Annotated in this window: 41 protein-coding genes and 3 pseudogenes (2 of these 44 running past the window's edge); 25 read left to right on the top strand and 19 right to left on the bottom strand. The window is 59.8% G+C overall.

The window, feature by feature from the left end:
• From FFS64_RS03085 to FFS64_RS03050, 8 genes are all read right to left on the bottom strand, one after another.
• Nucleotides 1–330, bottom strand: the 5' end (the start) of a protein-coding gene (locus FFS64_RS03085) for a lipopolysaccharide kinase InaA family protein (RefSeq protein WP_137804183.1). 423 nt of this gene lie to the left of the window's left edge; the window shows 330 of its 753 coding nt (coding positions 1–330); it begins with the start codon at nucleotides 328–330; its stop codon lies beyond the left edge, outside the window.
• The gene (locus tag FFS64_RS03080) at nucleotides 327–1,061 is read right to left on the bottom strand and encodes a lipopolysaccharide kinase InaA family protein (RefSeq protein WP_137804182.1); all 735 of its coding nucleotides are present in this window, start codon (nucleotides 1,059–1,061) and stop codon (nucleotides 327–329) included. The genes FFS64_RS03085 and FFS64_RS03080 overlap by 4 nt, the downstream gene beginning before the upstream one ends.
• On the bottom strand, nucleotides 1,061–1,867 hold the full coding sequence (gene rfaP / locus FFS64_RS03075; RefSeq protein WP_137804181.1) for a lipopolysaccharide core heptose(I) kinase RfaP: 807 nt from the start codon (nucleotides 1,865–1,867) through the stop codon (nucleotides 1,061–1,063). The genes FFS64_RS03080 and rfaP overlap by 1 nt, the downstream gene beginning before the upstream one ends.
• A complete protein-coding gene (locus tag FFS64_RS03070) occupies nucleotides 1,868–2,989 on the bottom strand; it encodes a glycosyltransferase family 4 protein (protein WP_137804180.1) in 1,122 nt (373 codons plus the stop codon).
• A complete protein-coding gene (gene waaC / locus FFS64_RS03065) occupies nucleotides 2,989–4,050 on the bottom strand; it encodes a lipopolysaccharide heptosyltransferase I (RefSeq protein ID WP_137804179.1) in 1,062 nt (353 codons plus the stop codon). The genes FFS64_RS03070 and waaC overlap by 1 nt, the downstream gene beginning before the upstream one ends.
• A 1-nt stretch (nucleotide 4,051) precedes the next feature.
• Nucleotides 4,052–5,086: a lipopolysaccharide heptosyltransferase II gene (gene waaF, locus FFS64_RS03060; protein WP_095192187.1), complete on the bottom strand. Its 1,035-nt coding sequence runs from the start codon at nucleotides 5,084–5,086 to the stop codon at nucleotides 4,052–4,054.
• Between the two features lie 130 nt (nucleotides 5,087–5,216).
• Nucleotides 5,217–8,156 (bottom strand): bifunctional [glutamate--ammonia ligase]-adenylyl-L-tyrosine phosphorylase/[glutamate--ammonia-ligase] adenylyltransferase, encoded by a 2,940-nt coding sequence (glnE, locus tag FFS64_RS03055; RefSeq protein ID WP_137804178.1) that lies wholly within the window; start codon nucleotides 8,154–8,156, stop codon nucleotides 5,217–5,219.
• Nucleotides 8,153–8,467 carry a hypothetical protein gene (locus FFS64_RS03050; RefSeq protein WP_137804177.1) on the bottom strand — a complete coding sequence of 105 codons (315 nt, stop codon included), beginning with the start codon at nucleotides 8,465–8,467 and terminating at the stop codon, nucleotides 8,153–8,155. Before FFS64_RS03050 ends, glnE begins: the two co-directional genes overlap by 4 nt.
• Nucleotides 8,468–8,539: 72 nt before the next feature.
• Here FFS64_RS03050 and aceE point away from each other — a divergent pair, with 72 nt between their 5' ends.
• The 5 genes from aceE (at nucleotide 8,540) to msrA (ending at nucleotide 18,497) form a co-directional block, all read left to right on the top strand.
• Complete coding sequence (gene aceE / locus FFS64_RS03045; protein WP_137804176.1) at nucleotides 8,540–11,185, top strand: pyruvate dehydrogenase (acetyl-transferring), homodimeric type; 2,646 nt, start codon at nucleotides 8,540–8,542, stop codon at nucleotides 11,183–11,185.
• A gap of 11 nt (nucleotides 11,186–11,196) precedes the next feature.
• Nucleotides 11,197–13,155: a dihydrolipoyllysine-residue acetyltransferase gene (gene aceF / locus FFS64_RS03040; protein ID WP_137804175.1), complete on the top strand. Its 1,959-nt coding sequence runs from the start codon at nucleotides 11,197–11,199 to the stop codon at nucleotides 13,153–13,155.
• Between the two features lie 276 nt (nucleotides 13,156–13,431).
• Nucleotides 13,432–14,826: an alkaline phosphatase D family protein gene (locus tag FFS64_RS03035; RefSeq protein WP_137804174.1), complete on the top strand. Its 1,395-nt coding sequence runs from the start codon at nucleotides 13,432–13,434 to the stop codon at nucleotides 14,824–14,826.
• 268 nt (nucleotides 14,827–15,094) lie between these two features.
• A complete protein-coding gene (locus tag FFS64_RS03030; protein ID WP_137804173.1) occupies nucleotides 15,095–17,788 on the top strand; it encodes a bifunctional diguanylate cyclase/phosphodiesterase in 2,694 nt (897 codons plus the stop codon).
• Nucleotides 17,789–17,849: 61 nt separating this feature from the next.
• Nucleotides 17,850–18,497 (top strand): peptide-methionine (S)-S-oxide reductase MsrA, encoded by a 648-nt coding sequence (gene msrA, locus FFS64_RS03025; RefSeq protein WP_137804172.1) that lies wholly within the window; start codon nucleotides 17,850–17,852, stop codon nucleotides 18,495–18,497.
• Between the two features lie 120 nt (nucleotides 18,498–18,617).
• On the opposite strand, the gene FFS64_RS03020 is transcribed toward msrA, so the two are convergent.
• The 5 genes and pseudogenes from FFS64_RS03020 to putP form a co-directional block, all read right to left on the bottom strand.
• A complete protein-coding gene (locus FFS64_RS03020) occupies nucleotides 18,618–19,454 on the bottom strand; it encodes a 23S rRNA (adenine(2030)-N(6))-methyltransferase RlmJ (RefSeq protein WP_137804171.1) in 837 nt (278 codons plus the stop codon).
• A 272-nt stretch (nucleotides 19,455–19,726) separates the two neighbouring features.
• Nucleotides 19,727–20,044: a hypothetical protein gene (locus FFS64_RS03015; RefSeq protein WP_137804170.1), complete on the bottom strand. Its 318-nt coding sequence runs from the start codon at nucleotides 20,042–20,044 to the stop codon at nucleotides 19,727–19,729.
• 342 nt (nucleotides 20,045–20,386) lie between these two features.
• The gene (locus FFS64_RS03010) at nucleotides 20,387–21,115 is read right to left on the bottom strand and encodes a DUF4123 domain-containing protein (protein WP_137804169.1); all 729 of its coding nucleotides are present in this window, start codon (nucleotides 21,113–21,115) and stop codon (nucleotides 20,387–20,389) included.
• 2,226 nt (nucleotides 21,116–23,341) lie between these two features.
• Nucleotides 23,342–25,339 (bottom strand): annotated as a pseudogene (locus FFS64_RS03005) (type VI secretion system tip protein VgrG); the annotation flags it as partial.
• A gap of 348 nt (nucleotides 25,340–25,687) precedes the next feature.
• Complete coding sequence (gene putP, locus FFS64_RS03000) at nucleotides 25,688–27,172, bottom strand: sodium/proline symporter PutP (RefSeq protein ID WP_137804167.1); 1,485 nt, start codon at nucleotides 27,170–27,172, stop codon at nucleotides 25,688–25,690.
• 461 nt (nucleotides 27,173–27,633) lie between these two features.
• On the opposite strand from putP, the gene putA reads away from it, so the two are divergent.
• On the top strand, nucleotides 27,634–31,587 hold the full coding sequence (putA, locus tag FFS64_RS02995) for a trifunctional transcriptional regulator/proline dehydrogenase/L-glutamate gamma-semialdehyde dehydrogenase (protein WP_137804166.1): 3,954 nt from the start codon (nucleotides 27,634–27,636) through the stop codon (nucleotides 31,585–31,587).
• 58 nt (nucleotides 31,588–31,645) lie between these two features.
• Here putA and FFS64_RS02990 read toward each other — a convergent pair whose 3' ends face one another.
• Entirely contained in the window at nucleotides 31,646–31,957 is a 312-nt protein-coding gene (locus FFS64_RS02990; RefSeq protein WP_137804165.1) for a hypothetical protein, read from the bottom strand.
• A gap of 300 nt (nucleotides 31,958–32,257) precedes the next feature.
• Between FFS64_RS02990 and FFS64_RS02985 the strand changes: the two genes are divergently transcribed.
• Nucleotides 32,258–34,060: an acyl-CoA dehydrogenase gene (locus tag FFS64_RS02985; protein WP_137804164.1), complete on the top strand. Its 1,803-nt coding sequence runs from the start codon at nucleotides 32,258–32,260 to the stop codon at nucleotides 34,058–34,060.
• A 143-nt stretch (nucleotides 34,061–34,203) separates the two neighbouring features.
• Here the strand turns inward: FFS64_RS02985 and FFS64_RS32140 are convergent, their stop codons facing one another.
• The 4 genes and pseudogenes from FFS64_RS32140 to FFS64_RS02970 all read right to left on the bottom strand — a co-directional run bounded on the left by FFS64_RS32140 (nucleotide 34,204) and on the right by FFS64_RS02970 (nucleotide 36,768).
• Complete coding sequence (locus FFS64_RS32140) at nucleotides 34,204–34,935, bottom strand: methyl-accepting chemotaxis protein (RefSeq protein WP_372242163.1); 732 nt, start codon at nucleotides 34,933–34,935, stop codon at nucleotides 34,204–34,206.
• A 132-nt stretch (nucleotides 34,936–35,067) separates the two neighbouring features.
• A pseudogene (locus FFS64_RS32135) lies at nucleotides 35,068–36,096 on the bottom strand (cache domain-containing protein); the annotation flags it as partial.
• Between the two features lie 145 nt (nucleotides 36,097–36,241).
• Nucleotides 36,242–36,541: a cell division protein ZapA gene (locus FFS64_RS02975; RefSeq protein WP_095192202.1), complete on the bottom strand. Its 300-nt coding sequence runs from the start codon at nucleotides 36,539–36,541 to the stop codon at nucleotides 36,242–36,244.
• A complete protein-coding gene (locus FFS64_RS02970; protein ID WP_137804162.1) occupies nucleotides 36,538–36,768 on the bottom strand; it encodes a hypothetical protein in 231 nt (76 codons plus the stop codon). The genes FFS64_RS02975 and FFS64_RS02970 overlap by 4 nt, the downstream gene beginning before the upstream one ends.
• Before the next feature lie 170 nt (nucleotides 36,769–36,938).
• Between FFS64_RS02970 and FFS64_RS32130 the strand changes: the two are divergent.
• From FFS64_RS32130 to trxC, 6 genes and pseudogenes are all read left to right on the top strand, one after another.
• Nucleotides 36,939–37,814: pseudogene (locus FFS64_RS32130) on the top strand (MCP four helix bundle domain-containing protein); the annotation flags it as partial.
• A complete protein-coding gene (locus FFS64_RS32125) occupies nucleotides 37,797–38,669 on the top strand; it encodes a methyl-accepting chemotaxis protein (protein ID WP_372242162.1) in 873 nt (290 codons plus the stop codon). The pseudogene FFS64_RS32130 and the gene FFS64_RS32125, both read left to right, overlap by 18 nt.
• Nucleotides 38,670–38,859: 190 nt before the next feature.
• Nucleotides 38,860–40,602 (top strand): potassium/proton antiporter, encoded by a 1,743-nt coding sequence (locus tag FFS64_RS02960; protein WP_137804160.1) that lies wholly within the window; start codon nucleotides 38,860–38,862, stop codon nucleotides 40,600–40,602.
• 36 nt (nucleotides 40,603–40,638) lie between these two features.
• Nucleotides 40,639–43,995: a mechanosensitive channel MscK gene (gene mscK, locus FFS64_RS02955; RefSeq protein WP_137804159.1), complete on the top strand. Its 3,357-nt coding sequence runs from the start codon at nucleotides 40,639–40,641 to the stop codon at nucleotides 43,993–43,995.
• Between the two features lie 48 nt (nucleotides 43,996–44,043).
• Nucleotides 44,044–45,507: a protein adenylyltransferase SelO gene (selO, locus tag FFS64_RS02950; protein ID WP_137804158.1), complete on the top strand. Its 1,464-nt coding sequence runs from the start codon at nucleotides 44,044–44,046 to the stop codon at nucleotides 45,505–45,507.
• 73 nt (nucleotides 45,508–45,580) lie between these two features.
• Complete coding sequence (gene trxC, locus FFS64_RS02945; protein ID WP_137804157.1) at nucleotides 45,581–46,015, top strand: thioredoxin TrxC; 435 nt, start codon at nucleotides 45,581–45,583, stop codon at nucleotides 46,013–46,015.
• 113 nt (nucleotides 46,016–46,128) lie between these two features.
• Here the strand turns inward: trxC and FFS64_RS02935 are convergent, their stop codons facing one another.
• Nucleotides 46,129–46,899 (bottom strand): ParA family protein, encoded by a 771-nt coding sequence (locus FFS64_RS02935; RefSeq protein WP_095192209.1) that lies wholly within the window; start codon nucleotides 46,897–46,899, stop codon nucleotides 46,129–46,131.
• Between the two features lie 356 nt (nucleotides 46,900–47,255).
• On the opposite strand from FFS64_RS02935, the gene FFS64_RS02930 reads away from it, so the two are divergent.
• The 12 genes in view from FFS64_RS02930 to FFS64_RS02875 are tightly spaced (at most 9 nt apart) and all read left to right on the top strand, a layout consistent with a single transcriptional unit that may run on beyond the window.
• Complete coding sequence (locus FFS64_RS02930) at nucleotides 47,256–47,981, top strand: beta-ketoacyl synthase chain length factor (protein WP_137804156.1); 726 nt, start codon at nucleotides 47,256–47,258, stop codon at nucleotides 47,979–47,981.
• The gene (locus tag FFS64_RS02925) at nucleotides 47,957–48,766 is read left to right on the top strand and encodes a 1-acyl-sn-glycerol-3-phosphate acyltransferase (protein ID WP_137804155.1); all 810 of its coding nucleotides are present in this window, start codon (nucleotides 47,957–47,959) and stop codon (nucleotides 48,764–48,766) included. The genes FFS64_RS02930 and FFS64_RS02925 overlap by 25 nt, the downstream gene beginning before the upstream one ends.
• The gene (locus FFS64_RS02920; RefSeq protein WP_137804154.1) at nucleotides 48,747–49,022 is read left to right on the top strand and encodes a phosphopantetheine-binding protein; all 276 of its coding nucleotides are present in this window, start codon (nucleotides 48,747–48,749) and stop codon (nucleotides 49,020–49,022) included. Before FFS64_RS02925 ends, FFS64_RS02920 begins: the two co-directional genes overlap by 20 nt.
• Before the next feature lie 9 nt (nucleotides 49,023–49,031).
• The gene (locus tag FFS64_RS02915) at nucleotides 49,032–49,286 is read left to right on the top strand and encodes an acyl carrier protein (RefSeq protein ID WP_007993766.1); all 255 of its coding nucleotides are present in this window, start codon (nucleotides 49,032–49,034) and stop codon (nucleotides 49,284–49,286) included.
• Nucleotides 49,283–49,828: a hypothetical protein gene (locus FFS64_RS02910; protein WP_137804153.1), complete on the top strand. Its 546-nt coding sequence runs from the start codon at nucleotides 49,283–49,285 to the stop codon at nucleotides 49,826–49,828. Before FFS64_RS02915 ends, FFS64_RS02910 begins: the two co-directional genes overlap by 4 nt.
• Nucleotides 49,825–51,504, top strand: a complete 1,680-nt coding sequence (locus FFS64_RS02905; protein ID WP_137804152.1) for an acyl-CoA synthetase family protein — start codon at nucleotides 49,825–49,827, stop codon at nucleotides 51,502–51,504. The genes FFS64_RS02910 and FFS64_RS02905 overlap by 4 nt, the downstream gene beginning before the upstream one ends.
• Nucleotides 51,497–52,231, top strand: coding sequence for a glycosyltransferase family 2 protein (locus tag FFS64_RS02900; protein WP_137804151.1), 735 nt, complete (start codon nucleotides 51,497–51,499; stop codon nucleotides 52,229–52,231). Before FFS64_RS02905 ends, FFS64_RS02900 begins: the two co-directional genes overlap by 8 nt.
• Entirely contained in the window at nucleotides 52,228–53,169 is a 942-nt protein-coding gene (locus FFS64_RS02895) for a glycosyl transferase (RefSeq protein ID WP_137804150.1), read from the top strand. Before FFS64_RS02900 ends, FFS64_RS02895 begins: the two co-directional genes overlap by 4 nt.
• The gene (hutH, locus tag FFS64_RS02890) at nucleotides 53,150–54,694 is read left to right on the top strand and encodes a histidine ammonia-lyase (RefSeq protein WP_137804149.1); all 1,545 of its coding nucleotides are present in this window, start codon (nucleotides 53,150–53,152) and stop codon (nucleotides 54,692–54,694) included. The genes FFS64_RS02895 and hutH overlap by 20 nt, the downstream gene beginning before the upstream one ends.
• Nucleotides 54,687–55,112, top strand: coding sequence for a thioesterase family protein (locus FFS64_RS02885; RefSeq protein WP_137804148.1), 426 nt, complete (start codon nucleotides 54,687–54,689; stop codon nucleotides 55,110–55,112). The genes hutH and FFS64_RS02885 overlap by 8 nt, the downstream gene beginning before the upstream one ends.
• The gene (locus tag FFS64_RS02880) at nucleotides 55,109–55,711 is read left to right on the top strand and encodes an outer membrane lipoprotein carrier protein LolA (protein WP_137804147.1); all 603 of its coding nucleotides are present in this window, start codon (nucleotides 55,109–55,111) and stop codon (nucleotides 55,709–55,711) included. Before FFS64_RS02885 ends, FFS64_RS02880 begins: the two co-directional genes overlap by 4 nt.
• Nucleotides 55,695–57,671, top strand: partial view of an MMPL family transporter gene (locus tag FFS64_RS02875; RefSeq protein ID WP_137804146.1) — the 5' portion only. Its footprint extends 363 nt past the window's final position; 1,977 of the gene's 2,340 nt are visible here — the first part of the coding sequence; it begins with the start codon at nucleotides 55,695–55,697; the stop codon falls past the right edge of the window. Before FFS64_RS02880 ends, FFS64_RS02875 begins: the two co-directional genes overlap by 17 nt.

The following is a 57,671-nucleotide window of genomic DNA, read 5'->3' as shown; positions in this document are numbered from 1 at the left end:
CCGGACTTCACCGTCGACCTTGCGTTCTCCGAAGAACGCCGCCTTCAGCGCCGGAATGCCGAGCGCCTCATAGCGGCTGATGTTGCGAAATTCCCGGGCGAAACTTGGCTCGCCAAAGGGCGCGTGCAAGGTGTGCATCTGATAATTGCTCTGACGCTTGAGGTAGAAGCCGTGACCTTCCAGATCCAGCCGAAACACGCTGCTCCAGCCACCGCGCAGGGTGTTGGGTTCGTCCACGGCATCGAGCTGCCGGGCCCAGAGTGCGTCGAACGTGCCGAGGCCGTGACGCTCAAGCAGCGCACGGTCTTCAGCGGCCAGAAAATCAGTCATTCGCGTCCCTCGAAAAATCTCACCACATGCCGGATCCGTTTTTTGTCGGCGACTGTCAGCCGGGTACTTTGGCGGTATTGCAGGTAAAAGCGCAGGCGCTGGGTAGCCGACAATTGATACTTGGCGACCTTGTCCAGACACGCCAGGTCCTTGGTGATGCGGTACTTGAGCCAGAAGCCGCGCCAGAAATCGCCGTTGGGGCAATCGATCAGGAACAACCTGGCCTGATCGTCGATCAGCAGGTTGCGCCACTTCAAATCGTTGTGGGTAAAGCGATGCTCGTGCATGGTCCGGGTGTAGTCGGCCAACTGGCGACTGACGGTGTCGACCCAGACGCGGTCCGCAAGCTTCGGGTCGCGCCGTTCGGCCAGGGCCGACAAGTCTTCGGTGTGCGGCAGCTCACGGGTGATCATCGCCCCGCGATCATAGGTTGCCCCTCGCCGCTCCAGCCCCCAGGCCACCACCTCGGCAGTGGGAATGCCCCACTTGGCAAAGCGTTTGAGGTTTTGCCACTCCATTTTCACCCGTGGCTTGCCGATGTAGCGACGCAGCCCTTTACCGGCGCCCACGTAGCGTTTGACATAGTAATTGACGCCGTTGCGCTGAACGCGGATGACCTCTGACAGCGGGTCGTGGGTCAGGCGCTCGCCCTGTAACGCAAACACAGCGTCAAGGCTGCCGAAATCTGCGGCCAGATCGCTGTAAGCAGGTTCCAGTGTCCAACCCGCCATCAGAGCGCATCCCCGTATCGCTGTTTGCGGTCGTAGAGTTTGTTGGCCTTGCCCTCGAGCCAATTCAGCAGCCCGGCTTCTTCGCCGAGAATCTGTCGCAGCGGCTGCTGGAAGTAACCTTTGAGAAAGCGCAGCTTGTCGCGACGGGTCAAACCGATATCCAAAGCCGAAAAATACAGCGCCGCCAGATCCTTGTTGCGCCAGCGCTGGGTGATCGTCGGACGGGTTTGGGCGCGGTGCAGGTCGATCACCGAGAGCTTGAAGTCGTCCGCGGTCACCGGTTTATCGGTGTGCAGCAGGAAGTGACAGATATAACAGTCGCGATGATTGACCCCGGCGCGATGCATCATGCCGGTCATGCGTGCAACTTCGGCGATGAGGGCGCGCTTGAGTTTTGGCTCCGGCGGCTGCTTGACCCAGTTGATGCTGAAGTCTTCAAGACTGATAGTCGGCGCCAGCTCTTCAGTGACGATGAACGAATGCTGATCCGCCGGATTGCTGCCCCTCTCGCCGTAAGCGACGGCAGTCATGGTCGGCACGCCGACTTCCTGCAAGCGCTGGATGGCCTTCCACTCCTGGCCGGCACCGAGCACCGGCAACTTGGCGGTGAGCAGATTCTTGAAGATCTCGCCCCAGCCGATGCCACGGTGGATTTTGACGAAGAATCCGTTACCGTTCACTTCGGTGCGCAGGGTGCGGCGAGCTTCAAGTTCGCGGTACACCTCGCCCTTGAGCCCCTCGACTTCGGCGAACGGGTCGCGTCCGGCCCAAAGGCTCTTGAACGGTTCAGCCAGCATCAACTTCATTTAAGCGTGCTCCGCCAGAATCACATCGGCCGCGTGCTGCGGCATGCTATAGAGGTCGGCCGTTTCGGCGAAGGCCAGACCGTTGCGGCTCCAGGCCGCCCGTGCTTGAGCGTCGTTCAACATGCCGGTCAGGTACTGCGTCAGCTGTGCCTGCTCGAACGGCTCGTCCAATACCAGGCCAGCATCGGCCTCGGCAATATAATGAGCATAACCACAGACCGCACTCACCAGCACCGGCAACCCGGCCACCAGCGCTTCAAGCAGCACGGTGCCGGTGTTTTCGTTGTACGCCGGGTGAATCAACAGATCGGCGCCCAACAGGAAACGCGGGATATCACTGCGCCCCTTGAGGAACGTCACGTTGTCACCAAGCCCCAATGTGGCGCTCTGCATCTGGAATAATTTGGGGTCGTCCTGGCCGATTACAAATAGCCGCGTGCGCGCCTTCAATTCAGCATGTAACGCGGCCAGCGCTTTGAGGCTGCGATCCACCCCTTTGGTCTTGAAGCCTGAACCGATCTGAACCAGCAGCAAATCGTCGTCTTTCAGATTGAATTCGCGACGAAACTCACGGCGGATCTCGGCGGCATTGGCCGGCGCGCGACGGTCCTGAGAAATACCTGGCGGCAGCAAGTGGAAGCGCTCGAGCGGCGTGCCGTAATGCTTGATGAACAGCGGTTGCTGCACCTCGGAGATCATCAACACTTCGGTCTTGGCATCCTTGGCGAACACCGCGCGCTCGTATTCGGCGAAGTGGCGGTAACGGCCCCAGCGGCGGTACAGCGAGTTGCGCAGGTTCTGCGCCTTGTCTTCGAAGCAACCGTCGGCGGCGTAGTAAACGTCCAGGCCAGGCATCTTGTTGAAGCCGATCAGACGATCCACCGGCCGTTTGGCCAGGTCCGCTTCCATCCACTCGCTGAGCTTTTCATTGCGACGGTGGTTGAAGAATGCCTTGACCGGCGCCACCAGCACTTCAAACCCTGGCGGCACGTCGCCTTCCCAGATCAACGTGTAGACGCGAATCTGGTGGCCGCGCTTCTGGCACTCCAGGGCAATGCGCATGAAGTCGCGCTGCAAGCCACCAAAGGGAAAGTATTTGTACAGGACAAATGCCAATTGCATCAGCGCAGCTCCTCAGCCAGTAACAACGTGCTCAGTCTGCTGGCGACACGCTCGGGGTTCAGACGCGTGAAGCACAGTGGCCACTCGCGTTTCAGATCAAACTGACGGGCATCTTCGGCCGTCGGTTGATAGGTGCATTTCTTTTGCAGGCACGGCGCACAGGGGAAATCGCTGGCCAGGTGAATCTGCGACTTGCCGTAGGCACCGGTCAGGCCGGGGTTGGTCGGGCCGAACAGCGACAGTGTTGGCACGTCCAGTGCCGCGGCCAGGTGACCGAGGCCGGTGTCCACCGCCACGCAGGCTTGAGCCCCGGCCAGCACTTTGCCGACACCCGCCAGATTCAGCTTGGGCAGCACTTCGACGTGCTTCAAGTCCTTGGCGATGCGTTCGGCGCGGGCTTTCTCGATCGCGTTGCCCCAAGGCAGTTTCACCCCGACCCCCAGGTAACCGACCCGCTCGGCCAGCTCGCGCCAGTAGGCTTCCGGCCAGTGCTTGGTGTCCCAGGTGGTGCCGTGCAGGAACAGCACGTACGGATTCTTGCGCGGCAGTTCCACCAGGCGCTCGACGTTCAGGCCATAGTCGCCCAGCCCTTTGGGCAAGTCATAACCCAGGGCCACGGCGAACAGCTGACGCACCCGTTCCACCGCGTGCTGCCCACGGGCCACGGCCAGGCGCCGGGAATAGAAACGCGCGGCAATCGGCTCGCGGGCGGAGTCTTTGTCGAGACCGGCAACCGGGGCCTTGACGTAGCGGGTCAGCAACGCGCTTTTGAGCAAGCCCTGGGCATCGATGACCAGATCGTATTTTGTGGCGCGAAGGCTTTGCTTGAAACGCTTCCACTCGCCGCTCTTGATGGTCTGCCAGATGTTCTTGCGCCAGCGACGGATAGCCACCGGAATCACCTTGCCCACCGCCGGGTGCCAGGTGGGAATTTCAGCGAAGCCTTCTTCCACCACCCAGTCGAAGGTGATGCCGGGGATGGCCCGCGCAGCATCGGTCAGCGCCGGCAACGCATGAATCACGTCGCCCAGCGATGAAGTCTTGATCAGCAGTACCCGCAAACTATTTGACCTCGACCACAGTGCCCTGCAAACGCTGCAAGGCTTCGTTCACCGCTTGCGGCATCAGCTGACGCAGGCAGTTGTAATGACCAAAACGGCACGTGCGATCGAAGCACGGGCTGCATTCGATGCCCAGGCGCACGATCTCGACATGCTCGGCCAGTGGAGGCGTGAAGCCCGGCGACGTCGAGCCGTAGATCGCCACCAGCGGACGGTTCAGCGCAGCGGCGACATGCATCAGGCCGGAGTCGTTGGAAACGACCGAGTCGGCGCACGACATCAAATCGATCGCCTCGGCCAGCGAGGTGCCGCCACTGAGGTTCACCGATTCTTCACGCAAGCCGGGAATCAGCCGCGAACGGATGTCTTCGCCCACCGCGTGATCGTTTTTCGAACCGAACAGCCAGACCTGCCAACCCTCGCGAATCTTCGCTTCGGCAACCTTGGCGTAGTGTTCGGACGGCCAGCGCTTGGACTCACCGAACTCCGCACCCGGGCACAACGCCAGCACCGGACGATCCAGCACCAGGCCGAACTTGGCCAGTGCCGCTTCGCGGGTCACCGGGTCGATCCGCAGACTGGGTCGCGGATAGGGTTTGGGCAGTTCAAGACCGGGCTCGTAAGCCAACGCCATGAAGCGCTCGATCATCAGCGGGTAACGCTCTTTGTCCAGCGTGCGCACGTCGTTGAGCAGGCCGTAACGGAATTCGCCACGCCAACCGGTGCGCTTGGGGATACCGGCAAAAAACGGTACCAGTGCCGACTTCAGGGAGTTGGGCAACAGGATCGCCTGGCTGTACTGGCCGGCCAGGGATTTGCCGATGCGCCGACGCGTCGCCAGCTCCAGTGCACCGTGGCCGAGCGGGAAGCTCAAGGCCTGGCGCACTTCGGGCATGCGCTCAAGTATCGGCCGGCTCCACTCGGGGGCCAAGACGTCGATTTCGCATTGCGGGTGGCGCTGTTTAAGACACTGAAACAGTGTCTGCGCCATCACCATGTCACCGACCCAGCTGGGCCCAACGATCAGAATTTTCATGTGGCTTCCAAAAACGAACCGGGGAGGCATACGCCTCCCCGCCTCGATGATTCTACAAAAACTGCAGATCTTCTGTGGGAGCGAGCAGGCTCGCCCCCATATTGGGTACTCGGTGTTTCAAACATCCTGTTCAGCTTAGCCCCAGCTCACGCCAGATCCGCATGACCTGTCGCCGTTCATCCGCGAACTGGTCGCCGGTTATCACCCCGGGATCCTTCTGCAAGGCCTGCCGGTGGGCGGCGGAGCGATAGGCCTTATAGGCTTCACGCAACAGACTGGCATCTTCGGCGGGCATCAGCCCTTCGTGTTCCAGCTCTTCCAGAATGCGTATATTGTCGGTCCAGCGCAGCAATGGCGGGTGAGTTTCCGACCACGCCAAGGCCGCGTATTGCACCATAAATTCGATATCGACGATACCTCCGGCATCCTGCTTGAGATCGAACGGCGCCGTGGCCTCGAAGGCATTTGCCCCGGTACCGGCCGCAGTGCTCTTGCTGCCCAGGTTGTCGCGCATCTTGGCGCGCATCTCGCTCACTTCCTGGCGCAAGGTCGGCAGGTCCCGCGTCTTGCCCAGAATCGCCGCACGAACCTGCTCGAATGCCCGGCCGACATCTTCGCTCCCCACCAACACCCGCGCCCGCACCAACGCCTGGTGCTCCCAGGTCCAGGCTTCGCCCTCCTGATAACGGGCAAACGCCCCCAGCGAACTCACCAGCAGCCCCGACGCACCGGACGGCCGCAGGCGCATGTCCACTTCATACAGCTGACCGGAGTTGGTCTGGGCCGTGAGCAAGTGGATGATTCGCTGTCCGAGCCGGGTAAAAAATTGCGCGCCATCGATAGACTTCGGCCCGTCGGTTTCCGCCTGCGGGTCGCCATCGTGGATGAACACCAGATCCAGGTCCGAACCATGCCCCAGCTCCAGGCCACCGACTTTCCCATAACCGACAATGATGAAGCCGGGATCGCACAGGGTGCCATCGGCGCGCAACGGTGTACCGTACTTGGCTACGGTCTGGCGCCAGGCCAGGGCCAGCACTTGCTCCAGAATCGCTTCGGCGAGCCAGGTCAGGTAATCACTGACTTTCATCAACGGCAGGCTGCCGGCGATTTCCGAGGCGGCCACCCGCAAGCGGTGCGCCAGCTTGAAATGACGCAAGGCTTCCATTTGCTGCTCAAGGTCATCCTCAGGAATCCGCGTCAGACGCTCGCGCAACTCGGCGGCCAGTTCCGGCGCCAGGGGCGGCTTGAACAACCGGCCCTCATTGAGCAGTTCGTCGAGCAGCAACGGGAATCGCGTGATCTGCTCGGCGATCCATGGGCTCGCAGCACACAAGGTCAGCAAGCGTCGAAGCGCGCCGGGGTTTTCGGTCAGCAGTACCAGATAAGCAGATCGACGCGCCACGGCTTCCACCAGAGGCAATACCCGCTCCAGCACCAGATCCGGGTTGGCGTGTTCCACGGCCTGGGCAAGCAAGCGCGGAATAAAGGCATCGAGGCGCTCGCGCCCGAGACGCTGCATAGCCCGCAGTTGCGGACTGCTGCGCAGACCGGCCAAGGCTTTCAAGGCTTTGGTGGCATCCGCGAAACCACCCTCCTGCAACTGACGGCAGGCTGCTTCTTCATCCTGGGCCTCTTCCCACAATGGCAGCCACTCACCACCCACCACGACCTCGCTTTCAGCGCCCTGCTCCTCATCCGGATCAGCGATCACCTGGCCGAAGTGCCAGGCCACACGGCCGCGCCAGTACATAAGCCGCTCATGAAAAGCCTTCCAATCGGCAAAGCCCAGCATAAAGGCAATGCGCGCCTGATCCTGAGCGCCATCGGGCAGCATCTGGGTCTGGCGGTCGGCAATCGCCTGGATCGCGTGTTCGGTGTAACGCAGGAATTCGTAACCTTCGCGTAATTCGCTGACCACCGCTGGCGGCAGGTAGCCCTGGCCTTCCAGTGTGTTCAGTACTTTTAATAGAGGACGTTGTTGCAGGCTCAGGTCGCGGCCACCATGGATCAGTTGGAACGCCTGGGCAATAAACTCGACTTCGCGAATGCCGCCAGAGCCAAGCTTGATGTTGTCGGCCATGCCTTTACGCCGGACTTCCTGCTGGATCAGTTGCTTCATGGTGCGCAAGGCTTCGATGGCCGAGAAGTCCAGATAACGCCGGTAAACGAACGGGCGCAGCATCTCTTGCAATTGCGCGCCGGCCACTTGATCGCCGGCCACCACCCGCGACTTGATCATCGCGTAGCGTTCCCAGTCGCGGCCCTGGTCTTGATAGTACTGCTCCAGCGCATTGAAACTCAGGACCAGCGCACCCGACGAACCGTAGGGTCGCAGGCGCATGTCGACACGGAACACAAAGCCGTCGACGGTCATCGGGTCCAATGCCTTGATCAGGCGCTGGCCGAGACGGATGAAAAATTCCTGGTTGTCCAGCGAGCGCTTCACACCAACGGTTTCACCGCCCTCGGGGTAGGCGAAAATCAGATCGATGTCCGACGACAGATTGAGTTCCACCGCGCCGAGCTTACCCATGCCGAGGATAACCATCTGCTGCGGTTCGCCGCTGCGTCGGCCGGTCGGAACACCAAATTGCTGACAATGCCGCGCATACAACCATTGATAAGCCTGATCGATGCTGGCATCGGCCATGTCCGAAAGGTCGCGGCAGGTCTGGACCAGATCGGCCTGGCGGGTCAGGTCACGCCAGATGATCCGCACCTGGTGACGCGCGCGCTGGCGACGCAGCGCCCGGCCGAGCTGGTCGTCGGTTTCAGCGACGCTCACTGCCGTGGCGATCTGCGCGCACAACTCGCCGGGAGCGTAGTGACGGTCCAGTTCGCCGGACTGCACCAGCTCCAGAAGCATCAGTGGGTCACGCACGCTTTGCTCTGTCACGAAGTCGCTGGCGGCGGTCACGCGGGCAAATTGCTCCCAGCGCTCGGGCGTCCATTCGGATAAGCCATGATCGTCATCCAAAGCAGCAACGGCGGCACGCAACGACTGCTGCGCGCGGGTGACAAACGGCAGCAGAATGGCTGGCAGTTCGACAAGCGAAGGAAGGCTCATGGTCTATCCTTGATCGGCGTATAGAAGGCTGTATGTAGTGATTTAACGAAACGCACTACCTGATCGACTGTCGAACAAAGGTTAGAAATAGCTGAAATTTCTTTATTATTGGCAGCCAACATCAAGCTCTCACCTTTTTTGGTTAGCAAAATTCCAACCTTAACGATTTTTCTCACAACGTAGTCGGAGGCCACAAGCCGCTCTTCTGTAGTTTTACTACTCGTATATACATTCGGATAGCTGAAATGCCGGATGATTTGTAGTAAAACTACACGCCGCCGGAACAACCTATCGGCAATCCAAGAATTCATAACGTCTGCCCACAAGGCCAGTCGCTAACTCAGGCAACCGATTCTGGTAGCCTTTCCGCCCTGGAGCAAGCCATGCAAGACCTCGATCCCGTCGAAACCCAGGAATGGCTGGACGCCCTGGAATCGGTTCTCGACAAAGAAGGCGAAGACCGTGCTCACTATCTGATGACCCGTATGGGCGAACTCGCGACCCGTAGCGGCTCGCAGTTGCCTTACGCAATCACCACGCCTTACCGCAACACCATCCCGGTTACCCACGAAGCACGCATGCCTGGCGACCTGTTCATGGAACGCCGCATTCGCTCGCTGGTACGCTGGAACGCGATGGCCATGGTAATGCGTACGAACCTGAAAGATTCTGACCTGGGTGGTCACATCTCCAGCTTCGCTTCCAGTGCGACCCTGTATGACATCGGCTTCAACTACTTCTTCCAGGCCCCGACCGACGAACACGGCGGCGACCTGATCTACTTCCAGGGCCACACCTCGCCAGGCGTCTACGCTCGCGCGTTCATGGAAGGCCGCATCACCGAAGACCAGATGAACAACTTCCGCCAGGAAGTCGACGGCCAGGGCTTGTCGTCCTATCCGCACCCTTGGCTGATGCCTGACTTCTGGCAGTTCCCGACCGTATCCATGGGTCTGGGTCCGATCCAGGCGATCTACCAGGCGCGCTTCATGAAGTATCTGGAAGCCCGCGGTTTCATCCAGCCAGGCAAACAGAAAGTCTGGTGCTTCCTGGGCGACGGCGAGTGCGACGAGCCGGAATCCCTGGGCGCCATCTCGCTGGCTGGCCGCGAGAAGCTCGACAACCTGATCTTCGTCATCAACTGCAACCTGCAGCGCCTCGACGGCCCGGTTCGCGGCAACGGCAAGATCATCCAGGAACTCGAAGGCGTGTTCCGCGGTGCCCAGTGGAACGTGACCAAAGTCATCTGGGGCCGTTTCTGGGACCCACTGCTGGCCAAGGACGTCGACGGCATCCTGCAACGCCGCATGGACGAAGTCATCGACGGCGAGTACCAGAACTACAAAGCCAAAGACGGCGCGTTCGTACGTGAGCACTTCTTCAACACGCCAGAACTCAAGGCGATGGTTGCAGACCTGTCCGACGACGAGATCTGGAAACTCAACCGTGGCGGCCACGACCCGTACAAGGTCTACGCGGCCTACCACGAAGCGGTCAACCACAAAGAACAGCCTACCGTCATCCTGGCCAAGACCATCAAGGGTTATGGCACCGGTGCCGGCGAAGCGAAAAACACCGCGCACAACACCAAGAAGGTCGATGTCGAGAGCCTGAAGTTGTTCCGCGACCGCTTCGACATTCCGGTAAAAGACGAAGAACTGGAAAACCTGCCGTTCTTCAAACCGGAACCGAACAGCGCCGAAGCCCGCTACCTGAGCGAGCGCCGCACTGCACTGGGCGGTTTCGTGCCTCAGCGTCGTGCGCAGAGCTTCAACATTCCGACGCCACCACTCGATACCCTCAAGGCTATCCTTGACGGCACCGGCGACCGTGAAATTTCCACCACCATGGCCTTCGTGCGAATCCTCGCGCAACTGGTCAAGGACAAGGAAATCGGTCCGCGTATCGTCCCGATCATCCCGGACGAAGCCCGTACCTTCGGTATGGAAGGCATGTTCCGTCAGTTGGGCATCTACTCGTCCGTCGGCCAACTCTACGAGCCAGTCGATAAAGATCAGGTGATGTTCTACAAAGAGGACAAGAAGGGCCAGATCCTCGAAGAAGGCATCAACGAAGCGGGTGCCATGAGCTCCTTCATCGCTGCCGGTACGTCGTACTCCAGCCACAACCAGCCAATGCTGCCGTTCTACATCTTCTACTCGATGTTCGGCTTCCAGCGTATCGGCGACCTGGCCTGGGCCGCCGGCGACAGCCGTACCCGTGGCTTCCTGATCGGCGGCACCGCCGGCCGTACCACCCTGAACGGTGAAGGCCTGCAGCACGAAGACGGTCACAGCCATCTGCTGGCTGCCACCATCCCGAACTGCCGCACCTTTGATCCAACCTACGGCTACGAGCTGGCGGTGATCATTCAGGACGGCATGAAGAAAATGACCGAAGAGCAACAGGACGTTTTCTACTACATCACCGTGATGAACGAGTCCTACCAGCAACCAGCCATGCCGGCCGGTGTCGAGGAAGGCATCATCAAGGGCATGTACCTGCTCGAAGAAGACAACCGCGAGGCCGCGCACCACGTGCAGCTGATGGGCTCCGGCACCATCCTGCGTGAAGTCCGCGAAGCGGCGAAGATCCTGCGTGAACAGTTCAACGTCGGCGCCGACGTGTGGAGCGTTACCAGTTTCAACGAACTGCGTCGCGACGGCCTGGCCGTAGAACGCACCAACCGCCTGCACCCGGGCCAGAAGCCTAAGTTGAGCTACGTTGAAGAGTGCCTGAACGGCCGTCAAGGTCCGGTCATTGCCTCTACCGACTACATGAAACTGTACGCCGAGCAGATCCGTCAGTGGGTACCGTCCAAGGAATTCAAAGTCCTGGGCACCGACGGTTATGGTCGCAGCGACAGCCGCAAGAAACTGCGTCATTTCTTCGAAGTCGACCGTCATTTCGTGGTGTTGGCAGCCCTGGAAGCACTGGCTGACCGTGGAGATATCGAACCTAAAGTGGTGTCTGAAGCCATCGCCAAGTTCGGTATCAACCCGGAAAAACGCAACCCACTGGACTGCTGAGGAGAGATTCTGTGAGCGAACTCATTCGCGTACCTGACATCGGCAGCGGTGAAGGTGAAGTAATTGAACTGTTTGTGAAGGTCGGCGACCGTATCGAAGCCGACCAGAGCATCCTGACGCTGGAATCGGACAAGGCGAGCATGGAAGTGCCTGCGCCGAAGGCCGGTATCATCAAGAGCCTGAAAGTGAAGCTGGGCGACCGCCTGAAAGAAGGCGACGAACTGCTCGAGCTGGAAGTCGAAGGTGCCGCTGCAGCCCCTGCGGCTGCCGCCGCGCCTGCTGCCAAAGCCGAAGAGAAACCGGCCGCTGCTGCTCCTGTGTCAGCAGCTCCGGCCGCTCCTGCGGCTGCGCCAGCAGCCGCTTCGGTTCAGCAAGTGCACGTGCCGGACATCGGCTCGTCGGGCAAGGCCCAGATCATCGAGATCCAGGTCAAGGTCGGCGATTCCGTTGAGGCTGATCAATCGCTGATCACCCTGGAATCCGACAAGGCCAGCATGGAAATCCCATCGCCTGCCGCTGGCGTGGTCAAGGCCATCAGCGTCAAGCTCAACGACGAAGTCGGCACCGGCGACCTGATTCTGGATCTGGAAGTGGCGGGTGCTGCTGCACCTGCTGCCGCGCCAGCCCAGGCCGCTGCACCTGCTCCGGCTGCCGCCCCTGCCCCTGCGGCAGCTCCGGCTGCACCCGTGGCAGACAGTGTTCAGGACATTCACGTTCCGGACATTGGTTCGGCCGGCAAGGCCAAGATCATCGAAGTCCTGGTCAAGGCCGGTGACACCGTTGAAGCCGATCAGTCGCTGATCACCCTGGAATCCGACAAGGCCAGCATGGAAATCCCATCGCCTGCCGCTGGCGTGGTGGAAAGCGTTTCCGTCAAGCTGGATGATGAAGTCGGTACCGGCGACCTGATTCTGAAGTTGAAAGTCAAAGGCGTGGCCCCGGCTGCTGCTCCGGCACCTGCCGCTGCCGCACCGAGCGCTCCTGCTCCAGCCGCGGCTGCCGCTGCTCCTGCTGCTGCCGCGCCGGCCGCTGCTCCAGCCAAACCGGGCGCCAAGGTTCACGCAGGTCCTGCGGTGCGCCAACTGGCCCGTGAGTTCGGCGTCGAGCTGAGCGCTGTCGGCGCCAGCGGTCCGCACGGTCGCATCCTCAAGGAAGACGTGCAGGTTTACGTCAAGGCCATGATGCAGAAGGCCAAGGAAGCGCCGGCCGCTGCCGCCGGCGCAACCGGTGGCGCGGGCATCCCGCCGATCCCGGTCGTAGACTTCAGCCGCTTCGGTGATATCGAAGAAGTGCCGATGACCCGCCTGATGCAGGTCGGCGCCGCCAACCTGCATCGCAGCTGGCTGAACGTGCCGCACGTGACGCAATTCGACTCGGCGGATATCACCGAGCTGGAAGCGTTCCGTAACGCTCAGAAAGCCGTTGCAGAGAAGGCCGGCGTCAAGCTGACCATCCTGCCGTTGCTGCTCAAGTCCTGCGCGCACCTGCTCAAGGAACTGCCGGACTTCAACAGCTCGCTGGCACCAAGCGGCAAGGCGATCATTCGCAAGAAATACGTGAACATCGGCTTCGCCGTCGACACCCCGGATGGCCTGCTGGTACCGGTCATCAAGAACGTCGACCAGAAGAGCCTGCTGCAGCTGGCCGCCGAAGCCGCTTCCCTGGCAGAAAAAGCCCGGACCAAGAAGCTCTCGTCGGACGAAATGCAAGGCGCCTGCTTCACCATTTCCAGCCTCGGCCACATTGGCGGCACCGGCTTCACGCCGATCGTCAACGCGCCGGAAGTGGCGATCCTCGGTGTTTCCAAGGCAACCATCCAGCCTGTCTGGGACGGCAAAGCCTTCCAGCCGAAACTGATGCTGCCTCTGTCGTTGTCCTATGATCACCGTGTGATCAACGGTGCCGCTGCTGCTCGCTTCACCAAGCGTCTGAGCGACCTGCTGGCGGACATCCGCACCATCCTGCTGTAACCCCGACAGGCCCTCCTTCACCGGAGGGCCTGCCGCGATTCAAGTTTTCCGAGCGCCACGCTCGTACCTCAACCCCGCCAATTTGGCGGGGCTTTTTTTGCTTGATGTTTTTATCTGGCAGAAAGCCTTCCTACATTTGTGGCTGATATCACCCACAACTCAAGTCCATTTCGGCTCGATATTTTTTCGCGTTCAATAACTAGCCTTGGTTTACGGCTGCGCAAGACAATCAAAAACCCGGCAACTTGAATCTACAAAAATCGAATGGACTCGACCATGTTTAAGCCAACAGTCGGCCCTATTATTGGCCACACAACAACTAATCAAGCCCGTATTTTTTTACGCGGCAAATGGCAAAAAAATGCTGCGGCATTTGCAGGAATTCGTTATCGACAAATCGACTCCGAACGCTGGAACAAAGGCATTTTCACGCAACTGACGATTTCACGCGATATGTCCGACGTGATTGTTCTCCATGATCTTAACGCTGATACCGAATACGAGTATCAGGCCGGATGGTTCAGCCCCATGAACCCGGTGCACACCGTGGAAACCATACAGGAACTGCCACTGCAATGGCCTCGGGAGGTCTATCGCTTTCACACGCAGTCGAACCAGATCACAACGCCACGGGCCTATGTCGTCGGATCATGTCGCTATTTGAGCATGACGGCCGGCGTGCCATGGGCACCGCATCTGGGTGACCGGATCTTCGCATCCATTTCAAACCTGGCAAAACATGGCTCACCGCCCATCAGCGCCATGTTGATGACAGGCGACCAGGTTTATATCGATGATTTGAACTTCATTGCACCGGATCGTGAATACCACGAAATACTTGCCAAATACCGCATTGCCTTTTCTCAGCCGCACATTACAAAGTTGATGTCCGGCACACCGACTTACATGATCCTCGACGACCACGAAATCGAAGACAACTGGCCAGCCAATAAAGCCAGAGGCGATGAGCAGTTATACAAAAATGCCATGGGTGCTTATGAGTTATTTCAAGCCAGTCACAGTCCGGCCCATGAGTTGAATACTGAAGGGCAATTAAACTGGCAGTTCAAACACTATTGGTATCAGTTTACCCATGGCGATATCGAGTGGTTTGTCACCGACAGTCGAACCCGGCGTAATCTCGCGGCCAACGACAGGCGCATTCTTGATACCGAACAGGAACAGGCTTTGCGCGACTGGTTGATCCACAGCCCGGCCCGGGTCAAATTCGTGGTCACCAGCGTCATGTTCTACCCAGACCGCAAACGCCCTACTGGTGACGCCTGGGAGGCTTTCCCCCAACAACGATTACGATTGCTGGAGACCATTCGCACCCACAAGATCAAGAACGTCATCTTCGTTTCCGGCGATGTCCACGGCTCCTTGACCAGCCGCCTGAGCCACAGCGAGGACCCGGACTTCGAAGTGCATGCCATCGTTTCATCACCTCTGTGCAACAGCAAACTGCTGCCCTATGCCAAAGACTCAACCTTTATCCTCGATCAACCGCTGGTCCGAACCGCCGCAGGCGACTATCGACATGAACTCTCCGGCAAGGTCATCAGCCAGGACAACTTTGCACATTTGATTGTCGACGCCGAACAGGTTCATGTGCGTTATCACGATCGGGATGGCAACCTGTTGCAATCGACCGATATCCCGTTGCGCTAAGAAAACAAAAGATCGAAGCCTTCCGCAGCCCCTGCAGGATGTACGTCGTTCTCTTGTATGAGCTGCGGAAGGCTGCGATTTTTACGGAAATAGCATTACTTTTGACCTTAATTGAAGAAATACTCGCTCCTGCCGAGATATTCTTATAGCACTTGGCCTTCATGTCTCTTGTCAGTCGGTGTCGCAATGATGCAACCTTGCCGCAGGCAACAGTAAAGAGGGCGAGAGCCCGGCGCGTTCAGCAAATACGAAGCGAGTTTCCCTCCCTATGAAGAGCCAACCCGATGCCGCCAGCCGTATGGTGGCCGAGGTAGTGACGCAGTTGCCTGTGCCCTCGCGGCTCGGCATGCTGCGTTTCGAACGGCTGAACGAACCAAGCTGGGCGCTGCTGTTTCTCGATCCCAATTGCGAACGTCAATTCGGCTTGCCAGCCGTGGAGCTGTGCGCCCTGGTCGGCTCGCCCTACGCCAGCCTGATGGAGCCGGAAGCGCGTTATCAGCTGCATGACGCGATCCAGCAGCAACTGAGCGAAGCCACGCATTACCTGATCCGCTACACCCTGCACACCGCCACAGGCTCGCTGAACCTGCTGGAGCTGGGTGAGGCCTATAAACAACACAATCGACACCTGTTGCGCGGTTACCTGCTGGTCATCGACGGCCTCTTCGAGGATGATCCGCTGCTGCCGGCGCTGGACCTGGAAACCCAGAACTCGCGGCTGCAAATTGCCCTGGAACTCAACCAGCGTGCACAACAGGAACAACTGCAGCATCTGGACCGGGTACGCGCCCAGCAGGACCTGATCCTGCTGCTGACCCGCCAGCGCTACAGCAGTAACAACTCCCTGCAAGAAGCCGCCGAACTGATCACCCGCAGCGCCTGCGAGATCTACGAAATCGACTGTGCCAGCCTGTGGAACCTGGAAGGCTCGATGCTGGTGCCGATTTCGGCCTACTACCGCGCCGACCAGCAATACCTGTTGCCGCAGCCGATCGACGTCAGCGACTTTCCCGACTACCTCGACGCGCTGCACACTGGCCGCGCCATCGATGCCCATAATGCCATGCGCGACCCGCGCACCCGGGACATGGCCGAAAGCCTGCGCCCGCGTGATGTCAACGCAATGCTCGACGCCAGTGTCCGCGTCGACGGCCAGGTGGTTGGCGTTTTGTGCCTGGAGCAAACCGGTGCTACCCGCGCCTGGCAGTCGGATGAAATCGCCTTCGCCGGCGAGCTGGCGGACCAGTTCGCCCAGGTCATCAGCAATCACAACCGGCGCACCGCCACCAGCGCGCTGCACCTGTTCCAGCGAGCGGTCGAGCAAAGCGCCAACGCCTTTCTGCTGGTCAATTGCGATGGTGTGGTGGAGTACGTCAACCCGAGCTTCACCGCGATCACCCAATACAGCACCGAAGAAGTCCACGGCCAGCGCCTGGCGGAACTGCCGGCACTGGAAAACCTCAGCGAACTGCTGTTCGACGCGCCTTCGGCGCTGGCCAAAAGCAACAGCTGGCAGGGCGAATTCAAGAGCCGCCGCAAAAACCTCGAGCCCTACTGGGGCCAGTTGTCGATCTCCAAGGTCTATGGCGATAACCGCGAACTGACCCACTACATCGGCATCTACGAAGACATCACCCAGACCAAGCTCGCCCAGCAACGCATCGAGCGCCTGGCCTACACCGACAACCTGACCAACCTCGGCAACCGCCCGGCGTTCATCCGCAATCTCGATGAACGCTTCGCCCGAGACAGCGATACCCCGATCAGCCTGCTGCTGGTGGACATCGACAACTTCAAGCGCATCAACGACAGCCTCGGCCACCAGACCGGCGACAAGCTGCTGATCAGCCTGGCCCGGCGCCTGCGCAACAGCCTCAGCCCAAGCGGTAGCCTGGCACGTTTCGCCAGTAACGAATTTGCGGTGCTTCTGGACAATGCCGACCTCCACACCGGACAACTGGTCGCCAACCAGTTGCTGACGACCCTCGACAAGCCGATGTTCGTGGACAACCAGTTGATCAGCGTCACCGGTTCCGTGGGCCTGGCTTGCGCGCCGTTGCACGGGCGCGATCCGCAAACCCTGATGCGCAACGCCGGGCTGGCGTTGCACAAGGCCAAGGCCAACGGCAAGCATCAGGTGCAGGTCTTCACCGAAGCACTGAACGCCGAAGCCAGCTACAAGTTGTTCGTCGAGAACAACCTGCGACGCGCCCTGACCCAGAACGAGCTGGACGTGTTCTATCAACCCAAGCTCTGTCTGCGCAGCGGGCGCTTGTTGGGCATGGAAGCGCTGCTGCGCTGGGATCACCCGGAAAAAGGCATGATCCGGCCGGACCAGTTCATCAGCGTCGCGGAAGAAACCGGCCTGATCATTCCGATCGGCAAATGGATCGCCCGCCAGGCCTGCCGCAAGAGCAAAGAACTGACCGCCGCCGGGCTGGGCAATCTTCAGGTGGCGATCAACCTGTCGCCCAAACAGTTTTCCGACCCGGACCTGGTGGCGTCCATCGCCAACATCCTCAAGGAAGAAGCGTTGCCGGCGAACCTGCTGGAGCTTGAGTTGACGGAAGGTCTGCTACTGGAAGCCACCGAAGACACCCACTTGCAGCTCGACCAGCTCAAGCGCCTGGGCCTGACCCTGGCCATGGACGACTTCGGCACCGGTTACTCGTCGCTCAGCTACTTGAAAAAATTCCCCATCGACATCATTAAGATTGATCGAAGCTTCATTCACGAAATCCCGGACAACCAGGACGACATGGAAATCACCTCCGCGGTGATCGCCATGGCCCACAACCTGAAACTCAAGGTCGTGGCTGAGGGCATCGAAACCGCCCAGCAGTTGGCCTTCCTGCGTCGCCACCGCTGCGATGTCGGCCAGGGCTACCTGTTCGATCGACCGATCCCGGGCTCCGAGCTGATCGAGAAGCTCAAACGCTACCCGCGCGGTCCGATCGCCTGACAGCGGCCCGACACTCAGGCAAACTGCCTATCTGACTAATTACCCTGACTGAGGACTGATAATGGTTCTGCGCTCGGAAATTCTGGTGAACAAAAACGTGCTTCCTACTAAAGAACAAGCTCTGCCTGGCCGCGAAACCCCGATCAAGGTTCCGGACGAACACTTCGTCAACGGCAACCCGCTGCTGGGCCCGTTCCCGGGCAATGTGGAATTCGCCATTTTTGGCCTGGGTTGTTTCTGGGGCGCGGAGCGTCGCTTCTGGCAGCGTGAAGGCGTGTTCAGTACGTCCGTCGGCTACGCTGGCGGCTTCACGCCAAACCCGACCTATGAAGAAGTCTGCTCGGGCCTGACCGGCCACAGCGAAGTGGTGCTGGTGGTGTACGAACCGGAGAAAGTCAGCTACGAAGAGCTGCTGAAGATGTTCTGGGAGCTGCACAACCCGACCCAGGGCATGCGCCAGGGCAACGACATCGGCACCCAGTACCGCTCAGTGATCTACGCCACCAAACCGGAACAACTGGAAGCGGCGAAGAAAAGCGCACAAGTGTTCCAGGCCGAACTGACCAAGGCCGGCCAAGGGATCATCACCACCGATATCGACGAAGCCCCGACCTTCTACTATGCCGAGGCGTATCACCAGCAGTACCTGGCCAAAAATCCGGAAGGTTACTGTGGGATTGGCGGCACTGGCGTGACCTGCCCTATCTAAACGCAGCTTCAAGCTGCAAGCCTCAAGCTGCAAGCTAAGTGCTCGCCGCTTCTACTTGCAGCTTGTAGCTTGTAGCTTGTAGCTTGTAGCTTGTAGCTTGTAGCTTGAAACTTGTAACTGCTACTCAGCGATCAACCAATCCATCTGCCACCCACCCTGGGTCTGCCCAAGCTTCTTGGACAACCACGGCAACAACTCACGCAATTCTTCCTCCAGCCCCCACGGCGGATTGGCAATCGCCAGACCCGAACCGTTCAGGCTGTTGGGCGTGTCCAGCGGATGCACCAGTAACTCCACCCGCAACAACTTCGGCGCACCGCTGCCGGCCAGGTCCTGATAGAAGCGGCGCAATGCGCGCTGATCCTTTACCGGGTACCAGATCGCCGCCACGGTTTGACGCATCCGGCCAATCGCCTCTTTCAACGAGGCTGCGCAACGCTGCATTTCGTCGAGCTTTTCGAACGGCGGATCGATCAACATCACCGCACGCTTCTCCGGCACCGGCAGCAAGGCCCGCGGAACATGCCAGCCTTCACCCAGGTGCACCTTCACCCGACGATCGCCCTTCATGTTGTCCTTGAGCAGAACGCCGTCTTCGGGGTGTTTCTCGTTGAGCAACACACGGTCCTGCGCACGGGTCAGGCGCCGCGCCAGCTCCGGCGAACCCGGGTAATAGCGCAACTGGCCATCCGGGTTCATCTCGTGCAGCACCTGCATGTAATCAGCGGTCAGGATCGGTAGATCCGGCTGATCCCACAAACGTGCAATGCCTTCCAGGTACTCGCCGGTACGGCTGGCCTGATCACCCTGAAGGTCGTACAGGCCAATGCCGGCGTGCGTATCGAGATAGGCAAACGGCTGCTCCTTGCGCGACATCAGGGCGATGAGGCGGGTCAAGGTCAGGTGTTTGAACACGTCGGCATGATTGCCGGCATGGAAGGCGTGACGATAATTCATGGCTGCTCCTGCGAAGGCCGGGAAGTTTACCTTTTACCGACCTGCAAGTCAGGGGTTCACGGCTGAGCGGCTTTACACAATTGAACGAGTCGGCAATAAACCTGTGGCGAGGGGATTTATCCCCGTCCGGCTGCGAAGCAGTCGTGAATCGGTACGCGCGGTGGATCTGGTACTACCCGGATAGCAGGTATTGGGGCTGCTTCTCAGCTCAACGGGGCGGTGCGACGTTTCGCTGAATCCCCTCGCCACAAGAGCCGTGCTCGTCGCAAATGCTAAGGTCGCGCCCGCAATCTTCGGCCGACGACATCCAGCACATCACAGCCATCGCGCAGCGGAATGGCGCAGAGCAAGGCAAAGTCGCTGAGGATGAAGGATTCACACTCGATCGAGCCCCGCATGGACAGGTTTTCCAGCACTTGGGTGACGGCGCGGATTCGGTAGTTGGCAGCGTCGGTCAGGACGTCGAGGGGTGCGTGGGTGTCGACGAACAGGGTAGGCATGTCGTTGCAGTTGCTGGTCAATGCCATGAAGCGGTTGTCGGGATGGGGGACTGGCTTTTCGTAGGGTGGATCAGGCTTTAAATTTGTCATTTTTCGAGCATCCATAGAGTACTGATTGGAAGCTGCCAACGGCCTTTCCTACGGGCTTGGGTGGCAGCCGTGCGCGGGAGTAGGAAACTGAGGTACTCCAAACTCAGCCACGCCGAAACGTGTCCCGCACACAGCCGCCGCAAACGATCTTACGGACACGAATTAAGTGCCGCAATCAAACGACAGCGCTGATGCACGTTGGAGTACAGGGTTCCTACACCCTGCCACCGCATCCGCGGTGGCAGCCAAAGACTAACCCTCCAACCCATCGCCCACCAGTTCACGCAAACCGCCACAACTCGAAGGAAATCTCCTAGGACCGCGTCCAAAACGTCCTAGGACCTACTGCATTTCCTCCACCAGATACGCCAACAATGCTTCCTTGGGCACGGCCGGCGAATCAGGCGCCTTGAGAAAATTCGCCACCTTGCGGTGCAAGACAGCTTCAAGAAACGCCTCAAAAACCCCTGGTTGCTCTTCACTCAACCACTGCATCAAGTTGCCGATCCGGGCGGAATCATCTCCTGCCGCAAGGTGTTGCAGCACCGCCTCAGGCACCTCCCACCACGGAAAAGCCTTCTGCGTCTTCACCGCGCTACCACCGATCTCCACCGACTCCCCATTGATCCAACACCGCTGGATAACTGGCACAAGCTCAGCCGCCTCAACCTCGGCAGACCTCAGAATCGGCAGCAAATAACGCCCATCCCAAAAGCGAAAAAACACAACCTTGCCGTCCGGCAGCGTCACCTGAGTCAGGCTGCGCAAATGCTCAACCACTACCTCAAGACTCGCTGACGACACCGCCAACCAACCCCAGTCACGGGACTCACTGTTCGCTACCCACTGCAAAAACTCACTGTCAGCGTCGACAATTCCTACATAGGGCATCACCTCTTTCCACTCGGTATAAACAGTGTCGCCCCAAACCGGAATCGGTGCCGAACCGCACTTTGAGCGCCGCCAAACATTGAGCGGCTCTGCACAGCTCGCGCTACTGAATATCGCGTAGAGTTTTTCGGTACGGGTGAGAGGACTGTCGACTAGCCAGTTTTTGGGACTGTCGGTCATGAAAAGCGCCTTTTAAGTTATGGAACAAACGAAACGACCATCTAACTCCCGACTCAGCGCAACTCGCGACCGGAAAAACTCAATGCAACCAATCCTTATATTTACCTAAAAAATATAAAACCCATGGAAATCACCGCAAGAATTAGCATCGCCAAAAAAGGCACACAAACAATGTTTTTTAAACGAGTAGGAAACGATAGATAGTCATGCAAGTCGAGATCACCATTGCGCACTGACCTCCCGGGGAACACCAATATCGCTGCAATATTGATGATTGCCAGATAACGACCGATGGGATCATATCCGAGCATTTCTTTTCTGATGATCGCCGCTGGAGAATTCCTCAAGCAACCGAGTATTTCAGACATACGAAAATAAGCGACATACAATAAAACCATCAAGACAATTAACATGCACATAATTAGGACTATACCCGCAAATGCAAACACCACCTCAGCCCGACTTCTCACTTAGTCACCTCATATATAATTTCGCCAAAATACCTCCCCCCTGCTGCATCACCTAGAATCTTGGCCCTCACACCTACCACTACAATTCCACAGACAACAACGCCTAAACCTGCCGTGCCAACCCCCAGTAACCGCGCATGTCGAAACACCAAGTACCCCGGTCGCTGCCCCACCAGCAAGACTTCCAGCAAACGTCCCCGAGTCAGTAAACGTCCTCTTAAGCCCCGAAGTCCCAATCCCCCCCAACTCTTCAACCCGCCTTGATCACCTTACTAGCCTTGTTCACCAGTGGGCCGAGGCTATTGTCGAATGCTGACATGAAGTGCTTGCAGTTTGACAAAAAATTATTTCAACCACCCCATATACTTGCCGACAATCCCAATCACTATAATCATCAGCGTAAGAACCAGCATCAGGCCGCAGACAAACTTTATAAGCCGCTTTAACCCAGCGGGAAATGATTGATAATCTTGCAGATCAAGATCCCCATTCCTCAATGAGTTCCGCGAAAAGAGCAACAACGAACCTACAAGGCTAATCATAAAAAAACGGCTAACTGGATCTAACCCCAATGATTTCTCTCTAATCATTATTGCCGGCGATCTACTTAAGCATTTAATTATTTCACTCATACGATAGTAAGCCATATGCAACAACACGAGCGAAGTCAAAGCCATTAACAAAAGCACAAATAATCCACCAAAACCAAATATTAACTCAGTCTGGCTCCTCACCTCGCCACCTCATACATAAGTTCAGCACCCCACTCACCCACACTTCCCCCTATCTCACCAAGAAAGATAGAGCCAGCTCCAGTCAACAAAACTCCGCAGACGATCCCTCCCAGACCTACAGTGCCAATCCCAATAGCAGCGCATGCCGTCGTACCTAGCAGAGCACTTCCCGTCCCAGCCGCCAACGCCCCCACAAAACTTCCAGCCTCGGTAAACTTGACCTTCCTGCAAGCCTCCTCCGTCCCCGCCCTGCAAGTCTCTTTAACCTTAAGCCCCGAAGCCCCAGCTCCCAATCCAACCCCAATCCACCCACCCGCCTTAATCACCTTACTGGCCTTGCTCACCCCCTCAATATGCGTCGCATACCCCGGAATCCCGCCCGCCGTACCCGCCTTGCTCCAGTGATGAACGAGGCTGCGACTGGAAATACCCAGTGCGGTTTTAAGCTTCGGATGATCGGGAATGCCCGCGCCTTTGCGCACCAGTGGGCCTAGGCTATTGTCGAGTTGTGACATCAGCCGTTTACGCTGGGCGAAGAAGTCGGCACCGGTGAGCTTGCCGTATTTATCGAAGGTGTTTTTGTGCAGGGTTTCCAGGTCTCTTAGAATTGTATTCAAGTTGCCCAGATGCTTGCTAAACATCGCCGCACCAATGCCGACTGCGGTCGAACCCTGAGCAAGGAATGACTCAATTTCATCGTAATGAAGCGCCATGAACGCCGCTTCCACATCACTCATCGGCCCCAATGCCGCATCAACTTTCTGCGCCGCTTCCATCAACAACGCTTCTTCACGAGTGCATTGAGTGTTTTGCGGATCGCTAAGAACAATCATCTGTCCAGGCTTGGCAAAATTGCCCAACTGCGGGTTGAGGCTGCGGAATTTCTTCAGTACGACCTGATTCGATTGAGGAAACAGAAGCGCTTCAAGCGCCGTACAGGACAGAGGCTGTTCGACGATGTGAAAGCCCGGCTCAGCGCCTTCACTTGCCTTGGTTTTAGAGGCACCGAGCAATGGGCTCGGTGCAGGGCAGACACCGTCCTTGCAACACTCTTCGCAAAACGCCGCCGGGCTCTTGAGGCTGCGGATCTGCGCAGCGCTGGCTGGGGCGGCCTGGAGTTTTTCTGGTGCTCCCGGCAAATCCGGCGCAGCGCTCATAGCTACCATCGGCGCACCACCGACCTGAATCGGCGCACTGCTGAAGATCCCGCCAGGGCCAATGTTGATCCAGTGCCCGCCCGCCTGAATGGTCGCGTTCACCCCGCCGTCGATCACCACTTGCTGGCCGGCGCTGACATGGAATTGTTGAGTGGCGTTGAGTGCCTGGGTCGTTACCCGAATGCGTCTGTCGCCCGTCACCAGCAGGTGATCGTCCTGCTTCACTTCGGTCCGGCGCTGGCCGTGGGTGATGCGTTGTTCGTCGGCTTTCAGTTCATGACTGGCAATGCCGGTCACCACAATGCTGCGTTGGTTATCGACCTGTACCCGCTGATCATTGAGCACATGCTGGGTCCAGTTTCGCTGGGCCCGCAGGTAGATTTCCTCGGCGCCTTTGCGATCCTCGATGCGCAATTCGTTGTAGCCACCACCACCGGGACTACTCTGGCTGCGGAAAATACTGCGGGTCTTGTCCGCCGGCAGGTCCAACGGCACCGGTGTCGAGGCGTTTGAAAGGCAGCCCATCACCAAGGGCTTGTCGGCATCGGCGTCGACGAAACCCACCAACACTTCCATGCCGACTCGGGGGATCAACACGCTACCGTAACGGTCATGGGCCCAACCGGTGGCAACCCGCAACCAACAACTGGTGAACTCATCCATCTGGCCGTCGCGGTCCCATAACATCTGAACCTTGACCCGACCGTACTCGTCGCAATGGATTTCACTGTTCTTGGGGCCAGTGACCACGGCGGATTGATAACCGGCTGCACGAGGTTTCTTGATCAATGGCGGACGGAAGAACACATCCCACGGCACAGCCAGAAAGCTATTGCGGTAACCCTGAAATTCATCCGAACCGCCAGTACCTGCAGACTCTTCAAGCACCTGCGGTTGACGGCCATGGTGTTCGACTTCCGTGAGCAGCCACAGCTCGTTCCATTCCCGCCGAGGATGCTCTTCGAGCCGCAACAAATGCCCACTTATCAAGGCGGGTTGATCGCTGTGTCCTTGTACCTGATGGTAATCCGCACGGCGACTTTCCAGTGCTCGTTGCGTCAGGCGCCTGCCAACTTCGGGATCGTTGAATTGACCGGGAAAACCATAATCCTCCAGCCCCGGCAGCTGCTTGCTGTCGAAACGGCTTTCCAGTTCAAGGCGAGGTCTACAGAAGTCGTAGTCGCGGCGGGTTACCGCTGTAGCCCGAGCCTCCAGGGCGACATTGAAACGATTGATAACCGGTTCATCCCCCACCATCCCGCTGCCCTGCCGGTACGACGTCGGTTCAGGCAGTAGCGGGAAAGCCGTCTGGTCATCGCCGAACACCAACAGATGGCCATCGACGCTGTGCCGGAAGTGGTAGTGAATGCCGACCTCGGCACACAGTCGCTGGATAAACGCCAGGTCGCTTTCCGCGTATTGCACGCAGTATTCGCGTTCCGGGTATTCGGTGCCGACCTGGAACTTGAAGAGGTCGCCGAGGATGCCATGGTCCTTGAGGATTTCCGTGATGATCGCCGGCACGCTCAGGTGCTGGAAAACCCGCTGATTGATGCGCTGGCCCAGGTAAGCCAGTCGCGGCACCAGACTGATCTGATAGCGCGTCAGTCGCGCGCCGGAATCACCCTGGCCAACGCGAAAAATCTGACCATGAACACCACCGCCCCGCACATCGAAACTCAGAAAGGCCTGACGGTGCAGCAAGCTTTCGAGCTCGATGTCCGGTCGCTCGCTGACCAGCTCCAGATCAAAACGGTATGGCTGGCTGATGGCCTCCTTGCCCGTGAACTCAAGCACCTTGAGCTCACTGGACACACCGTCGACGGTCAGCGTGAAGCGCGGTTGATTGACAGAAGCGAACATCCGGCATGTCTCTGCAAAGGGAGGCTCGCGATTCTGCATGAGTGACAAGAGGGATGAACGAGGGGCGGGAAAAACAGAAATGCCCTACTTCACTTGTAGTTTTGGCCTTCAGAAAACGGCTCTTCTGGCTACAGACAACGCTGCAAAAAAATACAACTCCCCCCCCTGTGGGAGCGAGCGAAAGCGATTTGACCGTCACATTGATGTTGAATGCGCCGCCTTCACGAGCAGACTCGCCCCCACAGGGGAATTAACTATTGTCGAAAAGTGCACAAAAAAACGGCCCGCCTCCAAAAGGAAGCGGGCCGTTCTCATTCAAGCATTGGCTCAGCGCATGCGCTCAACCCATTACTTGTTCAGGCGGAAGTCATTCTCGGCCGCGGCAAAGCGTTGAAGCATGCCGGCGGTCGGTGCGCCCATTTTGCTGACGATGTAGATCGCCAGGCTGGCGAAGATGAAACCAGGGATGATTTCGTACAGGCCCAGCAGTTCGAAGTGTTTCCAGACGATCACGGTGATCGCGCCGACCAGGATACCGGCCAGTGCGCCATTGCGGGTCATGTCTTTCCAGATCACCGAGATCAGCACGACCGGACCGAATGCGGCACCGAAACCGGCCCAGGCGTAACTGACCAGACCCAGCACGCGGTTTTCCGGGTTGGCGGCCATCGCGATGGCGATCAGGGCAACCAGCAGCACCATGGCACGGCCGACCCAGACCAGTTCCAGTTGGGAAGCCGATTTGCGCAGGAAGGTTTTGTAGAAGTCTTCGGTCAGAGCGCTCGAGCACACCAGCAACTGGCAGCTCAGGGTACTCATGACGGCAGCCAGAATGGCCGACAGCAACACACCGGCAACCCATGGATTGAAGAGGATTTTCGCCAGTTCAATGAACACACGTTCATGGTTCTCGCTCACCGGCATGGCCACGGCCGGGTTGGCCGAGAAGTAAGCGATGCCGAAGAAACCGACAGCCACGGTGCCACCCAGGCACAGGATCATCCAGGTCATGGAGATGCGACGGGCATTGGCGATCGATTTCACCGAATCCGCCGCCATGAAGCGCGCCAGGATGTGCGGCTGGCCGAAGTAGCCCAGACCCCAGCCCATCAGCGAGATGATGCCGATGAAGGTGGTGTTTTTCAGCATGTCGAAGTTGGCCGGATCCTGCGCTTCGATGGCCAGGAACGCGGTATCGACGCCGCCGGTGGCCAGCATCACGATGATCGGCGTGAGGATCAGGGCGAAAATCATCAGGGTGGCTTGTACGGTGTCAGTCCAGCTCACCGCCAGGAAACCGCCGACGAAGGTGTAGGCAATCGTCGCCGCGGCACCGGCCCACAGGGCTGTCTCGTAGGACATGCCGAAGGTGCTTTCGAACAGACGGGCACCGGCCACGATACCGGAGGCGCAGTAGATGGTGAAGAACACCAGGATCACCACGGCGGAGATGATCCGCAGCGCGCCGCTCTTGTCTTCGAATCGGCTGGAGAAGTAGTCCGGCAGCGTCAGGGCATCGCCGTTGTGCTCGGTCTGTACGCGCAGACGTCCGGCAACGAACAGCCAGTTCAGGTAAGCGCCGACGATCAGGCCGATAGCGATCCAGCTTTCGGAAAGACCAGACATGTAGATGGCGCCCGGCAGGCCCATCAACAACCAGCCGCTCATGTCGGAAGCACCGGCGGACAGCGCGGTCACGACGCTGCCCAGGCTGCGACCGCCCAGAATGTAGTCGGAAAGGTTGTTGGTGGAGCGATAGGCCATGAAGCCGATCAGCACCATTGCAGCGATGTAGATCACGAACGTGATCAGGGTTGGATTCGTTACGCTCATTAAGTGACGCCCTGGCTTTGTTTTTATGTAGCGGCGGCTGGTGAACCGCTCGCAAACGATGACGTTTGACAGACGATTCGGGATCCCGCGCATTTATGACTGATGTTTCCCCAGGAAAGCCATCAGCCGGTACACCTGCCTTTTCGACGGGTTGCACCTTGGGGCGCGAATGCTATTCAACAAAGCAAATGAGGTGCAACCCATTTTTCAGGAATTAGTTGCACCTAGTCGGATTTACAACAAAAGCCGTTGTTTTTGCTCCCTTTTAGCGCAGTCCTGAAGCTTTTCTAGAAGTAAAAGCACCAAGCAGGAGCGGCACGTTCGTACCAGAATTTAATTCCTGACGAGACGCCGATTTTTCCGACAAAAAAGGGTTGCACCCGGTTGCACCTCTCTCGGCGCGCGGCTAATCTTGCCGCCAGCTGATGCCACGCAGTCGTGGCAAACATGAGGATAAAAACATGGCTACCACCACCCTTGGGGTCAAACTTGACGACCCGACCCGCGAACGCCTCAAGGCGGCCGCGACCTCGATTGATCGCACGCCGCACTGGCTGATCAAGCAGGCAATTTTCAATTACCTGGAAAAACTCGAGGGTGGTGCAACCCTGACCGAGCTGAACGGTTTGACCACCAGGGACGCTGACGACGCGGGCGAAGTCCATGTCGATCACGCACACCAGTGCTTCCTTGAATTCGCTGAAAGCATCCTGCCGCAATCGGTGCTGCGCGCATCGATCACCGCCGCTTACCGTCGCCCGGAACCGGAAGTGGTGCCGATGCTGATCGAGCAGGCGCGCCTGCCGGCACCGATGGCCGAAGCCACCAACAAGCTTGCCGCTTCGATTGCGGAAAAACTGCGCAATCAGAAGAGTGCTGGCGGTCGTGCAGGCATTGTTCAGGGGCTGCTGCAGGAGTTTTCCCTGTCGTCCCAGGAAGGCGTGGCGCTGATGTGCCTGGCCGAAGCGCTGTTGCGTATCCCGGACAAAGGTACCCGCGACGCACTGATTCGCGACAAGATCAGCACTGGCAACTGGCAGCCACACCTGGGCAACAGCCCATCGCTGTTCGTCAACGCCGCCACCTGGGGCCTGCTGCTGACCGGCAAGCTGGTCTCCACCCACAACGAAGCCGGCCTGACATCGTCCCTGAGCCGCATCATCGGCAAGAGCGGCGAGCCGATGATCCGCAAGGGCGTCGACATGGCCATGCGCTTGATGGGCGAGCAGTTCGTCACCGGCGAAACCATCGCCGAAGCCCTGGCCAATGCCAGCAAGTTCGAAGCCAAGGGCTTCCGCTATTCCTACGACATGCTCGGTGAAGCCGCACTGACCGAACATGATGCGCAGAAGTACCTGGCCTCGTACGAACAAGCCATCCACTCGATCGGCAAAGCCTCCCACGGTCGTGGGATTTATGAAGGCCCAGGCATCTCCATCAAGCTGTCGGCACTGCACCCGCGCTACAGCCGCGCTCAGTACGAGCGCGTGATGGACGAGCTGTACCCGCGTCTGCTGTCGCTGACCTTGCTGGCCAAGCAGTACGACATCGGCCTGAACATCGACGCCGAAGAAGCCGACCGCCTCGAGCTGTCGCTGGACCTGCTTGAGCGCCTGTGCTTCGAGCCGCAACTTACCGGCTGGAACGGCATCGGTTTTGTGATCCAGGCTTACCAGAAGCGTTGCCCGTACGTGATCGACTACGTGATCGACCTGGCTCGCCGCAGCCGTCATCGCCTGATGATCCGCCTGGTGAAAGGCGCTTACTGGGACAGCGAAATCAAGCGCGCCCAGGTCGAAGGCCTGGAAGGCTACCCGGTCTACACCCGCAAGGTGTACACCGACGTTTCCTACATCGCTTGCGCACGCAAACTGCTGTCGGTGCCGGAAGTCATCTACCCGCAGTTCGCCACACACAACGCCCACACCCTGTCGGCGATCTATCACATCGCCGGTCAGAATTATTACCCGGGCCAGTACGAGTTCCAGTGCCTGCACGGCATGGGCGAACCACTGTACGAACAGGTTGTAGGCAAAGTTTCCGAAGGCAAGCTGAACCGTCCGTGCCGCGTGTACGCCCCGGTCGGCACCCACGAAACGCTGTTGGCGTACCTGGTGCGCCGCCTGCTGGAAAACGGCGCGAACACTTCGTTCGTCAACCGTATTGCCGACCAGTCGATTTCGATCCAGGAACTGGTCGCCGATCCGGTAGCCAGCATCGAGCAAATGGCGACGCTGGAAGGCGGTTTCGGCCTGCCGCACCCGCGCATCCCGTTGCCACGTGATCTGTACGGTTCCGAGCGCGCCAACTCCAGCGGCATCGACATGGCCAACGAACATCGTCTGGCTTCACTGTCCTGTGCCCTGCTGGCCACCGCACACAATCACTGGAAAGCCGTGCCGATGCTCGGTTGCGCTTCCAGCAACGAAGCACCGGCACCGGTACTGAACCCCTCCGATCTGCGTGACGTGGTCGGTCACGTACAGGAAGCGACCGTCGACGACGTCGACAACGCCATCCAATGTGCCCTGAACGCCGCACCGATCTGGCAGGCTACCCCACCCGCCGAGCGTGCCGCGATCCTGGAACGTGCCGCCGATCTGATGGAGGGCGAGATTCAGCCGCTGATGGGCCTGCTGGCTCGCGAAGCCGGCAAGACCTACGCCAACGCCATCGCTGAAGTGCGCGAAGCCGTGGACTTCCTGCGTTATTACGCGGTGCAGGCACGCAACGATTTCACCAACGACGCCCATCGCCCATTGGGTCCGGTGGTGTGCATCAGTCCGTGGAACTTCCCGCTGGCGATCTTCAGTGGTCAGGTGGCTGCCGCACTGGCCGCCGGTAACCCGGTACTGGCCAAGCCTGCCGAACAGACTCCATTGGTCGCTGCTCAGGCTGTGCGCCTGCTGCTCGAAGCCGGGATTCCGGAAGGTGTGCTGCAACTGCTGCCGGGCCGTGGCGAAACTGTCGGTGCCGGCCTGGTCGGCGACGATCGCGTCAAAGGCGTGATGTTCACCGGTTCCACCGAAGTTGCGCGCCTGCTGCAGCGCAACATCGCCGGTCGCCTGGATAGCCAGGGCCGTCCGATTCCGCTGATCGCCGAAACCGGCGGCCAAAACGCCATGATCGTCGACTCCTCGGCGCTGACCGAGCAAGTGGTCATCGACGTTGTATCCTCGGCCTTCGACAGCGCCGGTCAGCGTTGCTCGGCACTGCGCGTGCTGTGCCTGCAGGAAGATTCCGCCGACCGCGTCATCGAAATGCTCAAGGGCGCGATGGCTGAAAGCCGTCTTGGCAACCCTGAGCGCCTGTCCGTGGACATCGGCCCGGTGATCGACGCTGAAGCCAAGGCCGGCATCGAGAAGCACATCCAGGCCATGCGCGACAAAGGTCGCAGCGTGTACCAGGTGGCCATCGCTGATGCCGAAGAGGTCAAACGCGGCACCTTCGTGATGCCGACCCTGATCGAACTGGAAAGCTTTGACGAGCTGCAACGGGAGATCTTCGGCCCGGTGCTGCACGTGGTTCGCTACAAGCGCAAGGACATCGATCAACTGATCGGCCAGATCAACGCATCCGGTTACGGCCTGACCCTGGGCGTACACACCCGCATCGACGAGACCATTGCCAAGGTGATCGATACCGTCAATGCCGGTAACGTCTACGTGAACCGCAACATCGTTGGCGCCGTGGTCGGTGTGCAGCCATTCGGCGGCGAAGGCCTGTCGGGCACCGGTCCGAAGGCGGGTGGTCCGCTGTACCTGTACCGTCTGCTGTCGACTCGTCCTACCGACGCCATCGAACAATCCTTCGCTCGCGGCGACGCCGCCGTGGCACCGGATGTGCGCCTGCGCGACGCCATGAGCAAGCCGCTGACCGCCCTGAAAGCCTGGGCCGACAGCAACAAGTTCGCCGACCTGAGCGCCTTGTGCGTGCAGTTCGCCGCGCAGTCGCAAAGCGGGATCACCCGCGTACTGGCCGGCCCGACTGGCGAGCGCAACAGCTATGCGATCCTGCCGCGTGAACACGTGCTGTGCCTGACGGAAGTCGAGGGCGACTTGCTCACGCAACTGGCTGCTGTATTGGCGGTCGGTGGTTCGGCGGTCTGGCCAGAAACCGAGCCGAGCAAGGCGTTGTTCGCACGCCTGCCGAAGGAAATTCAGGCGCGCATCAAGCTGGTTTCCGACTGGAACAAGGATGAAGTGGTGTTTGATGCGGTTCTGCATCATGGCCATTCCGATCAGTTGCGTGGGGTTTGCCAGCAAATCGCCAAGCGTGCGGGCGCCATCGTTGGTGTGCAGGGACTGTCGCAGGGCGAAACCAACATTGCGCTGGAGCGTTTGGTGATTGAGCGTGCGTTGAGCGTCAACACCGCTGCGGCGGGTGGTAATGCGAGCTTGATGACTATCGGCTGATTGCAACAAACCTAGCGCCCACAATGGGCGCTAGGCATTGCCTGACAGGGAGAGGGCGCTACTTGGCTTGGGTGATTTCAGTGAAGCCAAAACTGCGTTCAGATTCCGGGATTGGGCTGTCAGCTACATAAACACCCCTGACTTCATACTTGCCCTTGAAGGAACCGTGAACCTCAAAGTAAGGAAATACCTCTGCCCCCCGTGTAATCGGCAGCCTAGCACTTTGAGCACCCTCCAGACCTACGAACCTGAACTGATGCAGCCCAGAGTAGATGCCTGCATTCTTGCCGTTCAGATACACGAAATCGCCTGATTTGAGCTGGGCCGGAACCTCCGGTGCAGGCGGATGTGAAGCTTTTGGATCGTTCATTTCAACACCTCATCTATAAATGATCAGTAGAGCCAGCTACTTCAGGTTTGAACTGACCACTGCAAGCTATTACGGCATTGATCAACCCTTCTACTGTCAGAAATACCAACCAAGACAAGTGGTAGCCCCCATCATAAAGACCAAAACCCGGGCGCTGGCTGTGGAAAGCCTTAAAAAGATCACCAAAGGAGTCGTGCCTACGAATCCTTTTTCTAACCCTCCATCACCCTCATCAATCATCCTGTTCAGCCTTTATTCCCCCGCCTAGACTCGGCCCATTCCAATAAAAGGTAGGCCGCCATGTCCGAGACGTTGCTCAGTTCCCGCAATCTGGCTTTCGAGCTGTATGAAGTCCTCGATGCCGAGGGCCTGACCCAGCGTGAGCGTTTCGCCGAACACAACCGTGAAACCTTCGATGCCGCCCTCGGAACCGCCCGCAGTATTGCCGAGAAGTTTTTCGCCCCGCACAACCGCAAGGGAGACGAGAACGAGCCGCGCTACGAGAACGGTCAGGCGATTCTGATTCCGGAAGTGAAACCGGCGGTGGACGCCTTCCTCGAAGCCGGCTTCCTCAACGCCGCACGCAGTTTCGACGCCGGCGGCATGCAACTTCCTACACTGCTGTCCCAAGCCTGCTTCGCCCACTTTCAATCGGCCAACGCTGCGTCGACCTCATACCCGTTCCTGACCATGGGTGCAGCGAACCTGATCGAAAGCTTCGGCACCGAGGAGCAAAAACGCCGCTTCCTGCAACCGATGATCGACGGGCGCTTCTTCGGCACCATGGCCCTGACCGAACCCCATGCAGGGTCGTCACTGTCGGATATTCGTACCCGCGCCGAACCGGCGTCCGACGGCTCCTATCGCCTGAAGGGCAACAAGATCTTCATTTCCGGCGGCGATCACCCGCTGTCGGAAAACATCGTGCACATGGTCCTGGCCAAGCTGCCGGATGCGCCGGCCGGGGTGAAGGGTATTTCGCTGTTTATCGTGCCCAAGTTTCTGGTCAACGATGACGGCAGCCTGGGCAAACGCAACGATGTGTTGCTGGCTGGCCTGTTTCACAAGATGGGCTGGCGTGGCACCACGTCCACCGCGCTGAATTTCGGCGATAATGGCGAGTGTGTCGGTTATCTGGTGGGCAAGCCGCACCATGGCTTGAGCTACATGTTCCAGATGATGAACGAAGCGCGGATCGGCGTCGGCATGGGCGCGGTGATGCTCGGGTATGCCGGTTATCTGTATTCGCTGGAGTACGCCCGCGAACGTCCGCAGGGTCGCGTACCGGACAGCAAGGACCCGAACACCGCACCGGTGGCGATCATCCAGCATGCCGACGTCAAACGCATGCTGCTGACCCAGAAGGCGTATGTAGAAGGCTCGTTCGACCTGGGGCTGTATGCCGCGCGACTGTTCGACGACACCACCACCCTCGGAACCGAAGCCGAGCGCAAACAAGCCCATGAGTTGCTGGATTTGCTGACACCGATCGTCAAATCCTGGCCGTCGGAGTTCTGCCTGAAGGCCAACGAACTGGCAATCCAGATCCTAGGCGGCCACGGTTACACCCGCGAATACCCGGTGGAACAGTACTACCGCGACAACCGCCTGAATCCGATCCACGAAGGCACCCACGGCATTCAGTCGCTGGACCTGCTGGGTCGCAAACTGGCGCAGAACGGTGGTGCGGGGCTCAAGCAACTGATCCGCCTGATCGCCGACACCGCCGAGCGCGCCCAGGCCCATGAATCGCTGAACGCACTGCGTGAGCCACTGGAAAAACTGGTAGCACGCCTGCAAACCGTGACCATTGGCCTGCTGACCGATCTGGCGCAGGGCAAGGTCAACACCAGCCTGGCGAATTCGGCGCTGTACCTGAAAGTCTTCGGCCACGCGGTGATCGGCTGGCGCTGGCTGGAACAGGCGATTCGTGCCGAGGAAGGGTTGGCCAAGGGCAATGCGGCGGATGTCAGTTTTTATAAAGGCAAGCTCCAGGCGGCGCGGTACTTCCTGACCTGGGAAATCCCGGGCTGCCACCATGAGCTGGCGATTCTTGAGGCCCGGGATGATGTGTGTTTGAACATGCAGGATGAGTGGTTCTGACCATAGGCCTTCGGTGTTGCTGAAAACCAATCGCGGGCAAGCCCACTCCCACAGGGTCAGCGCTGAATGACAATTCTGTGTTCATCGCAAACTTTGTGGGAGCGGGCTTACCCGCGAAGTCGTCAGCACAGCCAACGCATTATTCAGCCCAGCTTGAACCCACCCATCTGCCGCGCCAGGTCATCCGCCAACCGCTGCAACATCTGACAATCCTCCCGACAAGCCCTGACCTCCCCCGCCGTCGCCCGGGCCAGGTCGGAAATCCCCTGAACATTGCGGTTGATCTCTTCAGTCACCGCCGACTGCTCTTCCGTCGCTGTCGCGACCTGATGGTTCATGTCGCTGATGCGTTCAACCTGCCCGGTGATCGCGGTCAACGACGCCCCGGTGCGCTGGCTCGATTCAACACCGGTCCCGGTGGCCGACTGCCCGTTGTGCATCGATGAAACCGCATTCTCCGCGCCTTGCTTGAGGCTGCCGATCATCTGTTGGATTTCATCGGTGGACGTCTGCGTGCGCCGCGCCAACGTGCGCACTTCATCGGCAACCACCGCAAACCCACGGCCCATGTCCCCGGCTCGCGCGGCTTCGATGGCCGCATTCAACGCCAACAGGTTGGTCTGCTCGGAAATCCCGCGAATCACCGCCAACACCTGATCGATGGAAGCGACCTGATCGGCCAGCTCACCCACGGCTCTGGCAGCGACACCGATTTCATCGGACATGCTTTCAATATGCCGAATCGAGCCGCCGACCACTTCCCGCGCCTGCAACGCTTCATCCCGGGCAGTTTGCGAGGCAAGCGCCGCATTGCCGGCGTTTTGCGCAATTTCCTGTACGGTCAGGCCCATTTCGTGGACTGCGGTGGCGACCATGTCAGTCATTTCCTGCTGGCGGCCGGAACGCTCAGCGGTGTTGTCCACCACCCGCGCCACCTGGCCGACAGCCGTGCGCAAGCGTTCGCTGGTGGTCAGAACTTCACCGATCATGTCGCGCTGGCTGTCGAGAAACCGATTGAAGCCCCGAGCCAGATCACCCAATTCATCGGCGCGGCTGGAATCTAACCGGTGGGTCAAATCTCCACCACCGCTACCGATGGCTACCAGTGCCGCTGTTACCTGACGAATCGGTCGCACCAGCCCACGAGTGAGCAACACCACCAGCAACAGGCACACCAGTGCCACCGCCAGGCCGATTCCGCTACTCATCCACATGGCTCGACGGGCTTCGGCGTAGATCTGCGACTGTGGCACTTCGGCCATCAGGGTCCAGCCCAGGTCCCTCAGCGGCAGGCTCAACGCCAGATAATCCTCGCCGTCTCGCAAAAAACTGCTGCTGGTGGCGGAAAGTTGCCCCATGACCGCACGCGCCGCCGGCTCGCCGATCTGCTCGGCCAAGGTACGTTTGCCGCTGAGTTGCGCCTCGGGATGTACCTGGATCAAACCGTCGGAACGCACGAGATAGACCTTGCCGCGCTCACCGAAACTGAAATTGTGAATCAGCTCGGACAGCTCTTTCATGCTCAATCCAAGCCCGGCAACACCCACGACTTTTCCGGCTTGTTCAACCTTGATGTCGATAAACAGCGCCAATTCTCCGGTGGCCGTGTCGTTGTCGATATTGAGGGTACGCGGCTGGTTGCTGTCGAGAAACGAGTAGAACCAGGCGTCTTTTGGATTCGAACGACTCAGAGTCCGGTCCAGGCCTTTTTCGGTGATGTAGTGACTGGAAGCGGTCCCGATAATCAGCGCGGTGAAGGCCTTGTGCTCGGCGCGAATGCCTTCCAGATACTGTGCAAACGTGGAGGTCTGGCCACTGCTCTCACCCCCGGCCAGCCAGTCGCGCACCATGCTGTTGCTGGCGATGTCCTTGGCGGCGGTAAGCGGTTGAACGAGGATGCGTTCGATGTCATTGCGCATCGCTTCGATGCTGGACGGCAGTGCCTGCTCGACCAGATAGCGCTGGGCGAGACGGTTGACCACGAGGGTATAAATGCCAACCACGATCAGAATACTGATCAGCAGGGCGGTGCCCATGCTCAGGATCAACTGCCATTGAATACTGCGTCGCCAGAACTGCATGGAGCACCCCCAAAGAATAAGAGGCTGAAACACTGCAACAGCCGTGCCGATTGTATACATCTAAACCGACAATTTATTCTTTGGTTGTGTGCAAAGCCGATCAGGCTTGATTGATCGTCTTGGTGATCACTTCAACCGTGGCGCTGACTTGCTCTTGGTAACGGTCGAGTTCGAGCTTGTGCTGCTTCTGCATTTCGATCTGTTGCGAGCACAGGTTCATGGCGGCCAGCACCAGCAGTCGGTCACCGATCAGGGTCGGGTACTTCTTTTTGGTCTCGGCCAGGGCAGCCTTCAGCATCAACGCAGCATCCAGCAGGGTCTGTTCTTCCCCAGCCGGCGCCTTGATCGAATAGTCTTCCCCCAGGATCGAGACGACTTTTACCCCTGCGCCATAACTCATGCGCTGACAGGGCCAGCGCTGACGCGCTCAACCAGGGCCTGAATGCGGGCGGCGGTGGCGCCTTGTTTCTCTTCTTGTTCCATCAGGTTCAGTTGCAGGCTTTCGTTTTCATCCTTGGCCTGGGCCAGTTCGGCGCTCAGGGCTTGGTTGGTACCGAGCAGGGTCTGGTTCTGTTGTACCAGGTCGCTGACCAGCTGTTCCAATTGGCTTAGGGATGCTTCCAACATTTTGATTTTCCAGGCATTTTCAAAGGGCGCGTACGATAAAGAAAAGTCACCGTGGATGCCAGGGTTAAACGGGCGCAAAGCCTTGATTTTCCTGACGAGTGACCTTTCTCGCGAACTTTAAAGACTGTGATTGGCCGATCTGGTTCCTGCACTTCGTCGCCGTAGCGCTTATGCGGCAAAACCGCGCAGGGACTCAAGACTTTAGTCGTATGACCGATAAGTCATTCATACGTCAGCCTCGGCACCGCTCAGGTGCGCTCTCTTCGGTAATCACCATGTCCCTTCGTAATATGAATATCGCGCCGCGAGCGTTCCTCGGTTTTGCCCTGATTGGCGGCTTGATGCTGGTGCTGGGCGTGTTTGCCCTGAACCAGATGAGCAAGATCCGCGGTGCCGCCGAGAACATCACCGTCAGTAGCGTGCCGAGCATCAAGAGCCTCGACGAGTTCACTCAACTGACGCTTCGCCTGCGCGTGCTTTCTTATCGCCTGCTGGTGAACCGCGAGCCGGACGTGCAACACAAAACCATCGAGCTGCTGGAATTGCGCAACCAGCAGATTCGCGCCGCCCAGGCCACCTACGAAAAATTGATCACCAGCCCGCAGGAACGTGTGGCCTACGATCAATACGTACAGCTGCTCGGGCAGTACCGCCAGATCGAAGACCGGATGAAGACCCTCTCGCGCAACAATCAGGTCGACGAACTGCGCAGCCTGCTCAACGCCGATCTGCTGAGCAACTCCGAAGCGATCAACGCTGTGCTGAGCAAGCTGTTGGAGATCAATACCCAGCAGACCCTCGACACCAACCAGCAATCCGCCGATCAATACGATTCGGCGTTCAATCTGGTCATTACCCTGCTGGTGATCGCCACCGGCCTGACGATTCTGTTCGCCTGGTTGCTGACCAACAGCATCACCAAACCGATCGCCAACGCGCTGAAAGCCGCCGAGCAAATTGCCGAGGGCAATCTGACGCGACCGATCACGGTCGACGGCGAGGACGAAGCCGGCCGCTTGCTGCTGGCGATGTCGAAGATGCAGGACAAACTGCGCGACACCCTGCAGCGTATTTCCGGCTCCGCCACTCAGTTGGCTTCCGCCGCCGAAGAACTCAACAGTGTCACCGATGAAAGCGCCCGTGGCCTGACCCAACAGAACAACGAGATCGAACAGGCCGCCACGGCAGTCAACGAGATGACCAGCGCCGTGGAAGAAGTCGCGCGCAATGCGGTCAGCACATCCGAAGCATCGAAAAACGCTACGACTTCCGCCGGTGACGGCCGCGATCTGGTGCAGGAAACCGTCAGCGCCATCGAGCGCATGAGCGCCGATGTACAAAGTACCGCCACCCTGATCGGCGACCTGGCCAATGAATCCCGCGATATTGGCAAAGTGCTGGATGTGATTCGCGGTCTGGCCGACCAGACCAACCTGCTGGCCCTGAACGCCGCCATCGAAGCGGCGCGCGCCGGTGAAGCCGGCCGTGGCTTTGCGGTGGTGGCGGACGAGGTTCGGGCCCTGGCGCACCGCACCCAGCAATCGACCAGCGAAATCGAACGCATGATCGGCAGCATCCAGAGCGGCACCGAACACGCGGTGGATTCGATGCGCAACAGCACCGAGCGCGCCGAATCGACCCTGAACATTGCCCGCGGCGCCGGATTGTCGCTGGACACCATCAACAGCGCCATCGTCGAAATCAACGAACGCAACCTGGTCATCGCCAGCGCCGCCGAAGAACAGGCGCAAGTGGCCCGCGAAGTGGACCGCAATCTGGTGAACATTCGTGATCTGTCGGTGCAATCGGCCACCGGCGCCAACCAGACCAGCGCGGCCAGTAGCGAACTGTCACGATTGGCAGTGGACCTGAACACAATGGTTGGGCGGTTCAGCCTGTAATCCGCCAACACCGCCCCCTGTGGGAGCCGGCTTGCCAGCTCCCACAGGAGATCGGGTGTACCGGCAGGTTGTGTTCTTTTAATCTGCAAAAAGCTTTTTGACAGCATCACATTTCAACAGGTTAGAATCGCTGGCACGCAGACTGCATGGTCAGTTTGTGCCCGTCTTTCAGCTTTCCGGAGTACTGCCTTTGAATGCGACGACCATCAACAGCCTGTTCTTGATCGGCGCGTTGCTGGTAGGTGCGAGCATTCTGGTGAGTTCACTTTCCTCGCGCCTCGGCATCCCGATTCTGGTGATCATCCTAGCGGTGGGCATGGCCGCCGGGGTCGATGGCGGCGGCATCATTTTTAATAACTACCCCACGGCTTACCTCGTCGGCAACCTTGCACTGGCGGTGATCCTGCTCGATGGCGGCTTGCGCACCCGGGTGTCGAGTTTCCGTGTGGCGTTGTGGCCAGCATTGTCGCTGGCAACGGTTGGCGTATTGATTACCACCGGGCTGACTGGCATGGCCGCCGCCTGGTTGTTCGACCTGAACATGATTCAAGGCCTGCTGATCGGCGCCATCGTTGGCTCCACCGACGCCGCTGCGGTGTTCTCCCTGTTGGGTGGCAAAGGTCTGAACGAGCGGGTGACCGCAACCCTGGAGATCGAATCCGGCAGCAACGACCCGATGGCGGTGTTCCTCACCGTGACCCTGATCGACATGCTCGCCAGTGGCCAGACCGGCCTGCACTGGAGCCTGTTGACACACTTGCTGCGCGAGTTCGGCATCGGTGCCGTCATCGGCCTGGGCGGTGGCTGGCTGATGCTGCAAATGGTCAACCGCATCAACCTGGCCACCGGCCTGTATCCGATTCTGGTCATCGCCGGCGGCCTGGTGGTGTTTGCCCTGACCAACGCCCTGCATGGCAGCGGCTTCCTGGCGGTGTATTTGTGTGGACTGGTGATCGGCAACCGCCCGGTACGCAGCCGCCACGGCATCCTGCACATGCTCGACGGCATGGCCTGGCTGGCGCAGATCGGCATGTTCCTGGTGCTGGGGCTGCTGGTCACGCCCCACGACTTGCTTCCGATTGCACTGCCGGCACTGGGCCTGGCGCTGTGGATGATTCTGTTTGCCCGGCCGCTGTCGGTACTGGTCGGCCTGCTGCCTTTCAAAGCCTTCCATGGCCGCGAAAAAGCGTTCATTTCCTGGGTCGGCTTGCGTGGCGCGGTACCAATCATTCTGGCAGTGTTCCCGTTGATGGCGGGCCTGCCCAACGCCCAGCTCTACTTCAACCTCGCCTTCTTTATCGTACTGGTGTCGCTGCTGGTGCAGGGCACAAGCCTGCCGTGGATCGCCAAACTGCTGAAGGTGACGGTGCCACCGGAACCGGCGCCGATCTCCCGTTCGGCCCTCGAAGTTCACGTCACCAGCGAGTGGGAGCTGTTTGTTTATCGCCTCGGCGCCGAAAAATGGTGCATCGGTTCGCACCTTCGCGAGCTGAAAATGCCCGAAGGCACCCGTATCGCTGCCCTGTTTCGTGGCGAGCAACTGCTCCATCCGTCGGGTAGTACGGTGCTCGAAGTCGATGATTTATTGTGCGTAATCGGCCATGAACACAATCTTGGAGCCCTTGGAAAACTCTTCAGCCAGGCACCGCAACGAGGCCTCGATTTGCGCTTTTTCGGCGATTTCGTACTCGAAGGAGATGCCCAGCTGGCCGCGGTTGCTGCCCTGTACGGGTTGAAGGTCGAAGGCATCGATCCGGATATGTCCCTGGGCCACTTCATTGCCCAGAAAGTGGGGGGCGCCCCGGTAGTCGGTGACCAGGTGGAATGGAACAACACCATCTGGACCGTTGCGGTCATGGAGGGGAACAAGATCGGTAAAGTGGGCGTCAGATTCCCCGAAGGAAGTCGCCCGGGTCCGGGACTCTTCCTCTAAACTCCATACTTCGTCCTGTTTTTTTGATCGGTCTTTATGTCAAGCCTGCGCACCTTTTTCGTCCTGGTCCTGTTGGGCCTGAGTCTCTCCGTCGGCACGCTGCAAGCTGCCGAGCCACCCACCCGCGAAACCGTGCAGGCGAGCCTGGACAAAATCGCCGACCGCAAACTGCCGGAGGCCGATCAAAAGGCCCTGCAGTCGGTCCTGCAAGGCACGCTGACACAGCTCAACAACCAGCGTGATTACGAGCAGAAACTCAGCGACCTCAAGCAGCAACTGGCCACGGCCCCCAAACAGACCGTCGAGAACCAGCGTGAGCTGACGCGTCTGAAGGCCAGCAACGTGGTGCCGGTTGCGCAACGCTTTACCAAAGAGTCGATTCAGCAGCTTGAGCAAATGCTCACCGAGCGCTCTACCCAGCAAAGCGATCTGCAAAAGGCGCTGGCCGAAGCCAACAGCCTGATCATTACCGCCCAGACTCGCCCCGAGCGCGCCCAGGCGGAAATTTCCGCCAGCCAGACTCGCATCCAGCAGATCAACAATATCCTCAAGGCCGGCAAGGACGCCGGCAAGACCTTGAGCGCCGAGCAGCGTGACCAGCTCAATGCTGAACTCTCGGCACTCAACGCGCTGATTCCGCTGCGTCGCCAGGAACTGGCCGGCAACACTCAGCTGCAAGACCTGGGCAATAGCCAGCATGACCTGCTGTCGGAGCGATCCGACCGGCTGGATCGGGAAATCCAGGAGCTGCAAAACCTGATCAACCAAAAGCGCCTGGCTCAATCCCAGGAGACGGTGACGCAGCAGTCCATCGAAGCGCAAAAGGCCGGTGGCAGCAGCCTGCTGGCGACCGAAAGCGCGGCCAACCTGAAGCTCTCGGACTATTTGCTCAAAAGCACTGACCGCCTCAACGAAGTCACCCAGCAGAACCTGCAGACCAAGCAACAACTGGACAGCGTGACCCAGAGCGATTCGGCCCTGGATGAACAAATCAGCGTACTCAAGGGCAGCCTGCTGCTCTCCAAGATTCTCTACAAACAGAAACAGGCCTTGCCGCGTCTGCGGGTCGACCGTGATCTGGCCGACCAGATCGCCGACATTCGTCTGTATCAGTTCGAAGTCAGCCAGCAACGGGAGCTGCTCAGCAACCCGACCACCTACGTCGACAACCTGCTGTCGACCCAACCGCCCGAGCAAGTCACCCCGCAGCTGCGCAAGAGCCTGCTGGAGCTGGCCACCACCCGTGCGGACCTGCTGGAGCGGCTGAACCGCGAACTGAGCGCCGTACTCAACGAATCCATCACCTTGCAACTGAACCAGAAGCAACTGCTCAGCACCGCGCAAAGCCTGCGCGCGACGCTCGATGAGCAGATGTTCTGGATTCCCAGTAACAAGCCGCTCGATCCTGAATGGTTCCGCAGCGTGCCGGACCGCCTTAAACGTCAGATCGATACACTTCCCCTGGCCTCCAGCCTGAGTGAACTGACCGACGGCCTGACCCAGCGCCCCTTGCTGTTCCTGCCTCTGGCGCTGTTGATCGGCGCCCTGCTGTGGCGCCGCGAGAGCCTGTACGCCCGACTGAACAAGGTTCACCAGGACATCGGCCACTTCAAGCGCGACAGCCAGTGGCATACGCCGCAGGCGATTCTGATCAACATTTTGCTGGCGATGCCGGTGTCGCTGGGCCTGGCCTTGTGTGGTCTGGCCCTGCAAATCGACGCCCGTGGGCAGAACGCCAACATGGGTGCAGCATTACTGCAAATGGCCCAGGCCTGGCTGGTGTTCTACACCGCCTATCGGATCCTGGCTCCGGGCGGCGTGGCCGAGCTGCATTTCCGCTGGGAAAAACCCCAGGTCGAATTCCTCCGCGGCTGGGTGCGCCGGCTCGGCATGGTGGTCATGGCACTGGTCGCCGTGGTAGCGGTTGCCGAGCTGCAACCGGCGGCACTGGCCGACGACGTGTTGGGCATGCCGGTGGTACTCATCTGCTACGCCTTGATGACCTGGCTACTCAGCCGCCTGCTATGGAGCAGCCCGACCCACGAGAACGCATCGCTGTTCCGCAAGGCCGTGGCCATCATGTTCACCGCCTTGCCGATCGCTTTGTTCGTGGCTGTGTGCTTCGGTTACTACTACACCGCGTTGAAACTCAGCGATCGGCTGATCAACACCCTGTACCTGCTGATGTTCTGGCTGGTGATCGAAGCCACTTTCGTGCGCGGCCTCAGCGTGGCGGCACGCCGCCTCGCCTACCAGCGCGCCCTGACCAAACGTCAGGCCGCGAAAGAGGCCAGCGACGGCGAAGCGGTGATCGAAGAACCAACCCTGGACATCGAAAAGGTCAACGAACAGTCCCTGCGCCTGATTCGCCTGGCCCTGCTCGGCGGTTTCATGGCGTTGCTGTACTGGGCCTGGGCCGACCTGATCACGGTGTTCTCGTACCTGGACAACATCACCCTCTACGAATACACCAGCGGCACCGGCGCCAACATGAGCATGGTGCCGATCAGCATCGGCGACATGCTCGGCGCCCTGATCATCATCGGCATCACCTTCGCCTTGGCGCGCAACCTGCCGGGTCTGCTGGAAGTCTTCGTGCTGTCGAAACTGAACCTGGCCCAGGGCAGCGCCTACGCCACCACCACGCTGCTGTCCTACGTGATCGCCGGCGTCGGCTTCGTCTCGACCCTGTCGACCCTCGGCGTCAGCTGGGACAAGTTGCAGTGGCTGGTAGCGGCGCTGTCGGTAGGCCTCGGTTTCGGCATGCAGGAGATCTTCGCCAACTTCATCTCCGGCATCATGATTCTGTTCGAGCGCCCGGTGCGGATCGGCGACACCATCACCATCGGCAACCTGTCGGGCACGGTCAGCAAGATCCGCATCCGCGCCACGACCATCACCGACTTCGACCGCAAGGACATCATTGTCCCGAACAAGACGTTCATCACCGGACAATTGATCAACTGGTCCCTGACCGACACCATCACCCGGGTGACGCTCAAGCTTGGGGTCGATTACGGCTCGGACCTGGACCTGGTGAAGGAACTGCTGCTCAAGGCCGCGCGGGAAAACCCACGGGTACTCAAGGAACCGGAGCCGCACGTGTACTTCCTGAACTTCGGTGAAAGCACCCTCGATCACGAGCTGCGCATGCATGTGCGTGACCTCGGCGACCGTAACCCGGTACTCGATGAGGTCAACCGCTTCATCAACCGCGAGTTCAAGAAGCAGCACATCAACATCTCGTTCCGGCAGATGGAGGTCTACCTCAAGAACCTCCACGGCCAGGAATACAAGATGGTGCCGATCGAGCCGGAAGCGAAAACCATCGTGCCGATGGTCGATGGCAAGCCAGCGCCAGCGCAAGAGCCGCCCGCCGCCAAACTCGACTAACCGGCCATTCCCCAGCAGAATGCTCGGACATTCTGCTGGAGACGGCCTTTGAAAGCCCTCGACGAACTGACCTTCGATAATCGCTTCGACCGCCTGGGCGATGCGTTTTCCGCCCATGTGTTGCCCGAACCGATCGACAACCCGCGCCTGGTGGTGGCAAGTCCCGCCGCCATGGCGTTGCTGGATCTTGACCCGGCCGTGGCCGAAACCCAAGAGTTCGCCGAGTTGTTCAGCGGCCACAAGCTTTGGGCCGACGCGATCCCGAGGGCGATGGTCTATTCAGGGCATCAGTTCGGTTCCTACAACCCGCAACTGGGCGACGGCCGTGGCCTGTTGCTGGGTGAGGTGTACAACGAAGCCGGCGAGCATTGGGACCTGCACCTCAAGGGCGCCGGGCAGACGCCGTTCTCGCGCATGGGCGACGGACGGGCGGTACTGCGTTCCTCGATCCGCGAATTCCTCGCCTCCGAAGCCCTGCATGCGCTGAATATCCCGACCACTCGTGCACTGTGCGTGATCGGCTCTGACACCCCTGTTTGGCGCGAAAAACAGGAGCGCGCGGCAATGGTGCTGCGAATGGCGCCGAGCCATGTGCGCTTCGGGCACTTCGAATATTTCTACTACACCAAACGCCCCGAAAAGCAGAAAGAGCTTGGCGACCACGTCCTCGCCATGCATTTTCCAGAGTGCCTGGAACAACCTGAACCGTATCTGGCAATGTTCCGCGAGATCGTAGAGCGCAATGCCGAGCTGATTGCCAAGTGGCAAGCCTACGGCTTCTGCCACGGGGTAATGAACACCGACAACATGTCGATCCTCGGTATTACCTTCGACTACGGCCCGTTTGCCTTCCTCGACGACTTCGATGCCAACTTCATTTGCAACCACTCCGATGATCAGGGCCGCTATTCCTTCAGCAACCAGGTACCCATTGGCCAATGGAACCTCAGCGCCCTGGCCCAGGCGCTGACGCCGTTCATCAGCGTCGAGGCCTTGCGCGAAACCCTCGGCCTGTACCTGCCGCTGTTCCAGGCCCATTACCTGGACCTGATGCGCCGTCGCCTGGGCTTCACCACCGCAGAAGAGGATGACCAGAAGCTGCTGGAACACCTGCTGCAACTGATGCAGAACAGTGGCGTCGACTACAGCCTGTTCTTCCGCCGGCTGGGCAATGAATCACCTGAAGCGGCTGTGCGTCGTCTGCGCGATGACTTCGTCGACCTCAAGGGCTTCGACGCCTGGAGCGAGCTCTACGTCGCCCGGGTAATCCGCGAGGGCACGCTTGACCAGGAGCAACGTCGCCAACGGATGCACGCAGTCAATCCGTTGTACATCCTGCGCAACTACCTGGCGCAAAACGCTATCGATGCGGCAGAAAAGGGCGACTACTCGGAAGTCCGCCGCCTGCACGCGGTGCTGAGCAAACCGTTCGAGGAGCAGCCGGGGATGGAGAGCTACGCGCAGCGGCCGCCAGAATGGGGCAAGCATCTGGAGATCAGTTGCTCGTCGTGAACCGAAGCGCAATTGAAAATTCGAGCGGGTGCCTCCAGATAAAGACTACCCGCTTCCTACTGGATCATCCGTCATGTCCGACCCGTTCTTCATCCCCTGCCCTCACTGCAACGGCCTCAACCGCATCCCCGCCGAGCGCCTCGGCGATCAGCCAAAATGCGGGCGATGCAAGACCGAAGTCCTGCTCAGCAAACCCTTCGAACTAAAGCAAGGCGACTACGCCAGTCAGATCAAGGGCGATCTGCCATTGCTGGTGGACGTTTGGGCGGATTGGTGCGGGCCGTGCAAGTCTTTTGCGCCGGTATTCGAACAGGCGGCCGGACAATTGGCGGGCAAGTGTCGATTGGCCAAGCTGGACAGCGAGGCGAATCAGCAGCTGTCAGCGCAACTGGGGATTCGCTCGATTCCCAGCCTGATTCTGTTCAAGAACGGACGGGAAATCGCACGCCAGAGCGGGGCCTTCCCGTTGCCGCAGTTGATGAGCTGGTTACGTAGTCAGGGGATTTGAAGCCACCACAAGCTAATGTGGGAGCGGGCTTGCTCGCGAAAACGGTCTGACAGTCGACATTGATGGTGACTGACACTTCGCTTTCGCGAGCAAGCCCGCTCCCACATTGGGGATCAGGCGTTCTCGAGCAGGTTATGCAGTTCGACGAACTGTTGCGTCAGCTTGTGCCGCGGGTCGAGGTGGATCAACGGTGTGTTGGCCTGGTGGGATTCGCGCATACGCACAGAACTGCCCAGGTACACCGGCAGCACCGGCAATCCTTCGGCGATCAATTCGTCGAGAATTTGCTGGGGCAGGCTGGCGCGGGCCTGGAACTGATTGACCACGATCCCTTCGACTTCCAGGCCTTCGTTATGGTCGTCCTTCAATTCATCGATTTCCGCCAGCAGGCCATAAAGCGCCTGGCGCGAAAAACTGTCGCAATCGAAAGGAATCAGCACGCGATCGGCGGCAATTAGCGCCGAAACCGCGTAAAAGTTCAGCGCTGGCGGTGTGTCGAGATAGATGCGATCGTAATCTTCGTCGAGTTCTTCCAGTAATTTACGCAGCTTGTTGATCTTGTGCTTGGCCTCAAGCTTGGGCTGCAAGTCCGCGAGCTCAGCCGTAGCGGTGATGACGTGGAGGTTATCGAATGGAGTTTCGTAGATATCGACCTGGTTTTTCCTGGCGAAAGGCCCGGACGACAGGGTCTGCTTGAAGAAATCGGCAATACCCATCGGAATATCATTGCCAGTGAGTCCCGTCAGGTATTGAGTGGAGTTGGCCTGGGCATCGAGATCCACCAACAGGGTGCGATAGCCCTCGCTGGCGCTGACCGCCGCCAGATTGCAGGCAATGCTGGATTTGCCCACGCCACCTTTCTGATTGAACACCACGCGCCGCATGTGAAAAACCTCCGTGTATCAAAGAATGACCGAGTGTAGTAGTCCACGGCATGGCTTAGCTACCTCGCTGACACAGGGACTACAGGGTCATCGGCAATCTCCCGCCAAATATGCGGCAAACTCGGGGCATGGGCTTCCGCCAGAGCCGACAGACGGGCCGATAGCGATGTGAATAATTGTCAAATGTGCGGTTTTCGCGAACTAACCGGTACATCTTACTGTTCAAAATGTAACCAGCATTTGCTACAGGTTCCCGGCACCGGGATAATGCGCACCACACGGCGCCAGGCGCCACGTAGAGTGAGTCGTGGTCTTCTCCCACTCACCGCGTCAAGAAGCCCGCAGGGGCGGGATGAATGTCTGTGATCAATTTCAACATCGCCCAGTGGCGCGCGTGGGCCCCGGGGCTCGAAAGCGTGGACGATTGGCAGGCCTGGAGCCAACAGCCGGTGGTGCTGCCGGTCAGCGATGCCGCTCCCGACGTGTCGTTCCTGCCCGCCATGCAACGCCGACGCCTCAGCCGTCTGGCGCGGATGGCGTTCAGTGTCGGCTGGCCTCTGGCCGAGGGCCGTCAGGACCTGCCGCTGGTATTTGTTTCCCGTCATGGCGAAACCCCCCGCACGTTCGACATTCTCAGCGATCTGGCCGCCGACGAGCCGCTGTCGCCGACACAGTTCAGCCTGTCGGTACATAACGCGATCATCGGTCTGTGGTCGATCATGCGCGGCGAAACCAGTGAAATGACCGCCCTCGCCGCTGCCGGTGATGGCTTGGAACACGGCATGCTGGAAGCCGCAGCCCTGCTCAAGGAAGGCGCACCCGCGGTATTGTTGGTAGTGACCGAAGAACAACCGCCCGAGGCTTACTCGACCTGGATCGACGATGTGCCTTTTCCTTATGCCGTAGGCCTGCTGATCACGCCCGGCAATGACTGGCAGTTGTCCCTGAACAGCCCAGCGGATGCGTTGTCCAAACCCCGTTGGCCGCACGCGCTGAACCTGTTGCGTACGTTGCTTGGCCAGCAAACCACTTGCCAACATGCCTGGAAAAATCGTGTATGGACCTGGCAACGCAACCCGTGACCGAAAAGAACCGCGACGCCTATTACTGGCGCCTGCTGGCCACCGCCGCAAGCTTCGCCCTGTTCGGGCTGGGCGGGCTGTGCCTGCGCCTGGTGGTTTTCCCTTTGCTGAGCTGCCTGCCGGGCGATGCCCAGACCCATCGGTTGCGCGCACGACAAACCGTCAGTCGCTGCTTCTGGTTTTTTGTCCGCTTCATGGCGCGCGCCGGTGTGCTTACCTACGACATCCAGGGCGCGGAAAAACTTGGACGCCCCGGGCAAATGATCGTCGCCAATCATCCTTCGCTGATCGATGTGGTGTTCCTGATCGGCCTGGTGCGCCACGCCAACTGCGTGGTCAAGCAGAGCCTCTGGGAGAACCCGTTTACCCGCGCCCCCCTGCGCCGTACCGAATACATCAGCAACGACGGCAGCATGGACATGCTCGATGCCGCCGCCGATGCCTTGAAAAACGGACAGACCCTGATCATCTTTCCCGAAGGCACCCGCACCCGGCCGGGGCAGGCGCCGGCCTTTCATCGGGGGGGCGCGGCAATTGCCGTGCGGGGTGCGAAAATCCTCACCCCGGTGGTCATCAAGGTCAGCCCGACCACACTGACCAAGGCCGAGCCCTGGTATCGGATCCCGAAACGCCGCGTGCACTTCAGTTTTCGTGTCGGCGCCGATATAGACCCACAGACCTTCGCCGCGCTGGGCCCGCCCCCTCAGGCCTCGCGCAAGCTCAACGACTATTTGCATTCTTACTTCATCAAGGAGCTCGCCGAAGATGAGCAATCTGAACCCTGACAGCCTGAACCGGGACATCAAAGAGTTGATCATCGAAGCCCTCGGCCTCGAAGACATCAGCGCCGACGACATCGACGATCAACAGTCGCTGTTTGGCGAAGGCCTGGGCCTGGACTCGGTGGACGCCCTGGAACTGGGCCTGGCCATCCAGAAAAAGTACGGCATCAAAATCGACGCCGACGCCAAGGACACTCGTAATCACTTCAGCAACGTGGCGAGCCTTGCGGCGTTCGTCACCGCAAAACAGGCAGCTTGAGACCGGACCATGCAAACTCGTGACGACATTTTCAACACACTGCGCGATGCCTTGGTCGAGCTGTTCGAACTGGACCCCGAGCGCGTGAGCCTTGAATCCAACCTGTATCAGGACCTGGAAATCGACAGCATTGATGCAGTCGACCTGATCGATCACATCAAACGTCAGACCGGCAAGAAAATCGCCGCCGAGGAATTCAAATCGGTGCGTACCGTCAGTGACGTGGTCGAGGCGGTCTACCGTCTGGTTCAACCGGTCGCATGAGCCGACTGATCGGCCTCGGCCTGCTGCTGGCAGGCCTGTTGTACCCCTTCGCGGTGTATTTCGGCATGGAACATTTCGCGCCATGGCAGTTCGGTTTGCTGCTGGGCAGCCTGTGGCTGGCGCGTGCGCTGACCGGACGGCGGCGACCGGGCAGTCGGTGGATGGCCATGGTGGCCATCGTATTCTGTCTGTTGTTGGCGCTGCTCGACAGCCCGGCCCTGCTGCGCTGGTACCCGGTCCTGATCAGCGGTTTCATGCTGGTGCTGTTCGGCGTGAGCCTGATCTACGGCATGCCGATGGTTGAACGCCTGGCCCGCCTGCGTGAACCGCAGTTACCCGCCAAGGGCGTTCGTTATACCCGACAGGTGACCATCGCCTGGAGCGTGTTTTTTCTGTGCAACGGATTGTGCGCGGCCGCCCTGACGCTTTGGGCGCCGCTGAGCTGGTGGATGTTGTACACCGGCCTGATTTCCTACGGCTTGATAGGCCTGATGTTTGCCATTGAATGGCTCATACGACAACGGGTACGAGGCCACCCATGAATTGGATAAAACTTGAGCACCTGCTGCTCAAGGCTCAGCCGGAGCGGGCCGTAACGGCCGAACCGGCACTGAATCACGCACAACTGTGCGAACAGGCCCTGAACCTGGCCGCCGGCCTGCAAGCCAAAGGCGTGCATCGCATCGCCGTGCACCTTGAGGACGCCGCCGACCTGGCGATTGCCCTGCTCGGCGCGTGGCGTGCCGGGGTCAGCGTTTTGTTGCCGGCCGACCTGCAAGCCCAGACTCGCCAGCGCTGGTCGGGCGAAGTCGACCTGTGGCTCACCGATCAACCCGATGACGCCCGTCTGGACGATTTCCAGCACCCGCCACTGGCCGCTGCGGCACTGGATCTGGATCGCTGTTCCCTGAGCCTGTGCACCTCCGGCTCCAGCGGCGAACCCAAGCGCATCGAAAAAAGCCTGCGCCAACTGGCCAATGAAGTCCAAGCCCTGGAGCAACTGTGGGGCGCCAATCTGGGCCAGGCGTGCATCATTGGCAGTGTCGCCACCCAACACATTTACGGCCTGCTGTTTCGGGTACTTTGGCCGCTCTGCGCCGGGCGCCCGTTCGTGCGCAAGCAATTGGCCTTTCCGGAAGATCTGCAACGCGCCAGCCGTTTGCACCCGGCCTTCGCCTGGGTCGCCAGCCCGGCGCTGCTCAAACGGATGGGTGACAACCTCGACTGGCCGGCCTTGAGCGCGGTGCGTCGGGTGTTTTCATCCGGCGGCGCATTGCCAGCCGAGGCCGCGCAAAGTCTGCACGAGCGCCTGCATCAATGGCCGACCGAAATTTTCGGCAGTTCGGAAACAGGTGGCATTGCCTGGCGTCAAGGGCACGATCTGTGGCAGCCCTTCGCCGATGTCGCGCTGAGCCAGGACAAAGACGGCGCACTGCTCATCGCCTCGCCCTACTTGCCCGCCGGCCATGTCGAACACACCGCCGATGCGGCGCGAATCGCCCCTGATGGCCGATTCGAACTGCTCGGGCGGCTGGACCGTATCGTCAAACTGGAAGAAAAGCGTATCTCCTTGCCAATGCTGGAGCAGGCGCTGACGGCTCATGATTGGGTCGCCGAAGCGCGGCTGGGTGTCGTTCAGGAAAACCGCGCTTCACTGGGGGCACTGCTGGTACTGAGCGAAGCGGGGTTGCATGCCCTGCGCAATCAAGGCCGACGCAGCCTCACTGAGACCTTGCGCCAACATCTGAGCCAACACTGCGAAGCCCTGGCCCTGCCACGGCGCTGGCGTTTGCTGCGGCAACTGCCGCTGAACGCTCAAGGCAAACTGCCCCAGGCTGATGTCGAAGCCCTGCTGCTGGCGCCGCGTCCCAAGGCGCCGCAGGTGCTGGAACAGATCGAAACCGAGGGCGAGTGGAGCCTGCAACTGGCCGTGCCACCGGACCTGGCCTATTTCAGCGGCCACTTCCCCCGGGCGCCAGTGCTGCCGGGCGTGGTGCAAGTGGAGTGGGCGCTGAGGCTGGGCCAGCAATTGATGAACCTGCCGGAAAAATTTGCCGGCATGGAAGTGCTGAAGTTCCAGCAACTGGTGCGTCCCGGCGATGAAGTGCAATTGCACCTGCGCTTCGACCCGACCCGCGGCAAACTGTATTTCGCCTATCGCAATGAAACCGCCACCTGCTCCAGTGGGCGGATTCTGCTGGAGGCGGCAGATGCATAACCCCTGCGCCGTCATCCCGGTCTATAACCACGAAACCGCGATCACCACGGTGGTCGAGGCACTGCTCGCCAGCGGTCTGCCCTGCGTTTTGGTGGACGATGCCAGCGACAAAGCCTGCGCCACGGTCCTGGATCAACTGGCCCAGCGCGACAAGGTTCACTTGATCCGCCTGGCCGCCAATCAGGGCAAGGGTGGTGCGGTGATGACCGGCCTGCGTGAAGCATCACGCCTTGGCTACAGCCATGCCTTGCAGGTGGACGCTGACGGTCAGCACGACCTGCAAGACGTCCAACGCTTCATCGAACACTCCCGCGCTCATCCCGAGGCCGTGATCTGCGGCTATCCCCTGTACGACGCCAGTGTGCCGAAAGGTCGCTTGTACGCCCGCTACCTGACCCACGTCATGGTCTGGATCAATACCCTGTCACTGCAGATCCGCGACTCCATGTGCGGCTTCCGCGTCTATCCGTTGCCGCCGGTACTGGCGCTGATCGACACCGCTAAGATCGGCAAGCGCATGGATTTCGATTCGGACATCCTGGTGCGCCTGTCCTGGCGCGATCAGCCGATGCAATGGCTGCAAACCCGAGTTCACTACCCTCTGGACGGCGTTTCGCATTTCCGCATGTTCCACGATAACGTGCTGATTTCGAGCATGCACACCCGGTTGTTCTTCGGCATGCTGCTGCGCTTGCCCCTGATTCTCTGGCGGCGGTGGCGAACATGAACGTCGACAAGCAACATTGGGCCGACCGCGAGGAACGCGGCAGCTTCTGGCTGATGAAATTCACGGCGTTCGCCGCCAAAGTCCTCGGTCGCCGGCTGTTGAGTCCCCTGCTGTACGGCATCGTGCTGTACTTTTTCCTGTTCGGTCGCGGCGCCCGTCACAGCGCCTGGCAGTACCAGCAGCGGCTTGCCGACTGGAGCGGCCGCAGCGAATTGCGTCCGACCCATTGGCGGGTATTCGGCCAGTTCATGGCCTTCGCCGATTCCATGCTCGACAAGCTCGACGTGTGGAACGGCAAGCTGAGCATCGAACAGATCGAAATCATCGACCCGGCGTTGTTGCGCAACCAGTTGCGCGGCACCCGCGGACAGATGCTGGTGGGTGCGCACCTGGGCAACCTGGAAGTCTGCCGCGCGCTGGCGGAGATCGGCGAGAAGGTGACGATGAACGTGCTGGTGCACACCAAGCACGCCGAACAATTCAATCGCTTGCTGGGCGAAGCCGGTGCCACCAATCTGCGCCTGATTCAGGTCAGCGAACTGGACCCGGTGATCATGCTGCAACTGCACGAACGCCTGGAGCGTGGCGAGTGGCTGGCGATTGCCGGCGACCGCGTGCCGCTGCATGGCGGGCGCAGCGTGACCGTGGATTTCCTGGGACACCCGGCGAAATTTCCGCAAGGGCCATGGCTGCTGGCCGGCCTGCTGAAATGCCCGGTCAATCTGTTGCTGTGCCTGAAGAAACCCGACGGCGATTATCGACTGACGCTGGAGCCGTTCGCTGAGGCGATCACCTGGAAACGCGGAGACCGCGAGCAGGTCATTCATCAGTGGGCATCCCGTTATGCCGGGCGCCTGAGTCACTATTGCCTCGAAGCGCCCCAACAATGGTTCAACTTTTACCCTTTCTGGAAGACCGATGACGACGCCAACGCTTGAGCCGGTAACCTTCGGCGAACTCCCTTTGCGCATCGAAGACGTGCTGGCCCTGGCCAACCGCCAGGCACCCACGCAGCTGCAGAGCGACCCCGCGTACCGTGAGCGCATCGCCAAGGGCGCGCGCTTCCTCGATTCCCTGCTGGACAAGGAAGGCGTGATCTATGGCGTGACCACCGGTTACGGCGATTCCTGCGTGGTGGCGGTGCCGCTGCATCACGTCGAGGCGTTGCCGCGTCATCTGTACACCTTCCATGGCTGCGGGCTGGGCAAACTGCTCGACGCCCAGGCCATCCGCGCGGTGCTGGCGGCGCGGTTGCAGTCGTTGTGCCATGGCGTTTCCGGGGTGCGCGTGGAGCTGCTGGAGCGCCTGCAAGCGTTCCTTGAACACGACATCCTGCCGCTGATTCCGGAAGAAGGCTCGGTCGGTGCCAGCGGCGATCTGACGCCGTTGTCCTATGTCGCCGCAACCCTGTCCGGCGAACGCGAAGTGATGTTCCGTGGCGAACGCCGTCAGGCCGCCGATGTGCATCGCGAACTCGGCTGGCAACCACTGGTGCTGCGTCCGAAGGAAGCCCTGGCGCTGATGAACGGCACGGCGGTGATGACCGGTCTTGCCTGCCTGGCCTACGCCCGCGCTGACTACCTGCTGCAACTGGCGACCCGCATCACCGCGCTGAACGTGGTCGCCCTGCAAGGTAACCCGGAGCACTTCGATGAGCGTCTGTTCGCTACCAAACCCCATCCGGGGCAGATGCAGGTCGCCGCGTGGTTGCGCAAGGACCTGGCGATCGACGCACCGACCGCGCCGTTGCATCGCCTGCAGGACCGCTACTCCCTGCGATGTGCGCCCCACGTCCTCGGTGTGCTGGCCGACAGCCTGAACTGGCTGCGCTCATTCATCGAGACCGAGCTCAACAGCGCCAACGACAACCCGATCATCGATGCCGAGGCCGAGCGTGTGCTGCACGGCGGGCACTTCTATGGCGGCCACATCGCCTTCGCCATGGACAGCCTGAAAAACCTCGTGGCCAACGTCGCCGACCTGCTCGATCGTCAGCTCGCGTTGCTGGTAGACGAGCGCTACAACCATGGTTTGCCGAGCAACCTGTCCGGTGCCTCCGCCGAGCGGGCCATGCTCAATCACGGCTTCAAGGCGGTGCAGATCGGCGCCAGTGCATGGACCGCCGAAGCGCTGAAAAACACCATGCCGGCCAGCGTGTTCTCGCGTTCCACCGAGTGTCACAACCAGGACAAGGTGAGCATGGGCACCATCGCCGCCCGTGATGCGATTCGCGTGCTGGAACTGACCGAACAGGTCGCCGCCGCCACGCTGTTGGCCGCCAATCAGGGCGTCTGGCTGCGTGAACAGTCCGCAGACTCACGCCCGTTGCCGCCAGCGCTGGCCGCCATGCACGAAGAGTTGGCCAAAGATTTCCCGCCGGTCATCGAAGACCGCGCGCTGGAAGGCGAATTGCGCCTGTGCCTGCAACGCATCGCCGAACAACACTGGAGGCTGCATGCGTAGCAAGGGAGTGCTCCACACCGATACGGAAATCCTCGTGCCATTCTTTGACGTCGACAGCATGAACGTCGTCTGGCACGGCCATTACGTCAAGTACCTGGAAATCGCCCGCTGCGCGTTGCTGGACAAGATCGGCCACAATTACAGCGCCATGTCCGAATCGGGCTACGCCTGGCCGGTGATCGACCTGCAACTGCGCTACGTGCGGGGCGCGGTGTTCGGTCAGAAGCTGAACGTGCGCGCCAATCTGGTGGAGTGGGAGAACAGACTGAAGATCAACTACCTGATCAGCGACCTGGAAACCGGCGAACGCTTGACCCGCGCCGTTTCCGTGCAGGTCGCCGTCGACATGGGCAGCCGCGAGATGCAACTGGCTTCGCCGAAGGTCTTCACCGACGCCGTCGAAAGGATGTTGGCATGAACCCGCTCTGCAAAGGCCTCGGCGTTTTGGCGCTGCTCGCCTTGTCCTCCTTCGCCCATGCCTTCGATCTGCAACAGCTCAGCGATCAGCTGGCCAAGCCCGAAGTTATCCACGGCAGCTTCGTCCAGGAGAAACACCTGCGCGCCCTGCCGCAGCCACTGACCAGCAAGGGCACCTTCGTCCTGGCAAAAAACCACGGCTTGCTGTGGCTGCTGAAAACGCCGCTGCAGCAGGATTACCGCATCACCGACAAGGGCATCGCACGACGTGATCCCAGCGGTTGGCAGATGCTGCCGGGCAAAAGCGCCGGTGCCGAGCAGAACCGATTGTTCCTCGCCGTGCTGCAAGGTGATAGCAGTGGGCTGCAACGGGATTTCGAACTCTCACTGAGTGGTGACCCACAGAACTGGAAACTGACACTGGTGCCACGCTCGATGCTGCTCAAACAAGTGTTCAACCAGATCAACATCACCGGCGGCGAACTGGTGCACAGCATCGAATTGCTGGAAACCCAGGGTGACAGCACCCTGTTGCGCATGCAGGACAGCACCAACGCCCAACCGTTGAGCGACGCGGAGCAACATGACTTTGCCGAGTGAACGGATGCTTCCGCGGTTGTTTCTGATCCTGCTGCTGGCAGTGCTGGCGCTCGCGGGCTGGCAATGGCGCGACGGCGCACCGCTGTCGGCCAACCTGATGGAATTGGTGCCCGGCACCGCGCCGGACGCCCTGGAGCTGCGCGCCGAACAACGCATGCAAGAACCACTGAACCGCGAAATGCTGGTGCTGGTTGGCCATGAAAATCGCGAACAAGCCATCAACATGGCGCAGAAACTGGGGGATCATTGGCAGGCCAGCGGCCTGTTCGAAAAGGTCCAGTGGAACTTGCAAGCCGATTTGCCGGCGCTGCGCACGCAGCTGCTGCAAGGCCGATTGGCAATGCTTTCGGCGCAAGATCGCCAGCAACTGATCGAACATCCCGACGCCTTCATTCAGCAACGGGTGCAGGCTCTGTTCGACCCCTTCACCGGTTTCAGCCTGGTGCCGAGCCAGGACGACTGGCTGGGCCTGACCGGGCGCATCCAGAACAGCCAGCCGCAACACGGCGCGGTGCAACTGGACATCGGCAGCGGCGCGCTGATTGCCGAGGCTGACGGCAAACATTGGGTACTGCTGCGCGCGCGGACCACCGGCAACGCCTTCGACATGAACCTGCCGCTGCAAGTGGCCGACCTGCTCCAGCACAGCCGCGAAGAAGCCGCCGAGTCCGGCGCGCAGCTGCTGGCGGCCAGCGGCCTGCTGTATGCCGCCAACGGTCAGAAGCAGGCCTCCCGCGAAATGACCTGGGTCGGCGGCGGTGCCACGGTCGGGATTCTGTTGCTGCTGTTGTTGGCCTTCCGTCGCTGGCGCGTGCTGCTGGCCTTTGTTCCGGTGCTGGTGGGCATGTTGTTCGGCGCGGTGGCTTGCGTGGCGCTGTTCGGTCACATGCATGTGATGACCCTGGTACTGGGTTCGAGCCTGATCGGCGTCGCCGTCGATTACCCGTTGCATTACCTGTCCAAGAGCTGGAGCCTGAAACCCTGGCACAGCTGGCCGGCCCTGCGCCTGACCTTGCCGGGCCTGACCCTGAGCCTGATCACCAGTGCCATCGGCTACCTGGCCCTGGCCTGGACGCCATTCCCGGCGCTGACCCAGATTGCGGTGTTCTCCGCCGCCGGCCTGTTGGGTGCCTATTTGTCTGCCGTGTGCCTGCTGCCGGCATTGCTCAAGGGTGTGGAACTGCGTCCGGCACAGTGGCCGCTGCGCATTTCGGAGTCGTTGCTGAGCTGTCGAGAAGCACTGCTCAAGCGCCTGCATACGCCGGTGTTGCTGGCGCTGCTGATTGCCTTCTGCGTCGGTGGTCTGGTGCAGTTGGAAACGAAAAATGACATCCGCCAATGGGTCGGCGCACCGCAGCAATTGACTGACGAGGCGCAAACCATTGCGCGGATTACCGGTTATCAACCCACCAGCCAGTTCTTCCTTGTGCAGGCGGCCGATCAACAGCAATTGCTCGAGCGCCAGTCCGCCTTGAGCGAACGCCTGGATCAACTGGTCAACCTGGAAAAACTCCAGGGTTTCCTGTCGCTCAATCAACTGGTCAGCCCGCCGAATGAACAGCAGCAGTTGCGCGAAGCGCTGGGCAAACTGCCGAAGTTCTGGCAGCCGTTGCTCGATGTCGGCGTGCCGGTCGAGGCACTGCAGGCGGAGCTGACGACATTGCAGGCGCTGCCCGTCGAAGACATCGACGCCGCGCTGGCCGGACCCTTGGCCGAACCTTATCGCCTGTTGTGGCTGGGACCGACCGCGGATGGCGTGGCGGCGATGGTCAGCCTGCAAGGCCTGAACAACCCTGCCCTGCTGCGGGTCCAGGCCGAAGATTTGCCGGGCGTGCAGTTGGTGGATCGGCTGGGTGAATTGAACAAAGTCTTCGCTGACACACAAATCAGTGCCGCCGAACTGAAACTCGCGTCCTGCGTACTGATTGTGCTGGTATTGATCCTGCCGTTCGGCTTCGGC

The sequence above is a fragment of the Pseudomonas sp. G(2018) genome, from assembly GCF_005502415.1.
GTDB lineage: Bacteria > Pseudomonadota > Gammaproteobacteria > Pseudomonadales > Pseudomonadaceae > Aquipseudomonas.
Note: the sequence above shows the minus strand (reverse complement) of the source record. Positions and strands in the feature narration are given on the sequence as shown.

Coding starts and splice junctions, on each gene's coding strand:
- FFS64_RS03080 (WP_137804182.1), bottom strand. CDS start 1,061: ATGGCGGGTTGGACACTGGAACCTGCTTACAGCGATCTGGCCGCAGAT.
- rfaP (WP_137804181.1), bottom strand. CDS start 1,867: ATGAAGTTGATGCTGGCTGAACCGTTCAAGAGCCTTTGGGCCGGACGC.
- FFS64_RS03070 (WP_137804180.1), bottom strand. CDS start 2,989: ATGCAATTGGCATTTGTCCTGTACAAATACTTTCCCTTTGGTGGCTTG.
- waaF (WP_095192187.1), bottom strand. CDS start 5,086: ATGAAAATTCTGATCGTTGGGCCCAGCTGGGTCGGTGACATGGTGATG.
- glnE (WP_137804178.1), bottom strand. CDS start 8,156: ATGAGCCTTCCTTCGCTTGTCGAACTGCCAGCCATTCTGCTGCCGTTT.
- FFS64_RS03050 (WP_137804177.1), bottom strand. CDS start 8,467: ATGAATTCTTGGATTGCCGATAGGTTGTTCCGGCGGCGTGTAGTTTTA.
- aceE (WP_137804176.1), top strand. CDS start 8,540: ATGCAAGACCTCGATCCCGTCGAAACCCAGGAATGGCTGGACGCCCTG.
- FFS64_RS03035 (WP_137804174.1), top strand. CDS start 13,432: ATGTTTAAGCCAACAGTCGGCCCTATTATTGGCCACACAACAACTAAT.
- FFS64_RS03030 (WP_137804173.1), top strand. CDS start 15,095: ATGAAGAGCCAACCCGATGCCGCCAGCCGTATGGTGGCCGAGGTAGTG.
- msrA (WP_137804172.1), top strand. CDS start 17,850: ATGGTTCTGCGCTCGGAAATTCTGGTGAACAAAAACGTGCTTCCTACT.
- FFS64_RS03020 (WP_137804171.1), bottom strand. CDS start 19,454: ATGAATTATCGTCACGCCTTCCATGCCGGCAATCATGCCGACGTGTTC.
- FFS64_RS03015 (WP_137804170.1), bottom strand. CDS start 20,044: ATGACAAATTTAAAGCCTGATCCACCCTACGAAAAGCCAGTCCCCCAT.
- FFS64_RS03010 (WP_137804169.1), bottom strand. CDS start 21,115: ATGACCGACAGTCCCAAAAACTGGCTAGTCGACAGTCCTCTCACCCGT.
- putP (WP_137804167.1), bottom strand. CDS start 27,172: ATGAGCGTAACGAATCCAACCCTGATCACGTTCGTGATCTACATCGCT.
- putA (WP_137804166.1), top strand. CDS start 27,634: ATGGCTACCACCACCCTTGGGGTCAAACTTGACGACCCGACCCGCGAA.
- FFS64_RS02990 (WP_137804165.1), bottom strand. CDS start 31,957: ATGAACGATCCAAAAGCTTCACATCCGCCTGCACCGGAGGTTCCGGCC.
- FFS64_RS02985 (WP_137804164.1), top strand. CDS start 32,258: ATGTCCGAGACGTTGCTCAGTTCCCGCAATCTGGCTTTCGAGCTGTAT.
- FFS64_RS32140 (WP_372242163.1), bottom strand. CDS start 34,935: ATGGTCGCCACCGCAGTCCACGAAATGGGCCTGACCGTACAGGAAATT.
- FFS64_RS02975 (WP_095192202.1), bottom strand. CDS start 36,541: ATGAGTTATGGCGCAGGGGTAAAAGTCGTCTCGATCCTGGGGGAAGAC.
- FFS64_RS02970 (WP_137804162.1), bottom strand. CDS start 36,768: ATGTTGGAAGCATCCCTAAGCCAATTGGAACAGCTGGTCAGCGACCTG.
- FFS64_RS32125 (WP_372242162.1), top strand. CDS start 37,797: ATGTCGAAGATGCAGGACAAACTGCGCGACACCCTGCAGCGTATTTCC.
- mscK (WP_137804159.1), top strand. CDS start 40,639: ATGTCAAGCCTGCGCACCTTTTTCGTCCTGGTCCTGTTGGGCCTGAGT.
- trxC (WP_137804157.1), top strand. CDS start 45,581: ATGTCCGACCCGTTCTTCATCCCCTGCCCTCACTGCAACGGCCTCAAC.
- FFS64_RS02935 (WP_095192209.1), bottom strand. CDS start 46,899: ATGCGGCGCGTGGTGTTCAATCAGAAAGGTGGCGTGGGCAAATCCAGC.
- FFS64_RS02930 (WP_137804156.1), top strand. CDS start 47,256: ATGTCTGTGATCAATTTCAACATCGCCCAGTGGCGCGCGTGGGCCCCG.
- FFS64_RS02925 (WP_137804155.1), top strand. CDS start 47,957: ATGGACCTGGCAACGCAACCCGTGACCGAAAAGAACCGCGACGCCTAT.
- FFS64_RS02920 (WP_137804154.1), top strand. CDS start 48,747: ATGAGCAATCTGAACCCTGACAGCCTGAACCGGGACATCAAAGAGTTG.
- FFS64_RS02915 (WP_007993766.1), top strand. CDS start 49,032: ATGCAAACTCGTGACGACATTTTCAACACACTGCGCGATGCCTTGGTC.
- FFS64_RS02910 (WP_137804153.1), top strand. CDS start 49,283: ATGAGCCGACTGATCGGCCTCGGCCTGCTGCTGGCAGGCCTGTTGTAC.
- FFS64_RS02905 (WP_137804152.1), top strand. CDS start 49,825: ATGAATTGGATAAAACTTGAGCACCTGCTGCTCAAGGCTCAGCCGGAG.
- FFS64_RS02900 (WP_137804151.1), top strand. CDS start 51,497: ATGCATAACCCCTGCGCCGTCATCCCGGTCTATAACCACGAAACCGCG.
- FFS64_RS02895 (WP_137804150.1), top strand. CDS start 52,228: ATGAACGTCGACAAGCAACATTGGGCCGACCGCGAGGAACGCGGCAGC.
- hutH (WP_137804149.1), top strand. CDS start 53,150: ATGACGACGCCAACGCTTGAGCCGGTAACCTTCGGCGAACTCCCTTTG.
- FFS64_RS02885 (WP_137804148.1), top strand. CDS start 54,687: ATGCGTAGCAAGGGAGTGCTCCACACCGATACGGAAATCCTCGTGCCA.
- FFS64_RS02880 (WP_137804147.1), top strand. CDS start 55,109: ATGAACCCGCTCTGCAAAGGCCTCGGCGTTTTGGCGCTGCTCGCCTTG.